At 60.1% G+C, this 57,266-nt stretch carries 51 protein-coding genes (1 of these 51 running past the window's edge); 27 read left to right on the top strand and 24 right to left on the bottom strand.

Annotated elements, in window-relative coordinates; all coding sequences use genetic code 11:
* Positions 1-356, bottom strand: partial view of an ethanolamine permease gene (gene eat / locus EJA71_RS11160; protein ID WP_158956786.1) — the start only. Its footprint begins 1,015 nt before the window's first position; the window shows 356 of its 1,371 coding nt (coding positions 1-356); the start codon lies at positions 354-356; its stop codon lies off the left edge, out of view.
* Between the two features lie 305 nt (positions 357-661).
* Complete coding sequence (locus EJA71_RS11155) at positions 662-2,182, bottom strand: aldehyde dehydrogenase family protein (RefSeq protein WP_008083670.1); 1,521 nt, start codon at positions 2,180-2,182, stop codon at positions 662-664.
* Positions 2,183-2,572: 390 nt separating this feature from the next.
* On the opposite strand from EJA71_RS11155, the gene EJA71_RS11150 reads away from it, so the two are divergent.
* The 4 genes from EJA71_RS11150 (at position 2,573) to EJA71_RS11135 (ending at position 6,940) form a co-directional block, all read left to right on the top strand.
* Positions 2,573-4,483: a sigma-54-dependent Fis family transcriptional regulator gene (locus EJA71_RS11150; protein WP_158956784.1), complete on the top strand. Its 1,911-nt coding sequence runs from the start codon at positions 2,573-2,575 to the stop codon at positions 4,481-4,483.
* A 186-nt stretch (positions 4,484-4,669) separates the two neighbouring features.
* Entirely contained in the window at positions 4,670-6,019 is a 1,350-nt protein-coding gene (mpl, locus tag EJA71_RS11145) for a UDP-N-acetylmuramate:L-alanyl-gamma-D-glutamyl-meso-diaminopimelate ligase (RefSeq protein WP_158956782.1), read from the top strand.
* Positions 6,016-6,663 (top strand): flavin prenyltransferase UbiX, encoded by a 648-nt coding sequence (gene ubiX / locus EJA71_RS11140; RefSeq protein ID WP_158956780.1) that lies wholly within the window; start codon positions 6,016-6,018, stop codon positions 6,661-6,663. Before mpl ends, ubiX begins: the two co-directional genes overlap by 4 nt.
* Positions 6,656-6,940: a YceK/YidQ family lipoprotein gene (locus EJA71_RS11135; protein ID WP_130211350.1), complete on the top strand. Its 285-nt coding sequence runs from the start codon at positions 6,656-6,658 to the stop codon at positions 6,938-6,940. The genes ubiX and EJA71_RS11135 overlap by 8 nt, the downstream gene beginning before the upstream one ends.
* Here EJA71_RS11135 and EJA71_RS11130 read toward each other — a convergent pair.
* The 4 genes from EJA71_RS11130 to EJA71_RS11115 all read right to left on the bottom strand — a co-directional run bounded on the left by EJA71_RS11130 (position 6,935) and on the right by EJA71_RS11115 (position 12,428).
* A complete protein-coding gene (locus EJA71_RS11130; RefSeq protein WP_158956778.1) occupies positions 6,935-9,238 on the bottom strand; it encodes a hypothetical protein in 2,304 nt (767 codons plus the stop codon). The genes EJA71_RS11135 and EJA71_RS11130 overlap by 6 nt on opposite strands.
* A gap of 235 nt (positions 9,239-9,473) precedes the next feature.
* The gene (locus tag EJA71_RS11125) at positions 9,474-10,115 is read right to left on the bottom strand and encodes an oxidoreductase (protein WP_053124198.1); all 642 of its coding nucleotides are present in this window, start codon (positions 10,113-10,115) and stop codon (positions 9,474-9,476) included.
* Between the two features lie 27 nt (positions 10,116-10,142).
* Entirely contained in the window at positions 10,143-11,870 is a 1,728-nt protein-coding gene (locus tag EJA71_RS11120) for a C13 family peptidase (RefSeq protein ID WP_158956776.1), read from the bottom strand.
* 102 nt (positions 11,871-11,972) lie between these two features.
* Positions 11,973-12,428 (bottom strand): MaoC family dehydratase, encoded by a 456-nt coding sequence (locus EJA71_RS11115; protein ID WP_034153755.1) that lies wholly within the window; start codon positions 12,426-12,428, stop codon positions 11,973-11,975.
* A 193-nt stretch (positions 12,429-12,621) separates the two neighbouring features.
* On the opposite strand from EJA71_RS11115, the gene EJA71_RS11110 reads away from it, so the two are divergent.
* From EJA71_RS11110 to EJA71_RS11100, 3 genes are read left to right on the top strand one after another with little or no spacing between them, the layout of a single operon-like run.
* Positions 12,622-12,987 (top strand): CidA/LrgA family protein, encoded by a 366-nt coding sequence (locus EJA71_RS11110; protein WP_158956774.1) that lies wholly within the window; start codon positions 12,622-12,624, stop codon positions 12,985-12,987.
* Positions 12,987-13,703 (top strand): LrgB family protein, encoded by a 717-nt coding sequence (locus EJA71_RS11105; RefSeq protein ID WP_053124192.1) that lies wholly within the window; start codon positions 12,987-12,989, stop codon positions 13,701-13,703. Before EJA71_RS11110 ends, EJA71_RS11105 begins: the two co-directional genes overlap by 1 nt.
* Before the next feature lie 10 nt (positions 13,704-13,713).
* Positions 13,714-14,304, top strand: a complete 591-nt coding sequence (locus EJA71_RS11100) for an LON peptidase substrate-binding domain-containing protein (protein ID WP_158956772.1) — start codon at positions 13,714-13,716, stop codon at positions 14,302-14,304.
* Between the two features lie 24 nt (positions 14,305-14,328).
* On the opposite strand, the gene EJA71_RS11095 is transcribed toward EJA71_RS11100, so the two are convergent.
* Both EJA71_RS11095 and EJA71_RS11090 read right to left on the bottom strand, forming a co-directional pair.
* Positions 14,329-15,780, bottom strand: coding sequence for a hypothetical protein (locus EJA71_RS11095; protein ID WP_158956770.1), 1,452 nt, complete (start codon positions 15,778-15,780; stop codon positions 14,329-14,331).
* Positions 15,781-15,949: 169 nt separating this feature from the next.
* Positions 15,950-19,273, bottom strand: coding sequence for a calcium-binding protein (locus EJA71_RS11090; protein WP_158956768.1), 3,324 nt, complete (start codon positions 19,271-19,273; stop codon positions 15,950-15,952).
* A gap of 432 nt (positions 19,274-19,705) precedes the next feature.
* Here EJA71_RS11090 and EJA71_RS11085 point away from each other — a divergent pair, with 432 nt between their 5' ends.
* Positions 19,706-19,948, top strand: coding sequence for a hypothetical protein (locus EJA71_RS11085; protein ID WP_158956766.1), 243 nt, complete (start codon positions 19,706-19,708; stop codon positions 19,946-19,948).
* 41 nt (positions 19,949-19,989) lie between these two features.
* Entirely contained in the window at positions 19,990-20,550 is a 561-nt protein-coding gene (locus EJA71_RS11080; RefSeq protein ID WP_158956764.1) for a hypothetical protein, read from the top strand.
* 38 nt (positions 20,551-20,588) lie between these two features.
* Here EJA71_RS11080 and EJA71_RS11075 read toward each other — a convergent pair whose 3' ends face one another.
* Both EJA71_RS11075 and EJA71_RS11070 read right to left on the bottom strand, forming a co-directional pair.
* Positions 20,589-21,905, bottom strand: coding sequence for a bifunctional DedA family/phosphatase PAP2 family protein (locus EJA71_RS11075; RefSeq protein WP_158956762.1), 1,317 nt, complete (start codon positions 21,903-21,905; stop codon positions 20,589-20,591).
* Positions 21,906-22,032: 127 nt separating this feature from the next.
* Positions 22,033-22,728, bottom strand: a complete 696-nt coding sequence (locus EJA71_RS11070) for a DNA-3-methyladenine glycosylase (RefSeq protein ID WP_158956760.1) — start codon at positions 22,726-22,728, stop codon at positions 22,033-22,035.
* Positions 22,729-22,905: 177 nt separating this feature from the next.
* Between EJA71_RS11070 and EJA71_RS11065 the strand changes: the two genes are divergently transcribed.
* From EJA71_RS11065 to EJA71_RS11005, 13 genes are all read left to right on the top strand, one after another.
* On the top strand, positions 22,906-24,177 hold the full coding sequence (locus EJA71_RS11065; protein WP_158956758.1) for a glutamate-5-semialdehyde dehydrogenase: 1,272 nt from the start codon (positions 22,906-22,908) through the stop codon (positions 24,175-24,177).
* Positions 24,146-24,868 carry a nicotinate-nucleotide adenylyltransferase gene (nadD, locus tag EJA71_RS11060; protein ID WP_158956871.1) on the top strand — a complete coding sequence of 241 codons (723 nt, stop codon included), beginning with the start codon at positions 24,146-24,148 and terminating at the stop codon, positions 24,866-24,868. Before EJA71_RS11065 ends, nadD begins: the two co-directional genes overlap by 32 nt.
* Before the next feature lie 71 nt (positions 24,869-24,939).
* Complete coding sequence (gene rsfS / locus EJA71_RS11055) at positions 24,940-25,434, top strand: ribosome silencing factor (RefSeq protein WP_016986117.1); 495 nt, start codon at positions 24,940-24,942, stop codon at positions 25,432-25,434.
* A gap of 9 nt (positions 25,435-25,443) precedes the next feature.
* Entirely contained in the window at positions 25,444-25,911 is a 468-nt protein-coding gene (rlmH, locus tag EJA71_RS11050; RefSeq protein ID WP_009051038.1) for a 23S rRNA (pseudouridine(1915)-N(3))-methyltransferase RlmH, read from the top strand.
* A 10-nt stretch (positions 25,912-25,921) separates the two neighbouring features.
* A complete protein-coding gene (gene mrdA, locus EJA71_RS11045) occupies positions 25,922-27,817 on the top strand; it encodes a penicillin-binding protein 2 (protein WP_158956756.1) in 1,896 nt (631 codons plus the stop codon).
* 31 nt (positions 27,818-27,848) lie between these two features.
* Complete coding sequence (gene rodA, locus EJA71_RS11040; protein ID WP_178113679.1) at positions 27,849-28,952, top strand: rod shape-determining protein RodA; 1,104 nt, start codon at positions 27,849-27,851, stop codon at positions 28,950-28,952.
* 17 nt (positions 28,953-28,969) lie between these two features.
* Complete coding sequence (mltB, locus tag EJA71_RS11035; protein ID WP_008087906.1) at positions 28,970-29,980, top strand: lytic murein transglycosylase B; 1,011 nt, start codon at positions 28,970-28,972, stop codon at positions 29,978-29,980.
* Positions 29,980-30,990, top strand: coding sequence for a septal ring lytic transglycosylase RlpA family protein (locus tag EJA71_RS11030; protein WP_158956752.1), 1,011 nt, complete (start codon positions 29,980-29,982; stop codon positions 30,988-30,990). Before mltB ends, EJA71_RS11030 begins: the two co-directional genes overlap by 1 nt.
* Before the next feature lie 189 nt (positions 30,991-31,179).
* Positions 31,180-32,337, top strand: a complete 1,158-nt coding sequence (locus tag EJA71_RS11025) for a D-alanyl-D-alanine carboxypeptidase family protein (protein WP_122592696.1) — start codon at positions 31,180-31,182, stop codon at positions 32,335-32,337.
* 85 nt (positions 32,338-32,422) lie between these two features.
* On the top strand, positions 32,423-32,698 hold the full coding sequence (locus EJA71_RS11020) for a DUF493 domain-containing protein (protein ID WP_039761816.1): 276 nt from the start codon (positions 32,423-32,425) through the stop codon (positions 32,696-32,698).
* A complete protein-coding gene (gene lipB, locus EJA71_RS11015; RefSeq protein ID WP_008087909.1) occupies positions 32,698-33,345 on the top strand; it encodes a lipoyl(octanoyl) transferase LipB in 648 nt (215 codons plus the stop codon). Before EJA71_RS11020 ends, lipB begins: the two co-directional genes overlap by 1 nt.
* Positions 33,346-33,370: 25 nt before the next feature.
* Positions 33,371-34,369, top strand: a complete 999-nt coding sequence (gene lipA, locus EJA71_RS11010) for a lipoyl synthase (protein ID WP_161986515.1) — start codon at positions 33,371-33,373, stop codon at positions 34,367-34,369.
* A 174-nt stretch (positions 34,370-34,543) separates the two neighbouring features.
* Positions 34,544-35,494 (top strand): LD-carboxypeptidase, encoded by a 951-nt coding sequence (locus EJA71_RS11005; RefSeq protein ID WP_158956750.1) that lies wholly within the window; start codon positions 34,544-34,546, stop codon positions 35,492-35,494.
* A 126-nt stretch (positions 35,495-35,620) separates the two neighbouring features.
* Here the strand turns inward: EJA71_RS11005 and EJA71_RS11000 are convergent, their stop codons facing one another.
* The 5 genes from EJA71_RS11000 to leuS form a co-directional block, all read right to left on the bottom strand.
* Positions 35,621-36,943, bottom strand: coding sequence for a lytic murein transglycosylase (locus tag EJA71_RS11000; protein WP_158956748.1), 1,323 nt, complete (start codon positions 36,941-36,943; stop codon positions 35,621-35,623).
* Positions 36,944-37,003: 60 nt separating this feature from the next.
* A complete protein-coding gene (arfA, locus tag EJA71_RS10995; RefSeq protein ID WP_053124158.1) occupies positions 37,004-37,168 on the bottom strand; it encodes an alternative ribosome rescue factor ArfA in 165 nt (54 codons plus the stop codon).
* Between the two features lie 174 nt (positions 37,169-37,342).
* Complete coding sequence (gene holA / locus EJA71_RS10990; RefSeq protein ID WP_158956745.1) at positions 37,343-38,380, bottom strand: DNA polymerase III subunit delta; 1,038 nt, start codon at positions 38,378-38,380, stop codon at positions 37,343-37,345.
* 39 nt (positions 38,381-38,419) lie between these two features.
* Complete coding sequence (gene lptE, locus EJA71_RS10985) at positions 38,420-39,025, bottom strand: LPS assembly lipoprotein LptE (protein WP_158956743.1); 606 nt, start codon at positions 39,023-39,025, stop codon at positions 38,420-38,422.
* Between the two features lie 88 nt (positions 39,026-39,113).
* Complete coding sequence (gene leuS, locus EJA71_RS10980; RefSeq protein ID WP_158956741.1) at positions 39,114-41,720, bottom strand: leucine--tRNA ligase; 2,607 nt, start codon at positions 41,718-41,720, stop codon at positions 39,114-39,116.
* Positions 41,721-41,974: 254 nt separating this feature from the next.
* Here leuS and EJA71_RS10975 point away from each other — a divergent pair, with 254 nt between their 5' ends.
* Positions 41,975-42,298, top strand: a complete 324-nt coding sequence (locus EJA71_RS10975; RefSeq protein ID WP_008081071.1) for a hypothetical protein — start codon at positions 41,975-41,977, stop codon at positions 42,296-42,298.
* Between the two features lie 104 nt (positions 42,299-42,402).
* A complete protein-coding gene (locus tag EJA71_RS10970; protein ID WP_158956739.1) occupies positions 42,403-43,164 on the top strand; it encodes a YdcF family protein in 762 nt (253 codons plus the stop codon).
* An 87-nt stretch (positions 43,165-43,251) separates the two neighbouring features.
* Here EJA71_RS10970 and lnt read toward each other — a convergent pair whose 3' ends face one another.
* The 5 genes from lnt to miaB form a co-directional block, all read right to left on the bottom strand.
* Entirely contained in the window at positions 43,252-44,775 is a 1,524-nt protein-coding gene (gene lnt, locus EJA71_RS10965; protein WP_158956737.1) for an apolipoprotein N-acyltransferase, read from the bottom strand.
* A gap of 14 nt (positions 44,776-44,789) precedes the next feature.
* On the bottom strand, positions 44,790-45,629 hold the full coding sequence (locus EJA71_RS10960; protein ID WP_007909641.1) for an HlyC/CorC family transporter: 840 nt from the start codon (positions 45,627-45,629) through the stop codon (positions 44,790-44,792).
* A gap of 5 nt (positions 45,630-45,634) precedes the next feature.
* The gene (ybeY, locus tag EJA71_RS10955) at positions 45,635-46,129 is read right to left on the bottom strand and encodes an rRNA maturation RNase YbeY (protein WP_158956735.1); all 495 of its coding nucleotides are present in this window, start codon (positions 46,127-46,129) and stop codon (positions 45,635-45,637) included.
* Complete coding sequence (locus tag EJA71_RS10950) at positions 46,122-47,120, bottom strand: PhoH family protein (protein WP_122592707.1); 999 nt, start codon at positions 47,118-47,120, stop codon at positions 46,122-46,124. Before EJA71_RS10950 ends, ybeY begins: the two co-directional genes overlap by 8 nt.
* 228 nt (positions 47,121-47,348) lie before the next feature.
* A complete protein-coding gene (gene miaB, locus EJA71_RS10945) occupies positions 47,349-48,677 on the bottom strand; it encodes a tRNA (N6-isopentenyl adenosine(37)-C2)-methylthiotransferase MiaB (RefSeq protein WP_158956733.1) in 1,329 nt (442 codons plus the stop codon).
* Positions 48,678-48,810: 133 nt separating this feature from the next.
* On the opposite strand from miaB, the gene EJA71_RS10940 reads away from it, so the two are divergent.
* Complete coding sequence (locus EJA71_RS10940) at positions 48,811-49,140, top strand: DUF1820 family protein (protein ID WP_077045543.1); 330 nt, start codon at positions 48,811-48,813, stop codon at positions 49,138-49,140.
* A gap of 117 nt (positions 49,141-49,257) precedes the next feature.
* On the opposite strand, the gene EJA71_RS10935 is transcribed toward EJA71_RS10940, so the two are convergent.
* The 4 genes from EJA71_RS10935 to EJA71_RS10920 all read right to left on the bottom strand — a co-directional run bounded on the left by EJA71_RS10935 (position 49,258) and on the right by EJA71_RS10920 (position 52,777).
* Entirely contained in the window at positions 49,258-49,812 is a 555-nt protein-coding gene (locus EJA71_RS10935; protein ID WP_003228518.1) for a tetratricopeptide repeat protein, read from the bottom strand.
* Positions 49,813-50,036: 224 nt separating this feature from the next.
* Positions 50,037-51,320 carry a glutamate-1-semialdehyde 2,1-aminomutase gene (gene hemL, locus EJA71_RS10930; RefSeq protein ID WP_158956731.1) on the bottom strand — a complete coding sequence of 428 codons (1,284 nt, stop codon included), beginning with the start codon at positions 51,318-51,320 and terminating at the stop codon, positions 50,037-50,039.
* A 17-nt stretch (positions 51,321-51,337) separates the two neighbouring features.
* Positions 51,338-51,961 (bottom strand): thiamine phosphate synthase, encoded by a 624-nt coding sequence (gene thiE, locus EJA71_RS10925; RefSeq protein ID WP_158956729.1) that lies wholly within the window; start codon positions 51,959-51,961, stop codon positions 51,338-51,340.
* 18 nt (positions 51,962-51,979) lie between these two features.
* Entirely contained in the window at positions 51,980-52,777 is a 798-nt protein-coding gene (locus EJA71_RS10920) for a hydroxymethylpyrimidine/phosphomethylpyrimidine kinase (RefSeq protein ID WP_158956727.1), read from the bottom strand.
* Positions 52,778-53,081: 304 nt separating this feature from the next.
* On the opposite strand from EJA71_RS10920, the gene EJA71_RS10915 reads away from it, so the two are divergent.
* Both EJA71_RS10915 and EJA71_RS10910 read left to right on the top strand, forming a co-directional pair.
* Positions 53,082-55,436: a hybrid sensor histidine kinase/response regulator gene (locus EJA71_RS10915; RefSeq protein ID WP_158956725.1), complete on the top strand. Its 2,355-nt coding sequence runs from the start codon at positions 53,082-53,084 to the stop codon at positions 55,434-55,436.
* A gap of 96 nt (positions 55,437-55,532) precedes the next feature.
* Positions 55,533-57,182, top strand: a complete 1,650-nt coding sequence (locus EJA71_RS10910; protein WP_158956723.1) for an acyl-CoA dehydrogenase family protein — start codon at positions 55,533-55,535, stop codon at positions 57,180-57,182.
* Positions 57,183-57,266: the final 84 nt, after the last annotated feature.

Raw genomic sequence — 57,266 nt, 5'->3', positions numbered from 1 at the left:
GGATATTGCACATTCAGATAAGCACCGATGGCCATGGCAATCGCCGGTGGCGCAAAGACGAATTCGATCAGCGTGGCGATGCCGGCGATCAATCCGCCTTTCTCGCCGAACGCCCGACGGCTGTAGGCAAATGGCCCGCCGGCGTGTGGGATGGCGGTGGTCAATTCGGTGAAACTGAAGATGAAGCAGGTGTACATGGTCGCGACCATCAGCGCCGTGACCAGAAAACCCAGGGTGCCGGCGGTGCCCCAGCCGTAGCTCCAGCCGAAGTATTCGCCAGAAATCACCAGGCCGACGGCAATGCCCCAAAGATGCAGGGTGCCGAGTGTGGGTTTGAGCTGTGTGGTGGAAGTCATAAGTCCTCTCTGTTTTTTATTGTTCGATCTGTTGGACTTTCGGGTATGGCGGTTGGGTGGATGGGTTGCTGTTCACGCAGCGGCAGTTTCAGTGCAAATCCTGAATGACGGGTACGCAAGGGCCGTGCCAGAGCGGCCAGGCCATTAGTGGTGTGTCATTGAGGACGCCATCGCTGGCAAGCCAGCTCCCACAGTGATTTGAGTTGGGCTCAAAATCTGGGCTCACCCACAACCCTGTGGGAGCTGGCTTGCCAGCGATAGCTATCTGGAGGGCAACACAGAAATATCTGAGTCGCCCAAGGGTTTTAGAAGAAGCCCAACGGGTTGATGTCGTAGCTCACCAGCAGGTTTTTGGTCTGCTGATAGTGATCGAGCATCATCTTGTGCGTCTCACGCCCAACGCCAGACTTCTTGTACCCGCCAAATGCAGCATGCGCCGGGTACAGGTGGTAGCAGTTGGTCCACACGCGACCAGCCTTGATCGCACGGCCCATGCGGTAGGCGCGGTTGATGTCGCGAGTCCACAGGCCGGCACCGAGGCCGAACTCGGTGTCGTTGGCAATCGCCAGTGCCTCGGCTTCGTCCTTGAACGTGGTGATGCTCACCACCGGGCCGAAGATTTCTTCCTGGAACACGCGCATCTTGTTGGTGCCCTTGAGCAGGGTCGGCTGGATGTAATAGCCGGTCGACAGGTTGCCCTCGAGTTTTTCCACCTTGCCGCCGGTCAGCAGCTCGGCACCTTCGCCCTTGGCGATTTCCAGGTACGAAAGAATCTTGTCGAATTGCTGCTCGGACGCCTGCGCGCCGACCATGGTGTCGGTGTCCAGCGGATCGCCGCGTTTGATTTGCAGGACTTTCTTCATCACGACAGCCATGAACTCGTCGTAGATCGACTCTTGTACCAGTGCACGCGATGGGCAGGTGCAGACTTCGCCCTGGTTGAAGAACGCCAGCACCAGACCTTCAGCGGCTTTCTCGATGAACGTCGGCTCGGCCTGCATGATGTCTTCGAAGAAGATGTTCGGCGACTTGCCGCCCAGTTCCACGGTGGACGGAATGATGTTTTCGGCTGCGCATTTCATGATGTGCGAGCCAACCGGGGTCGAGCCGGTGAAAGCGATCTTGGCGATGCGTTTGCTGGTGGCCAGCGCTTCGCCGGCTTCTTTGCCATAACCCTGAACAATGTTCAGCACGCCCGGTGGCAGCAGGTCGCCGATCAGTTCCAGCAACACGGTGATGCCCAGCGGGGTTTGTTCGGCCGGTTTCAGCACGACGCAGTTACCTGCTGCCAAGGCTGGCGCAAGTTTCCACGCGGCCATCAGAATCGGGAAGTTCCACGGGATGATCTGGCCGACCACGCCCAGCGGTTCATGAATGTGATAGGCCACAGTGTTGCCGTCGATTTCGGCCGCGCTGCCTTCCTGGGCGCGCAGGCAGCCAGCGAAGTAGCGGAAATGGTCGGCAGCCAGCGGGATGTCGGCGTTGAGGGTTTCGCGGATGGCTTTGCCGTTGTCCCAGGTTTCGGTGATCGCCAGCAGTTCGAGATTCTGTTCGATGCGGTCGGCGATTTTCAGCAGGATCAGCGAGCGCGCCTGCACGGAGGTGGAACCCCACGCATCGGCTGCGGCGTGGGCGGCGTCCAGTGCCTTGTCGATGTCTTCGGCAGTGGAGCGAGGGAATTCGGCAATCGGTTGGCCATTCACTGGCGAGGTGTTGGTGAAGTACTGACCTTTGACAGGCGCGACGAACTCGCCGCCGATGTAGTTACCGTACTTGCTCTTGAACGAGACTTTGGCGCCTTCAGTACCGGGGTGAGCGTAACGCATGATGATGTTCTCCTTGGCTTTGTACTTATTAGAGAAACGCGCAAGTGCGCTTGCTATAAGCGTAGAGCAAAGGCCGGGCCACTGCCGCGCAGGGCAGTTAAATCAAGGGCTTGAGCGGTTTGTGTCGGACGAGTGGGTTGTATCTGTGACGGTATCGGTACAGGCGCAGTGACAGTTTGTACCGCTTCTGGCACAGGTGGTGACCGGGCAGTCTTGCCAGCATTGCAATGGCGGCCAGCGTGGAGGATCCTCAGCCAACAGAAACCCTGTAGGAGCTGCCGCAGGCTGCGATCTTTTGATTTTGCTTTTTTGCAGATCAAGATCAAAAGATCGCAGCCTGCGGCAGCTCCTACAGGGTTTGCGTCGACCTTTCGGGGAGAACAATAAGAAATGCACGACAACCATTTGAGTCGCCATGCCCAACAGGTTCTCACCGTTACCCAGGGCAAACCGCACCTGCACGGGCCCGGTGCCGATCCGTCGATTGCCCGTTCGTGGCTGCGTTGCCTTGAGGACTATCACCTCGACCCGGCGCTGACCATGGCACCGACCGTGCTCGAACACGGGCGCGTGCTGGAAAGCCGCGAGCGTCTGCAACAGGTTCTGCAAATCGCCGGCAATGAAATGAGCAGTCTGCACCAACAGCTTTCCGGCGCCGGCCACGCGGTGCTGCTGACGGATGCGCGCGGGGTGATCCTCAACTGCGTCACCGCACCCGCTGAACGCAAGATTTTCGAACGCGCCGGCCTCTGGCTCGGTGCCGACTGGAGCGAGGCCTGCGAAGGCACCAACGGCATCGGCACCTGTCTGGTCGAGCGTCAGGCGTTGACCATCCATCAGGATGAACACTTTCGCGGTCGCCATACTGGCCTGACCTGCTCGGCGAGCCCGGTGTTCGACCCGCACGGAGAACTGCTGGCCGTCCTCGACGTGTCGTCGGCGCGCCATGACGTCTCGCGGCAGAGCCAGTTTCACACCATGGCGCTGGTCAATCTGTCGGCGAAGATGATCGAGAGCTGCTATTTCCTGCGCTGTTTCGATAATCAATGGTTGCTGCGTTTTCACCTTCAGGCCGAATCGGTCGGGCTGTTCAGCGAAGGGCTGCTAGCGTTCGACGGGGAAGGGCGGATCAGTGCGGTCAACCAGAGCGCGTTGAACCTGCTCGGACATATTCGCGGAGGATTGCTCGGTAAACCGGTTGAAGCGTTCTTCGATTGTTCGCTGGATGAGCTGCTCGGTCGCGCCAGTGCCAATGCCAGCGCCAGTTGGCCGCTGCGCACCCGCGATGGCCGGCACCTTTTCGCGGTATTGCGTGGTGAGTCGCGTAAACCGGCGCCGGTGATGCCAGTGCCCGTCGTGGCCGAGGCACCGCGCCTGTCGGGCATTTGCCTGGGTGACGAGGCGTTGCAGGCAGATTTCCGCAAAGCCTTGCGCGTGTTCGAGCGCGATGTGCCGCTGCTGATCAACGGCGAAACCGGTTCCGGCAAAGAGGCTTTCGCCAAGGCCGTGCATCACGCCAGCCAGCGCTCGAGCAAAGCCTTCGTTGCCCTCAACTGCGCGGCCATTCCTGAAAGCCTGATCGAAAGCGAGTTGTTCGGCTATCGCGGCGGCAGCTTTACCGGCGCACGCAAGGACGGCATGCGCGGCAAGTTGCAGCAGGCCGACGGCGGTACGTTGTTCCTCGATGAAATCGGCGACATGCCGCTGGCCTTGCAGACACGGTTGCTGCGGGTGCTTGAGGATCGGCAAGTGGTGCCGATCGGCGGTGAGCCGGAGTCGGTCAACGTGCGGATCATCAGCGCTACCCACCGCAATCTGCTGGAGCGGGTTGCCGATGGCAGTTTCCGCGAGGATTTGTATTACCGGCTCAACGGTCTGGAAGTGGCACTGCCTGCACTGCGCGCGCGCAGTGATAAATCGCAGCTGCTGAATTTTCTTTTGGCCGAAGAAGCGGGCAGTGAAACGGTAGTGATCGACGAGCCGGCACGTCAGGCATTGCTGGCGTTCAACTGGCCGGGCAATGTGCGGCAGTTGCGCAATGTCCTGCGCACATTGGCGGCGCTGTGTGATGAGGGGCGGATAGGTCTGGAGGATTTGCCGGTGATGATTCGGCAGGGACGGCCAGCGGTTTCGCCAGTCGAGTCTTCCGAGCATCCACTGGAAGATGCTGAACGTCTCGCATTGCTCAATGCGCTGGAGCAGACCCGCTGGCACATGACGCACACGGCGCAACAACTGGGCGTCAGCCGCAATACGCTTTATCGAAAGCTGCGCAAACACGGAATCGCTCGATCTGCGTAATCCGATCGTTCCCACGCTCTGCGTGGTAACGCCTGCCCGAACGCTCTGCGTTCGTTCTGGGACGCAGAGCGTCCCGGGCTGCATTCCCACGCGGAGCGTGGGGACGATCATCCCCGCTCAATCAGCTAAAGAGTGCGATTTCCCCCTCCCTACGCTAACCTGCGGCCATGTTTTACGAGGTCGACTATGCACATTCATATTCTGGGTATCTGCGGGACTTTCATGGGCTCGATGGCGGTGTTGGCCAAAGAGCTGGGCCATCACGTGACCGGCTCCGACGCCAACGTCTATCCGCCAATGAGCACGCAGCTTGAAGCTCAAGGCATTCAGCTGACGCAGGGATATGACCCGGCGCAGCTCGATCCGGCACCGGATCTGGTGGTGATCGGCAACGCCATGTCTCGCGGCAACCCGGCGGTGGAATATGTGCTGAACAAAGGCCTGCCGTACGTTTCCGGTCCGCAGTGGCTGGCTGACCATGTGCTGCAAGGTCGCTGGGTGCTGGCGGTTGCCGGTACTCATGGGAAAACCACCACCAGCAGCATGCTTGCCTGGGTACTGGAACACGCCGGCATGAGCCCTGGCTTCCTGATTGGCGGCGTGCCACAGAACTTCTCGGTGTCTGCGCGCTTGGGCGGCACGCCATTCTTCGTGATCGAAGCCGACGAATACGACAGCGCGTTCTTCGACAAGCGCTCGAAATTCGTACACTACCGTCCGCGCACCGCGATCCTCAACAATCTTGAGTTCGATCACGCCGACATCTTCCCGGATCTGCCGGCGATCGAGCGGCAATTCCATCACTTGGTGCGCACCATCCCGAGTGAAGGCCTGGTCATTCACCCGACCACCGAGCCGGCCCTGCAGCGGGTTATCGAAATGGGCTGCTGGACCCCGGTGCAAACCACCGGTGCCGGCGGTCAGTGGCAGGTCAAACTGCTGAGCGAAGACGGCTCGGCATTCGAAGTGATGTTCGAAGGCGTGTCGCAAGGCACCGTCGAATGGGAATTGACCGGACAACACAACGTTGCCAACGCCTTGGCGGCTCTCGCCGCTGCGCGACATGTTGGCGTGGTGCCATCGATGGGCATCGCCGGCCTGAGCGCATTCAAGAACGTCAAACGGCGCATGGAGAAGGTCGCTGAAGTACGCGGCATCACCATCTACGACGACTTCGCCCACCACCCGACGGCGATTGCCACCACCCTCGATGGCCTGCGCAAACGCATTGGCGATGCACCGCTGATCGCGATCATCGAGCCGCGCTCCAACTCGATGAAGCTCGGCGCGCACCGTGACGGCTTGCCGGACAGCGTGGTCGATGCCGACCAAGTGATCTGGTACGCCCCGGCCAACCTCGGCTGGGATCTGGCTGGCACCGCTGCGCAGTGCACCGTGCCATCGATTGTCAGCGATTCGCTGGAAGGCATCATCGAACGCGTGAAGAGCCAGGCCCAGCCCGGCACCCACGTAGTGATCATGAGCAACGGCGGCTTTGGCGGCCTGCACGGAAAACTCGCTGAGGCGCTGCAATGAACACTCGTTTTGAGAGCAATGGCCCGGAACGCATCACCCTGGCGATGACCGGTGCGTCCGGCGCGCAATACGGCCTGCGCCTGCTCGATTGTCTGGTGCGTGAAGATCGCGAAGTGCACTTCCTGATTTCCAAGGCTGCGCAATTGGTGATGGCCACCGAGACCGATGTGACGCTGCCGCCCAAACCGCAGACCATGCAGGCCTTCCTCACCGAATACACCGGGGCTGCCGCCGGGCAGATTCGCGTGTATGGCAAGGAAGACTGGATGTCACCGGTGGCCTCGGGCTCCGGCGCGCCGGCAGCGATGGTGGTGGTGCCGTGTTCGACGGGCACGTTGTCGGCGATCGCCACGGGCGCCTGCAACAACCTGATCGAACGCGCCGCTGATGTGACATTGAAAGAGCGCCGCCAGCTGATTCTGGTGCCGCGCGAGGCGCCGTATTCGAGCATTCATCTGGAGCACATGCTCAAGCTGTCGAACATGGGCGTGACCATTCTGCCGGCATCGCCAGGCTTCTATCACCAGCCGCAGACCATCGATGACCTGATCGATTTCGTCGTGGCGCGGATTCTCAATCTGCTGGGTATTCCGCAAGACATGCTGCCACGCTGGGGCGAGCATCACCTGAGCAGCGATGAATAAACTGCTGGCAATCGTGCTGGCGCTGCAACTGGCCGGGTGCGCCACCGCGCGCACCCTCGATGCAGCCAAACCCGGCGCGCCGGTGGTGTATTCCGGCACGCGCCTGGATTTGTATGCCATGAATGGCGGGTGCTGCGCGATGGATCGCTTCGGCGCCGAGGCCCCGAGTTACCCCGGCGTGGACCTGCCGGCCAGCGCCTTGCTCGACACGTTGTTGCTGCCGTTGTCATTGCTCACAGTGATCGGCGTGAGCTTTCAGGCCACCGGCGGTTTATAAACCGTCGAGCGTGATCAGCGGCGGTGGAAAATGGATGTCGTCGGCGACCGTCTCTGCACCCTTGGCCAACACCATGATGCGTTTGCCGGCGGCCGCCACTTCGTCGATCAAGGTATCGTACTCATGCCGGTTGGAGGCGCCGCTCCAGGTGCGCGCTTCGATGGCGTCGGCGTGATTCTGTCCCGACGACCCGGCGCGTTGCAGCGCCTGGATATACACGTCCTCGACCAGTGCTGCTCGGTTCATCTGTGAGTTGACCAACCAGACTCGCGCCACACTCAACCCACGCGCGGACATCGAGATGTGCCCCTCCAGCTCGCCGTCCGGAAACCAGGTTTTACTGGCCTGCGGTCGAGGATTGTTGGCGTGTGCGTTGTACACCTGATTGTCCCGTCCCGGCACCACCTCGACATCGCGGGTATCCAGCAGGTAGCAAAAGCCGAACTGCTGCGCCTCGCGTTTCGGCGTGTAATCGTGGGTCAGGTGCAGCTCGCTGTCGGTCCGCGACGATTGGCCGGGATTGTCCGTTTTGCCCGGGAAGCGGTGCAATTGCGAGTCGTAGGCCAGCGCTTGAGCATTGGCCTGTTGAGCGAACTTCATCGCGACCCGCAGACTGAGCGTCGCGCTGACGGCGCTCTGGCTGGTGGTGCCTTCGGCCAGCGTTGTGCGCGGCAGCAGACTGCCGTCCCGGGCAAACTCGAACGGGCTCCGATCATCACCTCTGAACATCGCCGGAATGTCGGTGCGAAACAGGCAGTTGTGCACGTTGCGCTGAAAGCCGCAGTGCAACAGCAGGCCCTGGAAAAAGGTTGGCGTCAGACTGGACTGCAAGAAGCTTTGACCTTTTTCCTGATAGCGCAGCGTAAGCATCTCCGCGCGCAGTTCCGATACGAACGGATCAAAGCGACGCGAGTTGGCTTCATCGAGCACGCTCTCGCGATGTGCCTCGACCCAGCGCGGCAACTCGTCGTTGATGCGGTGGGGAAATTGTCCGCTGCCCCCCAGTTCATCACACAGCTGCGAGAGTTGTTCGGTGCTCAGGTTGTACGGGCGCAATTTGGCAATGAACACCGCAAGTGAATTGAGAACAGCGTGCGGGCTGGTCCAGAGCCGCAAGTGATCGATCAGCTGTGCCCGGCGCGAATAATATTCCCGGAGCGTCACCCACGCTGGCGCTTTGCCGGTTTGTGCCACTTCCTGGCGAAAACGCACGATGTCCTCGCCCTGAATTCGGTACAGGTTCCAGATATCGACGTCACGCCAGTAGCGGCACAGCGGCGCCAGGCTTTTGTTCCAGTAGTCGGTCGGCTTGACGATGAACAGGTGCGAGGCGCTGCGAAAGGCCAGTTGCAGGGGCGGGCCGAAGCTGTCGTTCAATTCGGGCTTGCGGTGCAGCTCGATGTAGCCCTGATGGCTCGGGTGGGCGCTGTCCCAATGATAGTGCGAAGGGTGCGCGAACCCCGGAGCGTCAGTTCTGATCCCTGGCGCTTGCGCCGTCGCGGATGCTGTCGGTGTATCGACGGTTTTCCAGCGCAGATTGACGTTGCCGAGTTTCTTCGCCAGTTGTGCGGGGGTGAAGTTAAAGGCCTGCAAGGTGCTGAGGAATAAATCGCGATCCATGTCCGGGGATGTCCAGCGCCGCAGTTCGTCGAGCAGGTAGACGGTCTCCATGCGGTCGGCGCGGATGTTGGCCCATTGCGGTTTTTTGCCGGTGGCGTGCGCTTCCGTGCGAAACCGCGTGATGTCGGCGCCCTGAATGCCATACAGGTTCCACAGATCGCGATCGGTCCAGGCTGGCAACAGTTCGGCAGGTTCATCAAGGCGGGTGGCGGAGGGCTCAACACGAATCAGCAGGCCGTTATCGTCGCGAAACGCATGAATCGGCGTGAGGTCGCTGGCGTCGTTACTGTCCTGTTTGCGATGCATGAGCAGATAGCCGTGGTGATTGGCGGCGGCTTCATTCCAGAGATAATCGCTGATGTCGATGTGTTCGGCGGCGGGGAGCGTCTGCAACGCATGGCTCGATTCGACGCGAGGTTCTTTGGCGGCGGAAGCGCCTTCGTCGCTGTCGGCTGGCGAAATGGGTATGTCTTCGACGCGAATGCCCGACTCAACCTCTTCTTCTTGCACCCTCGGCACAGGAACGGCTGGCTCGGGGATTAACGTCGGGGTGGGTTCTATCGCGGGGATTAACGCGGCGCTGTCCTGACGAGTCACCCACGGTGTGTCGATGGCCGGAAGGTCGGAGTGGGTATCAGGCTGGCGCGGTGGCGCCGTCGGGGTTTTTTTCGGACCCATCAAGAAATCCTTTCTTTGATCGCGTGAACGGTTACGGCGAATGCGGCACTGACCCAATGGACAGCACGGCGCACGCGCCTCGTGCAGGACACGCTAACAATCGAGAGGAGGGGGCGTGTGGTATTGGGGTATTGCGTGCAAGTGCAGGCGCTTCAGTTTGTTACGCCTGACAAGCCATCCAGCGCAGACAGCTCAGGGGCTGAGCCAAGTCGACGCTGGAGGGCGTGCGCCAGGATCACTTGCCGAGTTTGCGTAAATCGTCCGACTCGATGACTCGGACACCGTCCTGTTCTTCCAGCGCCAGACGCCACATTGCCCGGGCCAGTTGGCAGGCTTCGATGCCACGGTATTTACCGGGGATCAGCTTCGACAGTGGCCCGGCCAATTGCTCGGCCAAACGCGGTTCGGTCCGTTCGCCCAGCAGCAGCGAAGGTCGGCAAATGGTCAGTTGCGGCCAGTCTTGCGCGCGCAAGGCCTGCTCCATTTCGCCTTTGACGCGGTTGTAGAAAACCGATGACTTTGGATCGGCGCCAATCGCACTGATGACAATCAGATGCCGCGCGCCCATTTCCCGCGCACGTTTGGCGAAGGCCACGACCATGTCCAGATCCACGGCACGGAAGGCCGCTTCCGAGCCCGCCTGCTTGATGGTGGTGCCGAGGCAGCAGTAGGCGATATCGACACGGCCACTGAGTTGCGGCAGAAACGCCTGCGGATCGCCGACCGGGTTTTCCAGGTGCGGATGTTCCGCCAGTGGCCGACGCGAGGGGGCAAGCACGCGAGAAATCGTTGGCTCGTTGAGCAAACGGTCGAGTAGATGTTCACCGGTCAAACCGGTGGCTCCGGCAAGCAATACGTGCTGAGGCGTCAAGTACATAGTGTCTCTCCCTTGATACTGTTCAGCTTAGTTGCTCTTTACCGCTCCGTCGTTCAACGCAGCACTTTGCAAAGCTTTTCTTGCTTGCTGTTTACGCAGCAGTTGCCAGTGCGAGAGCACGGTTTTCGGCGCCCAGATCTGCGGCTCCGAGGCTTCGAAATTGTCCGCCAGCTCGCGCTCGGCGACGGTAGCCTTGGCCAGTTTGAAGGCTTGCTCCAGATCATCGGTCTGGTTCAGTGCCTGGGCGAACAGCGCGTCGCCGAAGTAGGTGAAGTTGGCTTCTTCCGAGCAACCGAAGGACACCCGATCGGCGCGTGAGGCGGTCATGATCAGTGTGCGTTCGTCTTTCAGCGCCGGGATGAAACCGCCGGAGTAGCACGATGAAATGACGATGATCTTGTCGCGGTTTTTCAGCGGCGCCAGAACGGCGGCGAGTTCGTCGGCGGGCAGGTCGGCCAGTTCCATGCGCGGCTGGTCGAGAACCAATTCATGTTCGGCGGTGCCGTGGCTGGTCAGGTAGATGAACAGCAAGTCTTCCGGGCCGCTGCGTTCGGCGAGGGTCTGCGCGGCGCGGCGCAGATTCTCGCGAGTGGCCATCGGCCGATCACCGAGGTGGTCGCGGTGGTTGACCAGACGAATCTGGCCATAGGCGCCGAAGCGCGTGTTGAGCATGTTGGCGACGTAATCGGATTCACGCAGGAACACGCTTTGCTTGCCGTCACCGCCGAGGGTCAGGGTGTACAACTCGACCGCCGGGGTCGAAGCCGGGATCGCCGCGAGTGCATCGTCGAGCAAGCGGCCCTGAGCGAGCAGGCCGAGTTCGAGGGTGTCGGGCAGCAATTTGCCATCGGCGTCACGCACGCGCTGACCATTGATCCAGCTGCCGCTCATGACGCTGCCATCGGTGAGCACCAAGGTGCCGCGCCCGGAATAACTGTCGTTGTCGAAGCCGCCGATGTAGAAGCTGCCATCCGACAGATTCAGTCGGCCCTGACCACTGAAGCGCCAGTCGCTGAACGAGCCGATGTAATGGCTGCCGTCGGCGCCGATCAGTTCGCCCTTGCCGGTCAGCGCGCCTTCCTTGAACTGGCCGAGCCAGACATCGCCGTCAGCGTTTTCGTAGCGGCCCTTGCCGTGCAACTGGTTGTTCTTGAAACCGCCGACATAGATGTCGCCGTCGGCGCTGTTGAAGGTGCCGTTGCCTTCCAGTTGTCCGTTAACGAAGTGCCCGGTGAACGAGTTGCCGCTGGAGTCGCCGCGCTGACCTTCGCCGTTGGGTTTGCCGTGGGCGAACTGGCCTTGATAGGAACTGCCGTCGTCCATCTCCAGACGACCGAGCCCGGAGTACTGGTCAGACTTGAATTCGCCGCGATAGGTCATCGCATTTTCTTTCAGGGTGCCTTCGCCTTCGCGCCGGCCCTGTTTGAAGCCGCCGGTGTAACTGCTGGCATTGGTGGTCAGGCTGCCTTGGCCGTCGAACAGTCCTTGCTGAAACTGGCCGCGATAGACCTCGCCATTGCTGCCGTGCCACTCGCCCTGGCCATGCCACTGGCCCTTGTCGAACTGCCCGGCGTACCAACTGCCGTTGGGATAATCGACGCGCCCCTGACCTTGCAGCAAGCCATCGACCAGTTCCCCGCGATAGCGCCCGCCGTCCGGCAGGCGCGCATCCGGCGGCAACAGCGATTCGCCGTCGCCGCACGCGGTGAGCATCAGGGTCAGGGCAATGGGTGCAAGAGAAGCGAGTGAGCGCATAGCGGGATCCGGGCAATTAGGCGACCGAGTATGCCGCAGCTATGCGTCGCATAAATAGAGACGTGACGCGAAACAGCGTGCGCTGCTTCGCATCCAGAACGATCAGACGAAGCAGAGCGACAGTGGCTCGGCGATATAGGCCGGCTTGTCCGAGCCTTCTATCTCCAGCGTTGCGGTGGCTTTGAGCAGCCATTGGCCAGGCTTTTTCTCGGTCACTTCACCCAGATCGACCTTCAGTCGAACTTTCGAGTTGACCTTCACTGGCTGGATGAAACGCACGCTGTCCAGACCATAGTTGACGACCATCTTCACGCCTTGCGGCAGGACGAGGATGTCTTCCATCAATTTCGGAATCAGCGACAACGACAGGAAACCGTGGGCAATGGTGCTGCCAAATGGCGTTTGCGCGGCTTTGACCGGATCGACGTGAATGAACTGATAATCACCGGTGGCTTCAGCGAACAGGTTGATGCGCTCCTGATCAATGGTGAGCCATTCGGAACGTCCGAGTTCCTTGCCGACATAATCTTTGAGCTCTGCAACGGGAACATAGGGCATTGAGACTCTCCTTGGGTTCATCGGTTTTATAGTTTTTCAGGTGGGGGATTTGACCGCCCTGCGAACCACTGTAGATCATCATGGCGATTTGCTCAGGTCAACCGACCATGCTTTTGGCGAATGCCGATCCATAGCGCAGGCGTGCTTATAATGCCGGGCCCCTGCTGGGTGGAATGTAAGACGGAGATGTCGGATGTTGCTACGTGGCCTGACCCTGCTGGTGCTGTTTCAATTGCTCGGCACCGCGCTCAATCACTTGCTGTTGCCGGTGCTGCCGGGACCGATCATCGGCCTGCTGCTGTTGCTGATTTTCCTGATCATTCGCGGTGAAGTCGGCGAGCCGCTGAATCTTGCGGCAGGCAGTCTGCTGCGCTATCTGCCGTTGCTGCTGGTGCCGCCGGCGGTGGGCGTGATGGTGTACGCGAGCGACATTGCCGCCGATTTCTGGGCGATTGTTGGTGCGCTGGTGCTGTCGCTGATCCTGTCGATGGCCTTCGCCGGCGTGCTGATGCAGCGCATGGTCAAGCGCCACGCGCCGTCGTCATCGGAGGAGTCCTGATGCTGTTTGATTGGCAAGGCGCCTGGGCCTCGGTAATCCACCATCCATTGTTCGGCATCGGCATCACCCTCGGCGCCTATCAACTGGTGCTGGCCGCATTCGAGAAAACCCGCTGGATCTTTCTGCAACCGGTGCTGGTCTCCATGCTGTTGGTGATCGGCGTGCTGGTCGGCTGCGGCCTGACTTACGCCGAGTACCGCAAGAGCACCGAGATCCTCAGTATTCTGCTCGGCCCGGCAACCGTCGCACTGGCGGTGCCGCTGTATTTGAACCTGCGGCGCATTCGCCAATTGTTCTGGCCGATTTTTACTACGCTGGTGATAGGCGGGGTAGTCGCCACGGGGATGGGCGTGTTGCTGGGCTGGTGGTTCGGCGCCGAGCACATGATCCTGATGACCATGGCGCCAAAGTCGGTGACCTCGCCGATTGCCATGCTGGTGGCCGAGCAGATCGGTGGCGTCGCGGCGCTGGCGGCAGTGTTCGTGCTGATCACCGGCGTGATCGGGGCGATCTTCGGCCCGGCTCTGTTGACCCGCCTCGGTGTGCACAGCCCCGAGGCACGGGGCATGGCGCTGGGCATGACCGCACACGCGGTCGGCACTTCGGTGGCGTTGCAGGAAAGTGATGAATGCGGCGCCTTCGCGGCGCTGGCGATGAGTCTGATGGGCGTGGCCACGGCGGTGTTCCTGCCGTTGGCGGTGTCGATGGTGGTGTAAGGAAATGTCTATGAGCTTGCCGCTTTTCCCGCTGAACACAGTGCTGTTTCCCGGCTGCAACCTCGACTTGCAGATCTTCGAAGCGCGCTACCTGGACATGATCGGCCGCTGCATGAAACAGGGCGGTGGTTTTGGCGTGGTGTGCATTCTTGACGGCAGCGAAGTCGGTCTCGCGCCGGAGGGCTTTGCGCTGGTCGGCTGCGAGGCACGAATCACCGATTTCCAGCAGCAGGACAACGGCTTGCTGGGGATTCGCGTGCAGGGCGGACGCCGTTTCAATGTATTGCGCACCGAAGTGCAACGCGATCAGTTGATCCTCGCCGACGTCGAGTGGCTCGACGATGAGCCCGAGCAGCCGCTGCAGGACGAAGACGCCGATCTGGTCGCGCTGCTCAAGGCGCTGGCCGAGCACCCGATGGTCGAAGCGTTGAACATGGGCACCGATGCGATTGGCCAGCAGTCGCTGGCCAATCAGTTGGCGTATCTGTTGCCGTTCGCCGAGGAAGACAAGATCGACCTGCTGCAACTCGATGATCCGCAACAGCGACTGGATGCGATCCAGGCGCTGCTCGACGAGTTGCAGGGTGAGCTGTTTGCCTGACAGCGTCTGAAAGATGATGAGCCGTTAATCAGTGCCTGAGTCGGTACGGTCGGGGAAGACGATATCGTCGGCAACCGCCTCCGGGCTCAGCCTGAGAATCGGCTTGCCGGCGATGTCCAGCGACTCGATCAGGTAGTCATATTCAAATTTGTTGTGGTAACCGTCGTGGGTGCGCGTCTCGATGTCGCTGCCTGTGGCGCCAGCGTGAGCGGCAATGTCCTTGATGTTCGCCGCTTTGGTCCGGCTGGAGTTCAGCAGCCAGAGGCGGTTGGCGGGGATCCCGTGGTCTTTTGGCACCGACAGATGCACTTCCAGATCGTCATCCGGCAGCCAGGAATCCTTGCTGCCACCCTTGGCATTGAAAACCCGGTTTTCCTCGCGCAATACCACCTCCATGCCACGGCTATCGATGACGTAAACGAAATTGACCCTTTGTTTGCGGCGGATCATGTCGCTGTTGTCATCCGAACCGGAGGTTGGCGAGGACACCGAACTGTCGTCATCTGATGAAGCGGATTCCTCGTAGGTTTTGTTCGGGTTTCGCGGTGGTCTCGAGTCGGTCTGGTAGTTGTACTTCAGGTATTCATGAGGCGGGGAGCCGTTGTATCCGTAGTTCGAGAGATGACTGTGCGTCCCGCTCAATGTCGCGCTCATCGGTGTGCCCGTCGTCGAGCCAGCATCATGTTTCATTCGCGGCAGCATTTCGCCGTCCTTGGCCAGTTCGAACAATGTACGGTCATCGACCCTGAACAGCGCCGGGATATCGTCGCGATACAGCAAACCGTTGACGTTGCGACGGTAGCCCAGTGAATCCAGAAAGCCGTGAAGAAAGTCTGGACTGACACTTTCCTCAAAGCCATCGAGGCTTTTCCAGTCGTAGGTTTCGTAGCGAATCGAGCGAGTCAGCGGTGCGATTTCCCGATGCAGTTGCGCGAAGCGCTGCGGGTCGGCCGGATCTTCGGATTGCCGTTGATGTTGTTGCAGCCAATTCGGCAGTTGCAGATTCGTGCTCAAGTCGTCGAGCAAGCGCACGTGCTCCTGAGCAGACAAGTTGTAAGCACGCAAGCGTTGAATGTTTTCTTCGGGCGTTGCTCGCGGATGCAGTTGTTTGAAAGCGCCTGCGAGCAGCGCAGTTCTCGCGCGGATAGCGTGCGGTCGGGTGGTGGTCCAGGTGGTAGCACCGTAGTTTTTATACAGGGTGGGGCCAGACGGTAACTTTTTCAGGAAGTCTGTCGCGCGGTACGCACCTAGGTTGCTGTCAAACTCGACGTGCACGGTGCCACCCTGTTCCAGATCGACGAACTTGCGCGACACGATGTAGCGAAAGCCGTCGTGATTGGCGGGTTGCATACCGCGCAGCATCGCTGGTTTCAAGTGGTAACTGGCGATCGCGCTACTGCTTGGCTGAGTCGCGTACACCGTTGGCAGATCGACGACGTCCATTGTCGATGCGCCGACGTGGGCATTCGCATCCATGACCGATCCGGTTGCGTCCAGATGAGTCAGGCCTTCACCGGTTAGAACCGTTGCATCCGTAAGCGGCGGGCGCAACAACGGCAGATCTACAGCAGAGTCTCGATGGGGAAGGGTATCGGGTACGTCAAGCCTGGGGCGTTTCGGGGCAGGTGATTTGGGTCGCATGGCGTCAATCCTTGACTGGCGTGATGTTTATCGACGCTGCGTCAGCGGTTTTTTGCGGCGCTGGGGGCTTGCCGATGCCCAAGTCCCGGAGCTGCACAGCGCGCGTCGGGCTATGGGTGACATGCCAGGTTTTGGAGCTTGCGTTGTAGTGGATTTTTTCCAAAGGAGTGGCCTTCAGATACAGGTTGTCCACCGGGGTCTCTTCATTTTCCAGCTCTTGTGCCAAGTAATGACGGTTGATTTCCTCGGCGATTGCGTCAATTGACTCATAGCCTGCAGCATCAATGGAAACCAGACTGATCGTCTCGAACAGATTGTTGACCCTGTAGCGATTTCCAGAAGCGAGGCAGACATCCACGGTTTCGATCGGCAACTCAGGATCGTCACTGTCCGGCAGGTAAACATGAATGCTGTTGATCTTCAGCAAACTGCCGCTGATGCTCAGTTGACTGCGCAGCACCGGCTTTTCGAGGTGCGCGGTGTAAATGACCCAGTTGGAAGAGCCGAAGGTGCGGGCGTCTTTTTCAGCCGTCGACAAATGAATGGAAATATTGCTGCTCGGGTAAATCTCGTAATACGCAGAGCGACCTTCCAGGTAATAGTCGCTGGCGTGCCGCATGTTTTTGAAGTCGATGCGCTGGGCAGAGTTTTTCAGGGTCAGTTTTTTGAGGCCGGGTTTGACGAAAAGATAGGTGCCGGCACGTTCGTGCAGGGCGAAACGGCTCTCGACGACTTTGTGACCCTGGGTTTTCGTGTCGTCCAGGTACGGCAGGTGGGGATAGGCGACTCGATAGGAAACGCCGTCACGCATGACCAGATTGAATCCGTGCGTTGCTTGCCAGATACCCACTCTGACCGAGGGGTAGGGCTCGTGAGCGCCGCCCTTGAAATCCAGGAACATGCTGTTGTCGAGTGACAGTACGGTGGCGCCACTCTTGAACAGAATGACCAAATGGATATTTTTGTGGATAAGTTTTTTGTAGATGTGCTCGGCAACCATTTCCACCTGGTAATGCGCACGGACTTCGGAAATGTCCTGACTGTCGTAATCGATGTAGACAGTGCTTAGCAGAGCTTTGTCGTGTTGTGTCGCGCTGAGGCTCGCGATAGCGGTATCCGCACTGACGTAAAAGAACGAATCGGCGTCCGTGGGGACTATCTGGTAATGGTTCAACACGGTCGGCGCAGTCTTTGGAGTGCCCGGGCTCAGTACGATGGCGTTGACGGAAAAGTTTTCGAGGTCGGCCGTTTCACCCGGCAGGTCGGGCTGCAGGTAGTAGCCATCCTGGGTGATGAATGTCCATTTATCGTTGCGTAATGTACGTTTGCCATTGATGGTCTGGTAGGCGCCTTCAATGCGCAGTGCCCTGCGTGGCAGACCGTGAGCATCGCCGCGCAACGATTCGATGATCAGAGCGTTGTCTTGAATCATCCAGCTCTGAATGGCCTCCAGGGAAACTCCCAGATACACCGTGCTGTGCGCCAGACCATCCTCACTCAGGGATACTTCGAGACTGTCACCACTGATCAGGTAGCTGTCATTGCCACCTTCGCCATCGACGATGGCGTTGTGGCTGTTGACGGAAATCTGGTCGTCACCGCCGCCAGCTTTGATGTAGTCGTCGCCATTGACCCCGATCTCTTCTGCCTTGTCGGTCCCGTAAACGTAGCTGGATGCGCCTTGGAGCGTCTGGACTTTTTCAAAGGATTCGATTTTCGAGTGCTGTGCGTCCAGTTCCGGTGCTTGCGAAGAGCGCAGGCTCAGTCTGCCTCTTGGCAGATCAACGACGAAGCCTTTGTAAGGCGGTGTTGTCGAGCTGAAGTTGCGCGGTACTTTGCCCTGTAGCCACAACAGGTCCTTGCCTTCGCCGCCATTCAGATGACCCCATTCAAGTGGTGTGGGTGCATGATCGAAATCAAGGGCTTCATGAGCATTTTGAAAGGCGAAAGTATCGTCGAGCTTCCCGCCGGTCAGCCTTTTCTTGCCCGAGCCGTACATGAATGTATTGGATTTGGCGGCCACGCCGGTCACATCGTCGTTGCCGCCGCCCAATTGCCACAGGATCCCTTTAGGCTTGTCCGGATCGACCTTGCCGAAGGTGATCTGATCATTGTCGGTCGGCAGGCCATCGCGGTAAGTATAGATATCGTCGGTGTCCTCCAGCGTCGGCGAGTCAACAGTGACGTAAGGGAGCTCTCCTGCAGCGGGATTCCAAGAGAATCTGGCGACTTGTTCGGATTTGAGCGATCTTTTGACTCGGCCGGTGACGATGGCCTCCATGGAATCTTTCAGCTCATTCTGGAGCCATTTGACGTTGCGCTTCTTGGTGGCCTTGAAGGTATCGACATAGGTTTTTTCAAGCTTGTAGCGGTCCATCACGTCCTGGTCCAGATCCTGCCCGGTAAACGCGAACCAGCCGGAGCGCAGGCTTTCGTGGAACGTCAGTTCGATGTAATCGTCGATGTCATCGACCACGCGCGCGGCGGCGTAGATCTTTGCGCCGATAATCATCACGGCAGCAGCGGCAAGGCCGACAGGGCCGGCATAGGAAAAACCGGCCAGCGCGGCAATGCCCAGGGTCAGCGAGAGGCCGGCGCTGACCACGCTCATGGCTCCGGTGACGTACAGATCCTGAGCTTTTTTGCCTTCGGCGACGGCCGCTTCGCTGAACGATTTGACGGCGGTATAGATATCAAAGGGCAGGGTCAGGACATTGGCGATCAACCCCGCCCCTCTGATCAATCGAAGGCCGGCGGTGGTTTTGCCGAATTGCTCGAAGGCCAGGGCGCCATTGCGAATCATGGCTTCGCCGGTTTTGCTCAGGGCATATTCCAGTCCGAGAGAGGCAATCTCGGCCATACCGCCGCCGGCATTGAGTCCGGCTTCGGCCCAATCGCGATTTTTCAGAGCCTCGAGCGTTCCCCTGTACGCGTTATACAGTCCAAAGGCCTGCATTCCGGCGCCCATTGAGGTCATCGCGCGACTTTTGGCCCGGTCGACCCACCCCGGCATCTGATCAAGGTGGGAGGCATCGTGAATGTCCAGACGTTGCACCGCGTTGAGGGTGTTGCTGATCTTGTCCATCTGCGCGGCGTGATCCCCCGCGGGCATTTTGCGCATCAGCGGGCCCGCCGTTTCAGAGCGCAGGGTGGCGAGTTCGAACATGAACGTCGAGACATTGTGGCTATCGGCGTCGGCGGCCGAAATCATGCGGGCGGTGACCTTGGACGGATCCAGCTCCAGCGCATCGTAAAAGGCTTGATCGGCGGTTTTGAAGTAAGTGTTGGCCGCTGTAATCGTTTTGCCGCCGACCTTGGCACCGAGCAAGTGGAGTTCTTCGCGGCTGACGGTGACCTGGCCAAATCTCAGGGGGCCGAAAAATTTATCAACGTCTTTCAGCTTCGGCATTTTGCCAGGGGGCGCAGTGTCTGTTGCGGGCGTTGTTTGCGCGAAGGCTTGGGTCGCAGCGCTTTGGCCTGGCGCCTCGATGTCGGTTATTTGCACCGAATCGGCGGACGTATTTTCGAGAAATGGTTTTGCCACGTTTATTACTCTCTTCCGTGAGAATGATTTAAAGGGTGAGCGCCCTCAATGTCGCACGGCTGGATATGACGGATCAGCCGCTTTTGTTTTGCAGGTTGTGTTGTTGTGTTTTGTAAGAATGATGTTTGTGGTGTTTATTGTGCGGGCAATAAACTCGGTTGTAGGGTGAGTGATCACGGAAATTCATCCGCGATGACGACAAGGAAGTGTCAGGAAATGAATATATATGAAGATGAATGGGCGTTTTGGGACGATATAGCCGGTAAATACATTTTCAAACATGCAGGAACCAATAACAACGCAAGTTATTTGATCGAGTCGGCGGGTGTTTATGCTGACTTGATGGTGGTTGAACGCCGTAAACGCAAGGTCGTACAGATGCCCAGTGGTGAACTGCCGCGCGTGTCGGCCACCGCCGCAAGTCTCGCCTCGCCTTTTTTGTCAGAGAAATCGGCATAAGTTATTTCTTGTTTATCGGTTATTAAGTGGCGGGTGAAATCATGAGTATCAACTCCAATAAAAATGCCTCGTTTTTGGCAAACCTTTTTCTTGAGGGGCGTCCTGTTGTACTTAATCAACAACGGTTGAAGTCGCGATTGCGCGATCCTCGATTGACCCGGCGTGAGCGTCTGGATACTGAAGTGAGTCTGGCCAGTGGCGAGGGGGTGAACTACTTGACCTTGGCTGATCATGAAGATGACAAGCCTTTATTATTTAAGTTTGTACCGAAAGATAACGGATTTGCCGTCATGACAATCCTCAAGGGAGAGTATGACGAGCGTTTTCTCAGCGTTGCCCAAGGTACGCGTCATGTCGTTGCTGGCGATGATCGAAACAATCTGTTCAGCCTGTCCAACGGCAAAACCACAGCAGCGAATTTCACCGATCTGCAGAAAGGCCCGAGTTACGTTCACTTGGGTGTAGCAGGCCGATTGCTGTATCTGGGGCTCGAAGGCGGCAAGCACTATTTCAAGGATGCCGATCCCAATGCTACCGGGCACGACGCCTTCAACGGAACGCCGGCGGTGTTTGTGCTGAAAATCGTGGCTCAGTCGGAGTGAGCTGACGAGCGCACCGGAGTGCGCTGCGTCTGGTTGAATCAATAGGCGTAGCGCGTCATTACGTGAGGCAAGTAGCGCAGCAGGAAGAAACCGAAGAGGGCAACCAGCGCCGGTAACAGCAGCCACCAGACTTTCTGTGGCATGGCGACCAGCGGCTCACGGCGCTGACTGAGCCACAGGCTCGCGGCGCAGACGCAGGCCGCCAGCATCGCACCGGCAAGAATATCCGTCGGCCAGTGCGCGCCCAGATACACCCGCGACAGGGCAATCGCCAGCGCCGGAATGCACCCGACCAGCAGCCAGGTCAGGCGCATTCTCGGCGGTTGCCCGCGACCGGCCAGCACCGCCAAAGTCAGAAACAACGCAAATGAACCGGACGCATGGCCGCTGGGCATGCTGTAACTGGTCAGTGGTTCGGTGAGAACTTCCGGGCGTACCCGGGCGAAGAAATATTTGGTGCCGGTGTTGGCCAACGCCGTGACCAGCAGCGTGCTGCCGGCAAATATCGCCTGACGCCATTGCCGGCACAGCAGCAAAATGCCGGTCAGCAGGGCGCTGAACATGAACATGTTGCGGAACTCACCGATCAGGGTGAAGGCCACCGCCAGTTCATCCAGCACCGGTTGGCGATGCTCCTGCACCAGAGTCATCACGCCTTGGTCGAGCGCGGTCAGGTACGGGTAGCCAATGAACAGGCCGATCAGAATCGCCAGGCTCATGCTGCTGATCCACACCGTCGCGCGACGGTGACGGCGCAGGCTGCTGTTGACGCTGAGCCCAACCATCACCGCGATGCTGGCGGCGACGATGCCGGCTTCAAGCCAGAAACCTTCCGGCAGCGGCAGACGAATCGCCGCGCCGGTAGCCCAGCCCGGCAGCAGATAAGCGATGCTCCACCCTGCGGCGGCCAGCAGGCTGACGGCGGCGAAACGCGGAAAGGGCATGTCGCACATGCCGGCAACCATCGGCAGCATTGGCCGCAATGGGCCGATGAAGCGCCCGACCAAAAGACTGGCGATGCCGTAGCGCTGGAAGTAGCTCTCGGCCCCGGCCATCCACTCCGGGTGATGGCGCAATCCCGGCAGGCGGCGGATGTTCTGATGGAAGTGGCGACCGAGGAAATACGAAATCACATCGCCGAGAATCCCGCCAAGGAAACCCAAGAGCAGGGTTTCGCTCAACGACAACGCGCCGCTGCCGGCCAGCACGGCCACGGCAAACAGCAACACCGTGCCCGGCACGATCAATCCGGCAATCGCCAGACACTCGACAAAAGCGACGATCAATACCGCTGCAGCCAGCCACTGCGGATTGGCTGCCAGCCAGCCGGTTATGCTATCGAGCCATGGGCCCATACCAAAAAACTCCAAACCATTGATGATCCCCATGTAGGAGCTGCCGAAGGCTGCGATCTGTTGATCTTGATCCTGAAAACCAGATCAAAAGATCGCAGCCTTCGGCAGCTCCTACAGGAGTGTGTGTTTACAGCAGGAAATAATCCCGGCCTTCGACCTGACCCCGGCGCAGCGGGTTCCGCGTGCACCATTGCGCGTAGGCGGCGTCGACGAAGCGGTACAGCAGGTGTTCGTCACGGCCATGGGGAATGCCCAGTCGCGTGGTTTGAATGATGTGCGAGGGCGCCGGTCCGGTGTCTTCAACCAGCAGCATTTCATGATCGAAGCGCTTGGCGTCCCACATCGGCACCTTTAGCCCCAGCGCCTTGCACAGCAACGTCTGCCCGGCGCAGAGTTTCTGCGACGGTCGCGCGTGCCCCTGGGCGTCAGGGTTGTTCAGCAGCATCTGCGCCAGACTCGCCGGGCCGCTGATTTCATCGACCCACGGATACGCCGATTTGATCAGCACGGCGTTTCCCGGCCCTTGGGCGCTGAAATTCAGCGAATCGCCGCCACGGGCGTAATACATATAGATGTGGCCGCCATCCAGAAACAAAGCCTTACGCTTTTCCGTGTAGCCGAGTGACGCGTGACTGCCTTTTTCCGCGCAGTAATAGGCTTCGGTTTCGATGATCCGCGCGCTCAGCCACAGATCGCCGACCCGATGGCGGATCACTTTGCCGAGAAGATCCTTGGCCAATACTTGGGCATCGCGGTCGAAAAAAGCGTCCGGAAGCCCCAGCGGCTGGCGCTCGGCGTGGTTGCGAACAGTCAGAGTGGACATGGCAAGCGGTGTTTATCCAGGCTGCAGAGGTCGTGATGATAACAATTTGAGTCTTAATCACCGCTGAACGTTGGCTATTTGTAGTCCATTTCGACCATCCGCCCGTCACCGCTGTTAGTCCCGGGACGCGACAGCTATAATCTGCCGCTTTCCTCTTTGCCAAGACCCCAGCAGACCATGACTGAGTCCGTTCTTGACTACATGACCCGATTGGGTCGCGCCGCCCGCGAAGCTTCCCGGGTCATCGGCCGTGCCAGCACTGCGCAGAAAAACCGCGCCTTGCAGGCGGCTGCCAATGCACTGGACGCTGCCCGCGCCGAGCTGGCAGCAGCCAATGAGCAGGATCTGGCTGCCGGTCGCGCCAATGGTCTGGAGCCGGCATTGCTGGAGCGTCTGGAACTGACCCCGGCTCGTATCGACGGCATGATCGTCGGCCTGCGTCAGGTGGCTGCGCTGCCGGATCCGGTCGGCGCGATCCGTGACATGAGCTTCCGTCCGTCGGGCATTCAGGTCGGCAAGATGCGTGTGCCGCTGGGCGTGATCGGGATCATCTACGAATCCCGTCCCAACGTGACCATCGATGCCGCCAGCCTGTGCCTGAAGTCCGGCAACGCGACGATTTTGCGCGGTGGCTCCGAGGCGATTCACTCCAACCGCGCGATCGCCGCGTGCATCCAGCGCGGTCTGGCCGAAGCCGAACTGCCCGCCGCTGTGGTGCAAGTGGTCGAAACCACTGACCGTGCCGCCGTCGGCGCGATGATCACCATGCCCGAGTACGTCGATGTGATCGTGCCACGTGGCGGCCGAGGCCTGATCGAGCGCATCAGCCGCGACGCCCGCGTGCCGGTGATCAAGCATCTGGACGGCATCTGCCACGTTTACGTCAGTGCCCACGCCGATCTGCCGAAAGCCCAGCGCATCGCCTTCAATGCCAAGACCTATCGCTATGGCATCTGCGGTGCAATGGAGACGCTGCTGGTCGACCAGACTGTTGCCAAGGATTTCCTGCCATCGATGGCTGCCCAGTTCCGCGAAAAGGGCGTCGAGCTGCGTGGCTGCGAGCGCACTCGGGCGATCATCGACGCCGTTGCCGCCAGCGAAGACGACTGGAACACCGAGTATCTGGCGCCGATTCTGTCGATCCGCGTGGTCGACGGTCTGGACCAGGCCATTGAACACATCAACCATTACGGCTCCCATCACACCGACTCGATCGTCAGCGAAAACCTCGCCGACACGCGGCGGTTTGTGGCGGAAGTCGACTCGGCGTCGGTGATGATCAATACCCCGACATGCTTTGCCGATGGATTTGAATACGGATTGGGTGCCGAGATCGGCATTTCTACTGATAAGCTGCACGCCCGCGGCCCGGTGGGTCTGGAAGGACTGACCTGCGAGAAGTATGTCGTGGTCGGTGATGGCCAGTTGCGCGGCCAGGCGACGGTCTGACTTGACCGACCTTGACCTGACAGCGCCGACACCCGGCAGCGAAACCCGTCCGCGACGCATTGGCGTGCTGGGCGGTACGTTCGATCCGGTGCACATCGGCCATTTGCGCGGTGGCCTGGAAGTCGCCGAAGCGCTGGCGCTCGATGAGCTGCGTCTGACGCCGAGCGCGCGGCCGCCGCATCGCGGTACGCCGCAAGTGTCGGCGCAGAATCGGCTGGCGATGGTCGAGTGTGCGGTGGCCGGAGTGCCGCCTCTGGTGGTGGATGCCCGCGAACTGCAGCGGGACAAACCGTCCTACACCATTGATACCCTGGAGTTGATGCGTGCCGAAATGCCCGCAGAAACCCAGGTTTTTCTGCTTTTGGGCTGGGACGCATTTTGCGGCCTGCCCACTTGGCACCGCTGGGAAGAGTTGCTCCAGCATTGCCACATCCTGGTGCTACAGCGCCCGGACGCCGACAGCGAACCGCCGGATGCCTTGCGCAACCTGCTGGCAGCGCGTTCGGTGAGCGACCCGCTGGCCCTGAAGGGGCCGAGCGGACAGATTGCATTCGTCTGGCAGACACCGCTCGCGGTTTCCGCCACCCAGATCCGTCAACTGCTGGCCAGCGGTAAGTCGGTACGTTTCCTGGTGCCCGACGCGGTCCTGGCCTACATCGATGCGCACGGTCTTTACCGTGCGTCGAACTGAGCAAGGCGTGCTTCACTGATACGAATCACCGTATCCCAAGCCGCCGAATATATGAGCAAAACGAGTTTTATATGACTGACAAAGATCAAACCAAAGTAAAGCGCAAAGGCACATTCAAGAGCGCCCCGCTGCCAGAGCCGGTCAACACCAACGAGCCGCTGAAAGGCGATGAACTGGTCAAGCTGGCGGTAGCCGCGCTGGAAGACGTCAAGGCGCAAGACATCCAGATCATCGATGTTCGCGACAAGCAGAGCATCACTGACTACATGATCATCGCTACCGGTACTTCCAACCGCCAGATCAACGCGATGCTCGACAAGGTTCGCGAAGAAGTCAAAAAGCAGGGCGCCAAGCCGCTGGGCGAAGAAGGCAAGGGCGACAGCGACTGGGTGCTGTTGGACCTGGACCTGGTGATCGTGCACATGATGACTGCCTCGGCACGTCAGTTCTACGACCTGGAGCGCCTGTGGGCCGGTGCCGAGCAAAGCCGTGCGGCAGATGCCAAGCACCACAGCCCGGAAAACACCCACGAGCATTTCACCAAGCTCAACAAAGACCAGCTGTAAGGGATTGCTGTGCGACTGCGCCTGATCGCCGTCGGTTCACGCATGCCCAAGTGGGTGGAAGAAGGCTGGCATGAATATGCCAAGCGTCTTCCGTCCGAGCTGGCGCTGGAACTGGTGGAAATACCGCTCAACACCCGTGGCAAAAATGCCGACGTGGCCCGTTTCATCCGCCAGGAAGGCGAAGCCATGCTGGCCAAGGTCGGGCAGAACGAGCGGATCGTCACGCTGGAAGTCCACGGCAAACCCTGGAGCACTGAGCAACTGGCGGTCGAACTCGACCGTTGGCGGCTGGATTCGCGCACGGTCAATTTCATGGTCGGTGGCCCGGAAGGGCTGGCGCCGGAAGTCTGTGCCCGTGCCGATCAGCGTTGGTCGTTGTCGCCGCTGACGTTGCCGCACCCGCTGGTGCGGATCCTGATCGGCGAACAGTTGTACCGTGCCTGGACCGTGCTGTCCGGTCACCCTTACCACAAGTAATCCAGCCCTCATGTCTCAGCCGATCCGCATCAAGGACCACGAAAAGGACGCACGCCTGGTGCGTAGCCGCGTCGTGTTCGGGGCCATTGCGATCATGCTGTTGATCGGCGTGCTGATTGCGCGGCTGTATTACTTGCAGGTGATTCAGTATGAGTATCACTCGACGCTGTCGGAGAACAACCGCGTCCACGTGCAGCCGATTCCGCCAACGCGCGGGCTGATTTTCGACCGCAACGGCGTGGTAGTGGCGGACAACCGTCCAAGCTTCAGCCTGAGCATGACCCGCGAGCGCTCCGGCGACTGGCAGCAAGTGCTCGACGTCATCGTCGAAGTGCTGGAACTGACGCCCGAGGACCGGGTGATCTTCGAGAAACGCATGCGTCAGGGGCGCCGGCCATTCGAACCGGTGCCAATCCTGTTCGAGCTGACCGAAGAGCAGATCGCCCGCATCGCGGTGAATCAGTTCCGCCTGCCGGGCGTGGAAGTGGTCGCGCAACTGGTCCGTCACTACCCGCAGGGCGCGCACTTTGCGCACTCGGTGGGCTATATGGGGCGGATCAACGAGAAAGAGCTGAAGAGCCTCGATCCGGTCAACTACAGCGGCACCCACCACATCGGCAAAACCGGCATCGAGCGTTTCTACGAGCCGGAATTGCACGGCCAGGTCGGTTACGAAGAAGTCGAGACCAACGCCCGTGGCCGCGTCTTGCGCGTGCTCAAGCGCACCGACCCGATTCCCGGCAAGGACATCGTCCTCAGCCTGGACATCAAGTTGCAGGAAGCGGCCGAAGCCGCGCTCGGCGGGCGTCGTGGCGCGGTGGTTGCGCTCGATCCGAAGACCGGCGAAGTGCTGGCGATGGTCAGTCAGCCGAGCTTCGACCCGAACCTGTTCGTCACCGGCATCAGCTTCAAGGCCTACGCCGAGTTGCGCGATTCCATCGACCGACCGCTGTTCAACCGCGTGCTGCGCGGTCTGTATCCGCCGGGCTCGACGATCAAGCCTGCGGTGGCAATTGCCGGTCTTGATTCCGGTGTGGTGACGGCATCCAGCCGGGTGTTCGACCCGGGCTACTACATGCTGCCCAACTACGATCACAAATACCGTAACTGGAACCGCACCGGTGATGGCTTCGTCGACCTCGACACCGCGATCATGCGGTCCAACGACACCTACTTCTATGACCTGGCGCACAAGCTCGGCATCGATCGGCTGTCGACCTACATGAACAAGTTCGGCATCGGCCAGAAGGTCTCGCTGGACATGTTCGAAGAATCCCCCGGCCTGATGCCCTCCCGCGAGTGGAAGCGAGCGACACGCAAGCAGGCGTGGTTCCCTGGCGAAACCCTGATCCTCGGGATCGGCCAGGGCTATATGCAATCGACCCCGCTGCAACTGGCCCAGGCCACGGCGCTGGTCGCCAACAAAGGCATCTGGAATCGTCCGCACCTGGCCAAATCCCTCGAAGGGGTGAAGCCGGTGGATGAAAACCCGATGCCGGACATTGTGCTGCGTGATCCGTCGGACTGGACCAAGGTCAACCACGGCATGCAACAGGTGATGCACGGTGCTCGCGGCACGGCGCGCAAAGCGGCGATTGGTGCGCAATATCGCATCGCTGGCAAGTCCGGTACGGCGCAGGTTGTCGCGATCAAGCAGGGCGAGAAATACGACCGCTCCAAGGTTCAGGAACGCCACCGCGACCACGCCTTGTTCGTCGGTTTCGCCCCGGCGGATGATCCGCGGATCGTCGTTTCGGTGATGGTCGAGAACGGTGAGTCCGGTTCCGGCGTCGCTGCACCCGTGGTGCGTCAGGTCATGGACGCCTGGCTACTCGATCAGGACGGACGTTTGAAGGCCGAATACGCCAGCCCAATCAGTGCGGAGGCTACGGCCCGTGATGAATAATTTTGATCGCATGCTCTCCAGTGAGGATGTGATGCGTCGCCGCGCGACGCTGCTGCAAAGACTGCATATCGATGGCCCGTTGCTGATCCTGCTGCTGATCCTCGCTGCTGGCAGTCTGTTCGTGCTGTATTCGGCCAGCGGCAAGAGCTGGGACCTGCTGGCCAAACAGGCCACTTCGTTCGGTATCGGGCTGGTGTCGATGATCGTCATCGCCCAGTTCGAGCCGCGTTTCATGGCGCGCTGGGTGCCGCTGGGGTACGTGATTGGTGTTGTGCTGCTGTTGGTGGTGGACATCATGGGCCACAACGCCATGGGCGCGACGCGCTGGATCAACATCCCCGGGGTGATCCGCTTCCAGCCCTCGGAGTTCATGAAAATCCTGATGCCGGCGACCATTGCCTGGTATCTGTCCAAGCGCACGTTGCCGCCGCAGCTCAAACACGTCGGCATCAGCCTGATGCTGATCGGTGTGCCGTTCATATTGATCGTGCGGCAGCCTGATCTCGGGACTTCGCTGCTGATTCTCGCCGGCGGCGCGTTCGTGCTGTTCATGGGCGGACTGCGCTGGCGCTGGATTCTCAGCGTGCTGGCGGCGGCAGTCCCGGTGTCGGTGGCGATGTGGTTTTTCATCATGCACGACTACCAGAAGCAGCGAATCCTGACCTTCCTCGACCCCGAGAGCGATCCATTGGGAACGGGCTGGAACATCATTCAGTCGAAAGCCGCGATCGGTTCCGGCGGCGTATTCGGTAAAGGCTGGTTGCTCGGCACCCAGTCGCACCTCGACTTCCTGCCGGAAAGTCATACCGACTTCATCATTGCCGTGCTCGGCGAAGAGTTCGGTCTGGTGGGCATTTGCGCCCTGTTGCTGATCTATCTGTTGCTGATTGGCCGGGGGCTGGTGATCACCGCTCAGGCGCAAACGCTGTTCGGCAAATTGCTCGCCGGCGCGCTGACCATGACGTTTTTTGTTTACGTTTTCGTCAACATCGGTATGGTCAGTGGCCTGTTGCCGGTTGTGGGGGTGCCGTTGCCGTTCATTAGCTACGGAGGAACTTCGCTGGTAACGCTGCTGTCAGCGTTTGGGGTTTTGATGTCGATCCATACCCATCGCAAGTGGATCGCACAGGTTTGAATAAGGTGAAGAGTGCAATGCAAGTAATGCGTGGCTGGGCGACTCGATGCGCGCCAGTGGTAGGCCTGATGGGCCTCCTGGGCAGCATGCAGGAAGCGCTGGCCGGCGAATACGAAGGCTCGCCTCAGGTGGCCGAATTCGTCGGTGAAATGACCCGCGACTACGGTTTCGCCGGTGAGCAATTGATGGCGGTGTTCCGCGAGGCTCAGCGCAAGCAGGCGATTCTCGATGCCATCTCCAGACCCGCCGAGCGGGTTAAACAGTGGAAAGAATACCGCCCGATGTTCATCACCGACGCGCGCATTGCTCGTGGTGTGGATTTCTGGCGTCAGCACGAGGCGACTTTGGCCCGTGCCGAGCAGGAATACGGCGTGCCGGCACAAGTCATCGTGTCGATCATCGGCGTTGAAACCTTTTTCGGACGTAATACCGGTAATTACCGGGTGATCGATGCCTTGTCGACGCTCGGTTTCGACTATCCTCCCCGTGCCGAATTTTTCCGCAAGGAACTGCGTGAGTTTCTGCTGCTGGCCCGTGAAGAACAGGTCGATCCTTTGACCCTCAAAGGCTCGTACGCCGGGGCGATGGGCTTGCCGCAGTTCATGCCGAGCAGCTTTCGCGCCTATGCGGTGGATTTCGACGGTGACGGCCACATCAATATCTGGAACAACCCGGATGATGCGATCGGCAGCGTCGCCAGCTACTTCAAGCGTCACGGCTGGGTCGCCGGTGAGCCGGTGGTCAGCCGCGCCGATGTCCGTGGCGAGCAGGTCGATGAAGGCCTGACCACCGGTATCGAGCCGACGAAAACGGTCGGAGAGTTGCGGGCGCTGGGCTGGTCAAGTCATGATGCGCTGCGCGATGATATGCCGGTGACTGCATTTCGCCTCGAAGGCGACAACGGCCCTGAATACTGGATGGGCCTGAAGAATTTCTACGCGATCACGCGTTATAACCGCAGCGTGATGTACGCCATGGCCGTACATCAACTGTCTGAACAGCTGGTACAAGCACGGGGCGTCAAGTAATGCAGGCATTGCCTAACAGTAAACCCCTGAAGCTGCTGGCCTTCGCTGCGTTGGCAGTGTTGGTCGCCAGTTGTTCGACCAGCCGCTCGCCAACGCAGAAAACCTCCAATACCGCCGTGCGGGCGCAGCCTGGCCTGGACATCAACCGCGCGCACAAAGACGGCGCGCCATGGTGGGACGTCGATGTTTCGCGCATCCCGGATGCCACGCCGACCCTGCACACCGGCCCGTACAAGGCCAACCCGTACACCGTACTGGGCAAGACCTATTTCCCGTTGCAGGAATCCAAGACTTACGTCGCTTCGGGCACGGCGTCCTGGTACGGCACCAAGTTCCATGGTCAGAACACCGCCAACGGCGAGGTCTACGACCTCTACGGCATGAGCGCCGCCCACAAGACATTGCCACTGCCGAGTTACGTTCGGGTGACCAACCTGGACAACAACCGCACAGTGATTCTGCGGGTCAACGACCGTGGGCCGTTCTACTCCGACCGGATCATCGACTTGTCCTACGCCGCCGCGAAAAAGCTTGGCTACGCCGAAACCGGCACCGCGCGGGTCAAGGTCGAAGGCATTGATCCCCAGCAGTACTGGGCCGCGAAAGGCCGTCCGGCGCCGCTGATGCTCAACGAGCCGCAAGTGGCGCAGAATAGCGCCCCGGTAATCACCGCCTCGGCCGGCACCGTCGAGCAGTGGACACCGCCGCCGCAGCAACATGCCTCTGACACCGTTCCGGTGCCGATGAGCGCAAAAAAAAACGCTTCTGCAACAGCAACTGGCCAGTATCTGCAGGTGGGCGCGTTCGCCAACCCGGACGCTGCAGAACTGCTGAGGTCGAAGCTCAGCGGGATGGTGAGCGCTCCGGTGTTCATCAGTTCGATCGTGCGCAATCAGCAGACTCTGCACCGGGTGCGCCTGGGGCCGATCGGTTCGCCGGGTGAAATTGCCCAGGTACAGAACAGCGTGCGCCTGGCCAACCTTGGTTCGCCAAGTGTGGTCACCGAGTAAGCAAAACGTAGAACTTGATTGACGATTCGCCAGCGATTGGGGGGTGAATCAGGTTGTTGGCTCGTCGAAGAACAAAAGCCCGGCAAGGGTGACTGGAGTGAGCAACTGAACACGCGATGGCTCGTTAGAAAGTCATCTGATTAAATTTTGTCCGCAAGGACAGTTTCCATTAGCGATTTCGAGAGACGGATGAACATCACCACCTTTGCCAAACGCCTGTGTCTGCTAGTCCCGCTGCTCCTCTCGCCAGCCGCCTTCGCGGCCGAGATGATGCCGTCGCCACCGCAACTGGCCGCCAAAGCCTACGTTCTGATGGATGCCAGCAGCGGCAACGTGCTGGTCGAGAACAATGGCGATCAGCGTCTGCCACCGGCCAGCCTGACCAAGCTGATGACCGCGTACATCGCGACCCTGGAAATCCGTCGCGGCCAGATCGGTGAAAACGATCCGGTGACCGTCAGCGAAAACGCCTGGCGCACCGGCGGTTCGCGGATGTTCATCAAGGTTGGCTCGCAGGTTACTGTCAGCGACCTGCTGCACGGCATCATCATCCAGTCCGGCAACGATGCCAGCGTCGCGCTGTCCGAGCACATCGCCGGCAGCGAAGACGCTTTCGCCGACCTGATGAACAAGACTGTGACTGATCTGGGCATGACCAACACCCACTTCATGAACCCGACCGGTCTGCCAAACCCTGAGCACTACTCGTCGGCTCACGACATGGCGATCCTGGCCCGTGCGATCATCCACGAAGACCCGGCTCACTACGCGATCTACTCGCAGAAAGAGTTCTTCTGGAACGGTATCAAGCAGCCTAACCGCAACCTGCTGCTGTGGCGTGACAAGACCGTCGACGGTCTGAAAACCGGTCACACCGACGAAGCCGGCTACTGCATGGTGTCCTCGGCTGTGCGTGACGGTCAGCGCCTGATCGCCGTGGTGTTCGGCACCAACAGCGAAGTGGCCCGTGCTGCTGAAACCCAGAAGCTGCTGACGTATGGCTTCCGCTTCTTCGAAACCCAGACCTTCTATCAGAAGGGTACCGAACTGGCTCAGGCCCCGGTGTGGAAAGGCACCACCAATCAAGTCAAGGCCGGCCTGGCTGAAGACCTGACCATGACCCTGCCAAAAGGCCAGCTGAAGAAGCTTGCTGCGAGCATGACCATGAACCCGCAACTGGTTGCGCCAATCGCCAAGGGCGACGTGATCGGTAAAGTCGAAGTCAAACTGGAAGACAAGGTCGTGCACAGCGCTGACCTGATCGCTCTGGATGGCGTCGAGGAGGGTGGTATCTTCCGCCGCATGTGGGATAGCATCCGTCTATTCTTCTACGGCTTGTTCAACTGATTTGTGTTGACCTGCATGGCCCCGCCCCGATCCGGCGCGGGGCCATGTGCGTTACCACGGCTTGCGCTCTAGAGGCCGTTACGCCATGACCGATACCGAAGTAAAGGCGCCAAAGATCGAATTCCCTGTCACGGATTATCCCGTTAAGGTGATCAGCGATACCGGTGTGGGCAACAAAGACAAGATCATCGACATCGTCAAGAAACACGCGACCATCAATGATGAGCGCATCGACGAGCGTCAAAGCACCAACGGCAAGTACACCACCATTCAGTTGCACATCGTCGCGACCGACCAGGATCAGCTGTACAACATCAACAGCGAACTGCGGGCGACCGGCTTCGTGCACATGGTGTTGTGATGCCGGGCACGCTGGGCTTTCGTGAGCTCGGCCAGATGGCTTACGAGCCGGTCTGGCATGCCATGCAACGTTTTACCAACGAACGCGGCAGCGATGCCGCCGACGAAATCTGGCTCGTCGAACACCCGCCGGTGTTCACTCAGGGCCAGGCCGGCAAGGCCGAACATCTGCTACTGCCGGGTGATATCCCGGTGGTGCAGGTCGATCGCGGCGGGCAGGTGACTTATCATGGTCCCGGCCAGTTGGTGGCCTACCTGCTGCTGGATGTACGCAAGCTGGGTTTCGGCGTGCGTGATCTGGTCAGTCGCATGGAGCTTTGCCTGATTGAATTGCTGGCCAGCTACGGGGTGACCGCAGCGGCCAAGCCAGACGCTCCCGGCGTGTACGTCGACGGAGCGAAAATCGCTTCTCTGGGTTTGCGGATTCGCCACGGTTGTTCCTTTCATGGCCTGGCCCTGAACGTGGATATGAACCTGGAACCGTTTCGACGGATTAATCCCTGCGGCTATGCCGGGCTGGCGATGACCCAGCTGAGCGACCACGCAGGATCGATTGAATTTGCCGAGGTAAGTGCCCGGCTGCGCGCGCAGCTCGTCAAACACCTCGACTATGCTGAGCAGACGACCCTGACGGGCGGAATCGACTGATATGACTACTGATGCAGTGCAAACCATGATCCCGACGCTCGACGTGACCGAGCGCCCGGCCCCGCGTCCCAAGGTAGAAGCCGGCGTCAAGCTGCGCGGCGCCGAGAAGGTTGCACGCATCCCGGTAAAGATCATTCCGACCACCGAACTGCCGAAAAAACCTGACTGGATCCGCGTGCGCATCCCGGTTTCGCCGGAAGTCGACCGTATCAAGAGCCTGCTGCGCAAACACAAGCTGCACAGCGTTTGCGAAGAAGCGTCCTGCCCGAACCTTGGCGAGTGCTTCTCCGGCGGCACCGCGACCTTCATGATCATGGGTGACATCTGCACCCGTCGCTGCCCGTTCTGCGACGTCGGCCACGGTCGTCCGAAACCACTGGACGTCAACGAGCCGGAAAGCCTGGCCATCGCCATTGCCGACCTCAAGCTCAAGTACGTGGTGATCACCTCGGTTGACCGTGACGACCTGCGTGACGGCGGTGCCCAGCACTTTGCCGATTGCATCCGCGAGATCCGCAAACTGTCGCCGAACGTGCAACTTGAAACGCTGGTCCCGGACTACCGTGGCCGCATGGACGTCGCGCTGGAAATCACCGCCGCCGAGCCGCCGGATGTGTTCAACCACAACCTGGAAACCGTGCCGCGCCTGTACAAGGCTGCGCGCCCGGGTTCGGACTACCAGTGGTCGCTGACCCTGCTGCAACGCTTCAAGCAGATGATGCCGCACATCCCGACCAAATCCGGCCTGATGCTGGGTCTGGGCGAGACCGACGAAGAAGTCATCGAAGTGATGAAGCGCATGCGCGAACACGACATCGACATGCTGACCCTCGGTCAGTACTTGCAGCCGTCGCGCAGCCACTTGCCGGTGCAGCGTTTCGTGCACCCGGACACCTTCGCCTGGTTCGCCGAGGAAGGTTACAAGATGGGCTTCAAGAACGTTGCCTCGGGCCCGCTGGTACGTTCCTCGTACCATGCCGACGAGCAGGCGAAACTGGTCAAGGCTGAGCTGCTGGGTTCCTGATCCGCCGCTGAACGTAAAAAATGCCCGCGAGACTTGAGTCTTCGCGGGCATTTTTTTACCTGTCCTACGCCAGGCGCTGACTTTTCCTGCAATGCGCGGGGCAGCAGAGCCTCTTCTGTTTCCTGCCGTTCCTGACTACTGTGTGGGCATGAGTTCACACAGGGAGATCCATGGATGACCGTTCGACCCACCCACACGCTTTTTCCCCATAAACCGGTACCGGCGTTGCCGTCAGAAGGTTTGATCGGCGTGATTGCGCCGGCCGGCCCTGGCGCGCTGGACACTGACAAAGCGGTGCAATGGATGCGCGCCCGGGGTTATGGGCTGAAAGTATTTCCTGGCGTCTACGCGAAGGACGGCTATCTGGCCGGGAGTGATGACGTTCGCCTCAACGATCTGCACGCCGCGTTCGCAGATCAGCAAGTTGACGCGATCATCTGCCTGCGCGGTGGTTACGGCACACCACGCCTGCTCGACCGCATCGACTACGATCTGCTGAGCCGTAACGCCAAACCGTTTGTCGGCTACAGCGACATCACCGCACTGCATCTGGCCATCAGTCGATATGCCGGGTTCGTGACCTTTCACGGGCCGCTGCTCAATGCCGATCTGCTGGGGGACAAGGAACCGCCGACGGTTACTTCGTTCTTCGCCATGCTGCGCGGCCAGTTGAAGGCGGGCAGTGTGCTCAGTCACCCGGTGGCGTATCCGTTGACCACCGTTGAACCTGGTATCGCCCACGGGCGGCTGCTGGGCGGCAATCTTGCGATGATCGCGGCCACCTTGGGCACGCCATACGAAATTGACGTCGAAGGCGTGATTCTGCTGATTGAGGACATCAACGAGCCGTTGTATCGCATTGATCGCCTGCTGACTCAAATGCGTCTGGCTGGCAAGTTGGCAAAGCTGCGCGGAGTGTTGGTCGGGGATGTGGCGGGAGTGGATGTCGCGGCGTTGAACCGCTTGCTCAAGCAGACATTTGAACCGTTGCGGATTCCGGTGTTATCGGGGTGGCGTAGCGGGCATTGCGATCCGAACCTGACGCTGCCGATGGGCGCGCTGGTGCGGCTGGATGCGGGGAAGCAGGAATTGATGCTGGAGCAGGATGTGGTGATCAAGGCTTAAAGGCTAGTCGCCTGATAGTCAGTCTTCGCGAGCAAGCTCGCTCCCACATTTGATCTGTGGCGTTCACAGAATCCATGTGGGAGCGAGCTTGCTCGCGAAGGCGCCATCAGCCCTGCAACCTACCCATTATTGGGTACGCAGGCTTTCCAGCAACTTATGCGTCGGATACCCATCCGCCGGCCAGCCAAACGACTGCTGGGCACTGCGAATCGCCTTGCGCGTATTGGCGCCGATGATCCCGTCAGCAGTGCCTGCATCGTAATTGCGCGCACTCAACAGTGTTTGCAACTCGATGCGCTCGGTGCGGCTCAGCGGCAGATCGTCTTTCGGCCAGGTGCCGTTGATCAAGCCACCGCCATTGAAACGCTCGGACAACAGGCTCACTGCCAGCGCGTAAGACGACGAGTTGTTGTACTTGAGGATCGCCCGGAAGTTATCGAGGATCAGGAACGCCGGCCCGCGATAGCCAGCCGGTAGCAGCAGGGCGGCGGACAGTTGTTCCGAGCCTGCCGGAACCTGCGCGCCGTTTGGCAGAATCACGCCCAACTGACGCCACTCGGCAACGCTCTTGCGAATCGCGCCATCGGCCAGCGTGTAGTTGAAGCTGCTCGGCAGTTGGACTTCGAAGCCCCACGGCTGGCCACGTTGCCAGCCAGAGCTTTGCAGGTAATGCGCGGTGGACGCCAGCGCATCCGCCGGGCTGCCCCAGATGTCGCGGCGACCGTCACCGTCGAAATCCACGGCGTGGGTGTTGTAGGTGGTCGGAATGAACTGGGTCTGGCCCATCGCGCCGGCCCAGGAGCCGAGCATCTTCTCCGGCGTGATATCGCCCTGTTGCAGGATCTGCAGGGCCGCAATCAGTTGCGCATGGGCAAAGCCCGGGCGCCGGCCTTCGTAGGCGAGGGTGGCCAGTGAGTTGATCACTGACTTGCTGCCCTGGAACTGGCCGAAATTGCTCTCCATGCCCCACACCGACACCAGCGCCTGGCGATCAACGCCATAACGCTGTTCGATGCTTTGCAGAATGTCAGCGTACTGGTTGATCAGCGCCTGACCTTTGCGTACGCGCAGCGGCGAGAGCGCGCCATCGAGGTATTCCCACACCGGACGGGAAAATTCCGGCTGGCTGCGGTCGGCGCGAATCACGCTGGCATCGAAGCTGACATTGGCAAAGGCGCGGTCAAACAGATCAGGACTGATCCCTGCGGCCAGCGCGTCCTTGCGGAACCCCGCCTGCCATTCGGCAAAGGTCTGGGTCGGCTGAAGATCGAGAGGGTCGGCGGACGGCACTACCGGCGGAATGATCGCTGGGGCCGTGGCAACAGGGGCGGCTTGAAGAGGTTGCGCGTCGGCGGCGGTAGGTTTTTCCGCGCAGGCGACAAGCAGAATGAAGCTGGAGGCAGCGATCATCTGGCGAACAGGCCAGCGACGGGAAAGACTTAGGGGCATGCACAGTTCCAGGAAAACGAATCAGGTGCAGACCTTAACATGAGCGAGGGGTACTGCGCTTTAAGCGGCCAGAAAGTAAGAAGCCTCCCAGCTGTCAGACTGGAAGGCTTCGCGGCGGTAGCTGCCTTTACCCTTGGTTGGTCGTTCCTGACGACTGCGGAACAAGGGTTGGGCGACGATGGATTTGGCCTTGTTGGGGCCGTGTTTCGCTGGCTTTTTGCTCATGAGGAATCTCTCGAGTGAGTGGTTTTGCGGGGGAAATAATCTGCCTATGTCGGGCGTCTGTCTATAGTGCAAATGCGGGCGTGCATTGTAGGAAACAAGAGCAAAAGATCGCAGCGTGCCGCAGCTCCTACAGGGATCGGTGTAGGAGCTGCCGAAGGCTGCGATCTTTTGATCTTATTCGGCAGGGAGTGAAAGTCGCTGGCCTGCCATCAATAGCGCCAGGCGGCTCAGGCTCATCCACGGCGAACCGGCAGCCTGGCCCTTGATCTGCGCATCGATGCGCTGAGCTTCCAGCAACAACTGCGCCCAGCGTTGCGCCGAGTAGCGTTGCAGGGCTTTGCTCATCAGCGGTTTGCGCTTGTCCCAGACAGGCGGTTTTGCCTGGCTGAAGCATTTGTCCAGCGGCGTGCCCTGGCTGTACTGCAGCGAGATGTTGGCCAGCAGGCGCAACTCCCGCGCCAGTGCCCACAGAATCACCGGCGGCTCGACACCCTCACCGCGCAAGCCCTCTAGCATACGCAACGCATGCGCCGGCTCGCCGTTGAGTACCGCATCGGTCAAACCAAACACGTCAAAACGCGCACTGTCCGCCACTGCGGCTTGCACCGTTTCAACGGTGATCTGGCCACCTTCAGCCATCAACTTGAGTTTTTCGATTTCCTGCGCAGCGGCGAGCAGGTTGCCTTCGACACGTGCAGCAATCAATTCGACCGCGTCCTGGCTGGCCGACAGTCCCGCTTGCGACAGACGTTGACGAATCCAGCTCGGCAGTTGGTTGGCATCCACAGGCCAGATCTGGATGAACTGGGTTTGCTGGCCTTCGACCAGCGCCTTGCCCCACTTGGTCTTCTGCGCACTGCCATCAAGCTTGGGCAAGCTGATCAGCAACACCGTGTCTTCAGCGGGACGCGAGCAGTATTCAATGAGGGCGGCAGCGCCCTTGTCTCCCGGTTTGCCGGAGGGCAGGCGCAGTTCCAAAAGGCGTTTTTCCGCGAACAACGACATGCTCGCACCGGCCTGCAACAATGTGCCCCAATCAAAATTGGCGTCGGCAGCGAAGACTTGGCGTTCATCAAAGCCCTGCTGGCGAGTAGCGCTGCGGATGGCGTCGGCGGCTTCCTGGCACAGCAGCGGGTCATCGCCGCTGATGATGTAGACCGGCGCAAGGGCGCCTTGCAGGTGTTTACCGAGTTGGGCGGGAGCTAGTTTCATAGGAAAGGTCGAACGGGGCGCCGGAGCGCCCCGAACGTCTTACTGCTGCGGAATTTCGAGCGGCGACTGGCGCGGGGTTTCCGCTTCAGCCTTTTGTGCCGCTTTCAGCGCATCGGCTTCAGCCCGAGCACGGTCGTTGGCTGCTTGCTGCAGTTGCTCGAGTTGACCCGGAGTCAGCTGTTGCAGACGCAGCATCATGCGTTGAACCAGCTCGCTGCGGATTTCGCGACGGGCGTCGTTGGCTTCCTGGTCGGAACCGACAAGGTTGTTGCCGTCGTGGATGAACACTTTCTGCACTTCAAGCTTGTCGCTCAGCAGGTTCAGATTGTGTTCGCCAACGATGTCGTAGTTCAGAACGGTATTAACCTGGTATTCGCCAGTACGGCCGGCACCGGCGTAGCTGAGGATGCGCTGGTTTTCCTGTTCGTCAGACAGGTACAGCTTGTACGGCGCACCGGTGTAAACCTTGACGCCGCTGGACTCCAGGATTTGACGCAACTGAGTGACCGTCTCGCCGTAGGCATTACGTGCGCTCAGGTCGAGTTCCTTGATGGTCAGTTCAGTAGTGCCAGTGCCACGCAGCTGGAAACCGCAGGCGCTCAACAGCACAGCGAGGCCCATCACCAGCAAGTTGCGTTTGATCATTGTGTTGCTCCCCTTGAAACCATGTGGGCCGATCGTGCGGCCCGAAAGGTTTTACAGGGCGCCAGGCTGACCTGACGCCCAATCCAATTTAGCTGGCGACAATGTTGACCAGTTTGCCCGGCACCACAATCACTTTGCGAATGGTCAGACCGTCGACGAAACGCAGCACGTTTTCGTTGATGCGGGCTGCCGCTTCCACTTCTTCACGGGTCGCGGTGGCCGGCATTTCGATCTGGCCGCGCAGCTTGCCGTTGACCTGGATAACCAGGGTCAGGCTGTCCTGTACCAATGCACTTTCGTCCACCGCCGGCCAGCCTGCGTCGATCACCGGTTCAGCATGACCCAATTGATTCCACAGTTCGTGGCTGATGTGCGGAGTGATCGGTGCCAGCAGCAGCGTTACCGCTTCCAGGCCTTCCTGCAGCAGCGCGCGATCCTGTTCGGTGCCTTGCGCGGCTTTTTCCAGCACGTTCATCAGCGTCATCACCTGGGCGATGGCGGTGTTGAATTTGTGGTTCTGGCCGACGTCGTGGCTGGCCTGCTTGATGGCCAGGTGGATCGAACGGCGTACGGCTTTCTGCTCGTCGTTCAGGCCGGCGACATCCAGTTTGCCTGGCAAGCCGAGGGTCACGTGGGCTTGCGCCAGACGCCAGACGCGCTTGAGGAAACGGTGCGAGCCTTCAACGCCGGAGTCGGACCATTCGGCACTCATGTCAGGCGGCGAGGCGAACATCATGAACAGGCGGCAGGTATCGGCGCCGAACTGATCGATCATCGACTGCGGGTCGACGCCGTTGTTCTTCGACTTGGCCATCTTCTCGGTGCCACCGATTTCCACCGGCAGGCCGTCGGATTTCAGCTTGGCGCTGATGACCTTGGCTTTGCTGTCGCGCTCGAGTTCCACGTCCGCCGGGTTGAACCAGGTGTAGGCACCGTTGGCTTCGCGACGATAGTAAGTCTCGGCGATCACCATGCCTTGGGTCAGCAGGTTCTTGAACGGCTCGTTGGAGCTGACCAGACCTTCGTCACGCATCAATTTGTGGAAGAAGCGCGCGTAGAGCAGGTGCAGAATCGCGTGTTCGATACCACCGATGTACTGATCCACCGGCAGCCAGTGGTCAGCGGCGGATTTTTCCACCAGACCGCCTTCAAAGTGCGGCGAGGCGTAACGGGCGTAGTACCACGACGACTCGACGAAGGTGTCCATGGTGTCGGTTTCACGCTTGGCAGGCTGGCCGCATTTCGGGCAGGTGCACTCGTAAAACTCGGGCATGCGCGCCAGCGGCGAACCGGCGCCGTCCGGCACCACGTCTTCCGGCAGGACGACAGGCAGTTGCTCTTCCGGCACCGGCACATCACCGCAAGCGTCGCAGTGGATGATCGGGATCGGGCAGCCCCAGTAGCGCTGACGGCTGATGCCCCAGTCGCGCAGGCGGAACTGGGTGCGCGAGGCGCCGAGTTCTTTCTTGATCAGGGCGACTTCCATGGCGTCGAACGCGCCGGCGAAGTCGAGGCCGTCGAACTCGCCGGAGTTGATCAGCGTGCCGTGCTCGCCATAGGCGTCTTGCCATGGCTCAGGATTGGTCTCGCCGGAGCTGGTACGCACCACCGATTTCACCGGCAGGTTGTACTTGTGGGCGAATTCGAAATCGCGCTCGTCGTGCGCCGGTACGGCCATTACGGCGCCGTCGCCGTAGTGCATCAGCACATAGTTGGCGACCCATACCGGGAGTTTTTCACCGGTCAGCGGGTGCTCGACGAACAGGCCGGTCGGCAGGCCTTTTTTCTCTTGAGTGGCGACGTCGGCTTCAGCGACGCTGCCGCCCTTGCATTCAGCGATGAACGCTTGCAGCTCAGGATTGTTCTTCGCGGCCAGGGTGGCCAGCGGGTGTTCGGCCGCCACGGCGACATAGGTCGCGCCCATCAGGGTGTCCGGACGGGTGGTGAAGACTTTCAGGGTACCGGCTTCGCCGATCGAGTCGACGTTGTACGGGAACTGCACTTCCATGCCGCGGGATTTGCCGATCCAGTTGCGCTGCATGGTCTTGACCTGTTCAGGCCAGCCAGTCAGTTCGTCGAGGCTCTCCAGCAACTCATCCGCGTAGGCGGTGATCTTGAAGTAGTACATCGGGATTTCGCGCTTTTCGATCAGCGCGCCGGAACGCCAGCCGCGACCGTCGATCACTTGCTCGTTGGCCAGAACGGTCTGGTCGACCGGGTCCCAGTTCACAGTGCCGTTTTTGCGGTAGATCACACCTTTTTCGAACAGGCGGGTGAACAGCCATTGTTCCCAGCGGTAGTAATCCGGCTTGCAGGTGGTCACTTCGCGGGACCAGTCAACGGCCAGGCCAAGACTGCGCAGCTGCGACTTCATGTAGGCGATGTTTTCGTAGGTCCATTTGGCTGGCGCTACGTTGTTCTTCATCGCGGCGTTTTCCGCCGGCATGCCGAAGGCGTCCCAACCCATCGGTTGCAGAACGTTCTTGCCTTGCATGCGCTGATAGCGGGAGATCACGTCGCCGATGGTGTAGTTGCGCACGTGCCCCATGTGTAGCTTGCCGCTGGGGTAAGGGAACATCGACAGGCAGTAGTAGGTTTCCTTGCCTGGCTGTTCACTGACTTCAAAGGACTTTTGCTCGTCCCAGAACGACTGGGCGGCGGCTTCGATTTCACGGGGCTGATATTGTTCGTGCATGGCTACTTTTGTACTGGATAGGGGTGGCCTAATCCTCTTCAACGCAGGTTCCGGGGTGGCCCGGACGAGCTGGAAGTGGAATTACAGGAAGCGCCGTAGCATACATGACCGCGCTTGGCCTAGGGAAACCCTGATTACAGCTACATACGCCGCAATACATGCAGCAGGGGCCGTTGGTCGCGGCGTGCAGCCGGTTTGTGCAGCGAAGCTAAGCTCTAACTGGGGAGTGAGTCTTATCTTCAATGAGGTGAGGGATGGTGGAGCAACGGCAAAAAAACGTGACTAAACCCGAGTTGTACGAGAGGTTGATCGACCGTCTGGGTATGGCCCTGGACGCAGTAAAAACCGCTGACCGGCTGCGCGACGAGCGCCCCCTGGAACTGGAATTGCGTGGCTTGAGTCCCGCTGAGTTCAAACTGGTCAAGGCCTATCTGGATCGCAGTGAACGTGAAACGCATGGCTGCCTGTCACAAGCAGTGAAACAGCTCGATGCAGCACATTCGGCCAAGGTCATCTGGCTCAAGGACAAGGCGCCCGGCAGAGACACCGTCAAAGTACGTGCTCTGCAGGCCAAGTAAGCGCATGGCAGGTCAAGAACCGGATCTTTTTCAACAGGATCCCACCTATCGGTTGTAACGCATTATTAACACTCTTAGGCTTCGGGCATCTGTGGAGATGCCCGATGCCTTTTCGTTATTTCATCAAACAACTTCTGTTGCCGCCCGGCATTCTTTTGCTGCTGTTGCTGGCCGCGTGGTGGCTGCGCCGCTCGCGACCGCGCCTCGCCGGAGTGTGCTTTGCCATTGGCTTTGGCGGCTTCTGGCTGATGAGCCTGCCGGTGGTGGTGCAATGGGGCGCCAAGGCATTGGAGCGCGAGCCACCCCTGGCCCGTGAAGAGTGGGCCATGCTGGCGCAACGGGCTGACGCCATTGTGGTGCTGGGTTCCGGTCGCGAGCGCGGTGATCTGGCGTGGGGTGAGGACCAGCCGACCGGCGTCGGTCTTGAGCGCCAGCGTTATGCGGCTCGATTGGCCAAGGCGTCCGGACTGCCGATTCTGACCACGGGCGGACTGCATTATGGAACGCCGCCGACCGAGGCGAAGTTGATGGCCGACTCATTGCGCGACGATTTCGGCGTGACGGTGCGCTGGCAGGAAGGCGAAAGCCGCACTACTTGGGAAAACGCCACGTTCAGTGCCGATATCCTGTTGCCGCAGGGCATCAAGCGTGTGGTCGTGGTGACCCAGGCCTGGCACATGCCGCGCTCGGTGTGGAGTTTTCAGCAAGCAGGTTTTGAAGTGGTGCCGGCGCCGGTCGGCTTCTTGGGCACTGATAACGCGAGACCGTTTGGTGGTTGGTTGCCGGAATTCAAGTCGATCTGGCAGAGCGGGCAGTTGCTCAATGAAGCGGTGGGGCAGGTAGGGTATTCGCTGTTTTACCGCTGAAGATCAAAAGATCGCAGTCTGCGGCAGCGCCTACATTGGGATTTGCGTTTTCCCTGTAGGAGCTGCCGCAGGCTGCGATCTTTTGCTTTAAAGGGTTTTCGACATCCGGCTCGCCATCAGCGCCCAGCCAAACAGCAACAGGCAGACAATCATCAGCGGCCACGAGCGATATTGCAGATACGGCGTCAGGTTGTGCATCGGCACCACTTCGCCGTACAGCACGCCCTGTTCGAACTGCGGAATCTGCTCAGTGATTTGCCCGAACGGGTTGATCAAGCCGGTGACACCGTTATTGGTCGCGCGAATCATCCAGCGACCGGCTTCCAGCGCACGCATCTGCGCCATCTGCAAATGTTGCAGCGGGCCGATCGAGGTGCCGAACCAGGTGTCGTTGCTGATCGTCAGCAGCAAATCACTGCGCGCCGACAGCCCGGCGGCAAAGTCCGGGTACACCACTTCGTAGCAGATGAACGGTGCAATCTGGTAACCCTTCGCCTGCAACAGTGCTTGATCCGCTGGGCCACGGGCGAAGTCGGACATCGGCAAATCGAAGAAGGCGATCAAGCCACGCAGGATGTCCTGCAGCGGCACGTATTCGCCGAACGGCACCAGTTTCTGCTTGAGGTAAGTGCCATCGCCTTCGCCGACCACGGTGATGCCGTTGAAGAAGCGTTTTTCGTGACGAACCATTTCGCGAATCGGTACGCCGGTGATCAGTGCTGATTTACGCTCAGCGGCGAAGTTGCCCATCATGCTCAAGTAGCCCTCGGCGGACTCCTTGAGTACGGGTACGGCGGTTTCCGGCCAGATCAGCAGGTCGACCGGTTTCGAACGGAAACTCAGATCGCGGTACAACGCCAACTGCGCGTTAAGCTCGGCCGGATCCCATTTCATGCTTTGCGCGACGTTGCCCTGAATCGCAGCAACGCTCAAAGGCGCGCCCGACGGACTCGTCCAGGCGTGACCCTTAAGCGCGAAACCCGCCACCCAAGGCCCGACCAACAGCACCAGACCGACGACAACAAAAGCTTTGCGGCGGCTTTGCAGCAAACGCGGCGCGTTGTAGATCAGCGCAGCAGTCAGTGCCAGCACGAACCCCACGAGCCACATACCGCCGACTGGCGCAAGCCCGGCCAACGGACCATCGAGCTGGCTGTAACCCGAGTACAGCCACGGGAAACCGGTGAGGAACCAGCCACGAAACATTTCCTGACCAACCCACAGCGCAGCAAACGCGAGGGCGTCGGCCAGCGGTGCTTCGTTGCGACGCAACCAGCGCGCCCAAATCCAGGCGGGCAGGGCGAAGAACCAGGCAATCGCGGCGGTAAACAGCAGCATCAGAAACCCGGCCAGTAGCACCGAAGCGCCGCCGAAATGGTGGATGCTGTAATAGATCCAGCTGGTGCCGGCGCCGAACAGGCCGAAACCGAAGCACCAGCCACGGCCCAGCGCCTGGCGCGGACTCAGCTCACGCAAACCGGCATAGAACAAGCCGACCGCCAGCAAAGCCAGCGGCCAGATGTTGAAAGGTGCCAGAGCGAACGTGGTGATTGCACCGGCCGCCACGGCCAGCAGGTTACCGGGCCAGCCGGGGCGGGTTGTCCAGCGCATTTCAGTCCTTAAATTTACCGGGCGATAGGTGTCAGTCGCAGCAAGTGAATCCGACGGCTGTCGGCGTTCAGGATGCGGAAACGATAGGCGCCGATTTCAGTGATTTCGTTGCGTTTTGGCAAGTGCCCGAACGCGCTCATCACTAGACCGCCGACGGTGTCGAACTCGTCGTCGGAGAACTCGCTGTCGAAGAACTCGTTGAAGTTCTCGATCGGCGTCAGGGCCTTGATCAGGAAATCACCACTTGGCAGCGGCTTGATGTAGCTGTCTTCTTCGACGTCGTGCTCGTCTTCGATGTCGCCGACGATCTGTTCGAGCACGTCTTCAATGGTCACCAGACCGGCCACGCCGCCGTATTCGTCGATGACGATGGCCATGTGGTTGTGGTTGGCGCGGAATTCACGCAGCAACACGTTCAGACGCTTGGACTCCGGTACGAACGTGGCCGGGCGCAGCAGATCCTTGATGTTGAAGCTGTCGCCGTTCTCCTTGAGGATCAGCGGCAGCAGATCCTTGGCCAGCAGCACGCCCATCACGTCGTCATGGCTTTCACCGATGACCGGATAGCGCGAGTGGGCCGAGTCGACCACGGCCGGGAGGAATTCGCGGGGTGTCTGGGTCGCCTTGATGCTGATCATCTGCGAACGCGGCACCATGATGTCGCGTACTTGCAGGTCAGCCACCTGAATGGCGCCTTCGACGATGGCCAGCGCTTCGCTGTCCAGCAGTTTGTTCTGATGTGCATCACGCAGCAGCTCAAGAAGCTCCTGACGGTTCTTCGGCTCGTGGGCAAAAGCCTGGGTCAGTTTACCCAGCCATGACTTCTGCCCGTTGCTCGATCGATCTTCGCTCATAGCGATTACTCTGAATCCTTTGTTGTAACGATAGGGGATGTTTCGGTTTCGTCGTCCGCGTACGGATCGGGATAGCCCAATTCGGCAAGCAACTCGCGTTCCAGTGCTTCCATTTCTTCGGCTTCTTCGTCATCTATATGGTCGTAACCAAGCAGATGCAAGCAGCCGTGAATGACCAGATGTGCCCAATGGGCCTTTAGTTCCTTGCCTTGTTCGGCGGCTTCACGCTCAACCACGGCCACGCAGATCACCAGATCGCCGAGCAATGGGATGTCGAGAAACTCGTCGGGCACGTCAGCAGGGAACGACAGGACGTTGGTCGCGTAATCCTTGTGGCGCCAGGTGTGGTTGAGTTCGCGACCTTCTTCCTCGTCGACCAGACGAATGGTCATTTCCGAGTCGGCGGTGCGCTGTCGCAGGGCCAGTTCGCACCACAGGCGGAAGTCGGCTTCACTCGGCGCGTTCGCTTCAGTCGCGACTTGCAGGTCTAGCTCAAGCATTTCGCGGGGTGTCCTTGGGTGCTTCGTCACGGTTTTCGAAGCGCTCGTAGGCTTCGACGATCCGCTGGACCAAAGGATGGCGCACGACGTCTTTAGGCTGGAAATGCGTGAAGCTGATGCCCGGCACGTCTTTGAGCACTTCGATCACATGGTGCAGACCCGATTTGGTGCCTTTCGGCAGGTCGACTTGGGTGATGTCACCGGTGATGACTGCGGTAGAGCCGAAGCCGATGCGGGTCAGGAACATCTTCATCTGTTCGACGGTGGTGTTCTGACTCTCGTCGAGAATGATGAAGCTGTTGTTCAGCGTGCGACCGCGCATGTAAGCCAGCGGTGCAACTTCGATCACTTGACGTTCGATCAGCTTGGCGACGTATTCGAAGCCGAGCATCTCGTAAAGCGCGTCGTAGAGCGGGCGCAGGTACGGGTCGATCTTCTGCGACAGGTCGCCGGGCAGGAAGCCGAGTTTTTCACCCGCTTCAACCGCCGGACGCACCAGCAGGATGCGCCGGATCTGCTCGCGCTCCAGTGCATCGACAGCGCAGGCCACGGCCAGATAGGTCTTGCCGGTACCGGCCGGACCAATGCCGAAGTTGATGTCGTTGCCGAGGACTTCCTTCACGTAGCGCAGTTGATTCAAGCCGCGCGGGCGAATCATGCCTTTCTTGGTCCGCAGGGCGACGGAGGCTTCGGCGGGGGCGTGATTGTCCAGCTCGACAACGGCCGATTCCTGCAGGAACAGGTGAACGGTATCTGGCGACAGCTCTGAACCTTTGGTTTCCCGGTACAGGCGACGAATCAGATTTTCCGCAGACGTGGTGTGTTTGGGGTCGCCGATCAGCTCGAACTGGTTTCCGCGGTTGCGGATCTCGATCGTCAGGCGCTGTTCGATCAAGCGCAAATGCTCGTCGAATTGCCCGCACAGATTGGCGAAGCGGCGAGCCTCAAAGGGCTCGAGGATAAAACGATGTGGTTCTATGGGTGCGTTCAAGGTCGTATTTAGCCGCCCTGGGGCAATTAAGATGAAATCAAGGATAACGCCAGAGGCTTGGGTGCGAAAGCTCTTAAATGGATGAGTACATTCTGAAGAACAATGCTGTCCACTGTGGGAGCTGGCTTGCCAGCGATGAGGCCATCAAGTCCAGCGAAGATGTTGCCAGTTACGCCGCTATCGCTGGCAAGCCAGCTCCCACAGGTTTCTCTGTGCTTCTGATATCTGTTACTGGATCAGCGAGCCGCGCAGCGAGTGCGGTTGGGCCGCGTCAATGTGCACGTCGGCGAACTGGCCGATCAGGGTTGGATTGTCGCAGCGGAAGTTGACGATACGATTATTCTCGGTGCGCCCTTGCAGCTCGCCCGGGTCTTTCTTCGAGTAATCGGTCACCAGAATGCGCTGGACCGAGCCGACCATTTGTCGGCTGATCTCGAAGCCTTGCTGATTCAGGCGATGTTGCAGCGCGTTCAGACGCTCCTTCTTCAGCTCTTCCGGGGTGTCGTCGACTAGATCGGCAGCCGGGGTGCCCGGACGCTGGCTATAAACGAAGGAATAAGAGAAGTCGAAACCGACGTCGGCAATCAGCTTCATGGTCTGTTCGAAATCTTTCTCGGTCTCGCCGGGGAAGCCGACGATAAAGTCCGAGCTGATGCAGATCCCCGGCACAGCAGCGCGCAGTTTGCGCAGCTTGGATTTGTACTCAAGCGCCGTATGGTTGCGCTTCATCGCCGCGAGAATCCGGTCGGAGCCCGATTGCACCGGCAAGTGCAGGTGCTTCACCAGCTCTGGCACATCGGCGTGGGCCTGGATCAGGCTGTCGGAGAATTCCAGCGGGTGCGAAGTGGTGTAGCGAATGCGGTCGATGCCATCGATGGCGGCGACTACGCGGATCAGTTCGGCGAGATCGGCCAGACGACCGTCATGGGTAGTGCCGCGATAGCCGTTGACGTTCTGCCCCAGCAGGGTCACTTCGCGCACGCCGTTTTCGGCGAGGTGGATGACTTCGGCGATTACATCATCGAACGGTCGGCTGACTTCTTCGCCACGGGTGTAAGGCACCACGCAGAACGTGCAGTACTTGCTGCAACCTTCCATCACCGACACATAGGCGCTTGGGCCATCGATGCGCGGCTCGGGCAAGTGGTCGAATTTTTCGATTTCCGGGAACGACACGTCGACTTGCGGCAGCTTGGTGACGCGCGCGGCGTCGATCATTTCCGGCAGACGGTGCAGGGTCTGCGGGCCAAAGACCACGTCGACGTACGGTGCGCGATCACGAATCGCCGCGCCTTCCTGGCTGGCCACGCAACCGCCTACGGCGATCACCATGTCCGGGTTGGCCAGTTTCAGTTCGCGCCAGCGACCCAGCTGCGAATACACGCGATCCTGGGCGCGCTCGCGGATCGAGCAGGTGTTGAGCAGAATCACGTCAGCGTCTTCCGCGCGGGCGGTGACTTCCAGGGCCTGATGTTCACCCAGCAGATCGACCATGCGCGAGCTGTCGTACTCGTTCATCTGGCAACCGTGGGTTTCGATGTAAAGCTTCTTGGCCATGGATTAGGGTCATCACGTGATTCAAAGAACCGCGCATTATAGGGAACAAGCCATCAGGTTCCTACCGCTGTGCGTCTGGTGGCTATGCTATAGTTCGCGCCCTCATTTTTATCCCCGATGTTATCCGCCCGCCATGACCAAACGCGAAGCTCCAATCTACAAGGTGATTTTCCTCAACCAGGGCCAGGTGTTCGAAATGTACGCCAAGCAGATCTATCAAAGTGATCTGTGGGGCTTTCTGGAAGTGGAAGAGTTCGTCTTTGGCGAGCGCACGCAAGTGGTCGTCGACCCGAGCGAAGAAAAGCTCAAGGCGCAATTCGAAGGCGTGGTGCGCAGCTTTGTGCCGATGCATTCGATCGTGCGCATCGACGAAGTGGAACGTCTGGGCACCCCGAAAATCAGCGAAGCCCGCGGTGCGGTGGGCAATGTGATGCCGTTTCCGGTGCCGATGCCTGAGAAGTAAGCCGTTCAGATGATCGTTCCCACGCTCTGCGTGGGAATGCCGCCTTCGACGCTCTGCGTCGGTGACGCGGAGCGTCACGGGATGAATTCCCACGCAGAGCGTGGGAACTATCGCTGATCAGGGAAGGGGCGAGAACGGCGTCCGCCCATCGGCGCTCTGCAGTTCCATCAGGTATTTGCGGAAAATCTGCCCGAGCACCTGGGTGGCGGTCTCAAGATCTTCGCGGGACATTTTTTCGGAGACTTCGTCGGCGGTGTCCAGCGCATCTTCAGCGCCGTTGACCGCGGCCATCTTCAGCACGATGTACGCCTGAATGTTGTTGGCCTGCACGCCTTCACCGTGGAAAAACATCGTGCCGAGCTTGAATTGCGCCTGAGCGTGGCCTTGCAACGAGGCTTTTTCGAAGTAGCTCAAGGCTTGATTGAGGTCGCGCGGCGCATTCTTGCCGTCGTAGTAGAACTCACCCAACTCGTATTGCGCTTGCGCATCCCCTTCGTCCGCCGCTTTCTGGCAGGCGGCCAGTGCCTGCGTGACGTCTTGCGGCTGAGTATTGAGGGTGCAACGACCCATCGCCGGGATCAACAACGAGTTGCCGCCTGCTTGTGCATGCGCGAGCAGGGGCTGAAGGAGCAACAGGCAGCCCAAGGCAAGGGTGCGGCCGGTGCGGTTCATGGGAATCGACTTACCTCTGAAGGGCACGCGGACCCATCGAGGGATCCAATAAGCGCGCATTATGAAATAAGCAGGGCCAACCTTACAAAGTCTTTACTCGTTTTTCTGCTGCGCGGGGAATATATCGCCCACTTTAGGCAAGATTTTTGGCAGCGCGTGGGAAAAACCGTGGGGATGTAGGCGAATGCTGACGCTGGCGATAGCCAACGTCAGCGGTACGGCGATTACTTCAGTGCCGCGAAGGCGCGCTCGGCAGCGTCCAGCGTCAGTTGCAACTCGGCTTCGCCGTGGGCGATCGAGGTGAAACCGGCTTCGAAGGCGCTCGGTGCCAGGTAAACGCCGCCCTCCAGCATCAGGTGGAAGAAGCGCCCGAACAGCGCAGCGTCGCTGGCCATCACGTCTTCAAAGGTGACGATGTCGTCGGCGCCGCTGAAGTACAGGCCGAACATGCCGCCAGCCTGGGTGGTCACGAACGGAATGCCAGCGGCATCGGCGCGTTGTTGCAGGCCGTCGAGCAGGCGCGTGGTGTAGTCGGTCAGCTCGGCGTGGAAATCCGGACGGCTGATCAGACGCAGTGTGGTCAAGCCGGCGGCCATGGCCAACGGGTTACCCGACAACGTGCCGGCCTGATACACCGGGCCCAGCGGCGCGATACGCTGCATGATTTCACGCTTGCCACCGAAACAGCCGACCGGCATGCCGCCGCCGATGATCTTGCCGAACGTGGTCAGGTCAGGATTGACCCCGTAGTACGCCTGAGCACCGCCGAGGGCGACGCGGAAACCGGTCATCACTTCGTCGAAAATCAGCACCACACCATGTTTGTCGCACAGCGAACGCAGGCCTTCGAGGAAACCCGGCGCTGGCGGCACGCAGTTCATGTTGCCGGCAACCGGCTCAACGATGATGCACGCCACTTCCTCGCCCACTTCGGCGAGCATTTTTTCAACGGCGTCGATGTTGTTGAACGGCAGGGTCAGGGTGTGTTTGGCGAATGCCGCCGGCACGCCGGCCGAGCTCGGTACACCTTGGGTCAGGGCGCCGGAACCGGCCTTGACCAGCAGGCTGTCGGAGTGACCGTGGTAGCAGCCTTCGAATTTGATGATGCTGTCGCGGCCGGTGTAACCACGGGCCAGACGGATTGCGCTCATGGTCGCTTCGGTGCCGGAGCTGACCATGCGCACCATGTCCATCGATGGCACCAGCGAGCAGACCAGATCGGCCATCTCGGTTTCCATCGCGGTCGGCGCGCCGTACGACAGACCGTGTTGCAGCTGATTGCGCACTGCGTCGAGCACGTCCGGGTGGCTGTGGCCGAGGATCATCGGGCCCCACGAGCCAACGTAATCGACATAACGCTTGTCGTCTTCGTCGGTGACGTAAGCACCTTCAGCGTGCTTGAAAAACAGTGGCGTGCCACCAACGCTCTTGAACGCGCGGACTGGCGAGTTCACGCCACCGGGAATGTGTTTCTGAGCGTTGGCAAACAGGGTTTCGGAACGAGACATGATCGGGCTCTCAATCTTCAGGATTTGAACAATTCGTTGAATGCGCGGGCGCGGCGGGTCACTTCGGCGGTGCTTTCAGCACCGAACAGACCGTGAACAACGGCGAGCAAGTCGACCCCGTGGGCCACCAGCGGCGCGGCGTTGTCGAGGGTGATGCCGCCAATCGCGCAGACCGGCAGGTGCAACGTGCGCTTGGCTTCGTCGAGCAGATCGAGGCTGCACGTCGGCGCACCGGGCTTGGTGTTGGAATTGAAGAAGCGGCCGAACGCGACATAACTCGCGCCTTCTTTGGCGGCTTGTTCGGCCAGCGCAATTTGCGCGTGGCAGGTCGAACCGATGATCGCTTTCGAACCGAGCAGGGCGCGGGGCGGCGACAGCGGGCCATCGGTCTGGCCCAGGTGCACGCCGACGTTGAGGCGCGCCGCCAGTTCGGCGTCATCGTTGATGATCAACTGCGTCTTGTAGCGCTCGCACAGATCGCGCAGCGTTTCGGCCTCGCGCAAGCGGCGGGCCTCGTCGTTGCTCTTGTCGCGGTATTGCAGCAGGGTGACGCCGCCTTCCAGCGCCGCCTCCACGTAAGACAGAAACTTGCCGGCCAGCAAGGTGCTGTCGGTAATGGCATACAGGCCACGTAGTTTCATCAGGCAGACCTCACGACGTTACGAGCAGAAATCCAGCGGCAGGCGACGCGGGACGAACTGGCCTTTGCCCAGTTGTTCGGCATCGCGCAGGGTGCGCCAGGTGTAATCCAAAGCACTGCGCACGGCGCTGGCCAGGTGTTCGCCTTGCGCCAGTCGCCCGGCCAAAGCGCTGGCCAGTGTGCAACCGGAGCCGTGATAGCTGCCCGGCAGACGCTGACAGATAAAGGTTTCACGCAGGCCGTCGCGGCTGTACACGCGGTTGTGGATTTCAGTTTCGTCGCCGTGGCCGCCGGTGATCAGCAGGTTTTTGACGAACGGCAGAAGTTTGTCAGCGCACTCGTCCGCGGTGCCTTCTGGCAATTCGGCGAGGATGCGCGCTTCAGGAAGGTTGGGGGTGGCAATGATCGACAGCGGCAGCAGACGCTCGCGCATCGCATAGCCGACTTCGTCTTTGCCCAGGCGTCCGCCGCCGCCGGCGCGCAGCACCGGGTCGCAGACCACTGGCAAGTGCGGGTGCGCCGAGAGCAGTTCGACAATGGTGTCGACCATCTCCAGCGAACCGAGCATGCCCAGTTTCACTGCAGCGACTTCGGAGTCGTTAAGCACGGCATTGGCCTGGGCCAATACCCACTCACGGTCGAGGACGCGGAAGTCAGTGACGTTGACGGTGTCTTGCACGGTCAGGGCGGTGACGGCCGGAGCCGCATGGCAACCCTGCGCGAGCAGGGCTTCGATATCTGCCTGCAAGCCGGCGCCACCACTTGGGTCGTGGCCGGAGAGACAGAGGACAACGGGGCGGGAGCTGTAGATATTCATGGTGCGCGAGCTTACCACCAAAGCTGATTTTCGGGTTCAGTCCCTTCACGGCGGGCCGATAAGCTGGGCAGGGGAAAGGAGTACGTTCTCACAACCTGACCAATCCAACAGCTCTAGCTCGCTGCTTTGCTCTGGAACGCCCGTTCTAGAGCCTTTGTAGGAAAAATTTCAATGGTGCTCAATGGCCATCAACGGCTATGCTAGTCTGGATCCAAACCAATAACAGGTAATACCGGTTTTACGTCTACTCAAAGGGAATGGGGGGGCTTCCTGACACAACCGGACGAGCCACGCTGGGGCTTTAATGCGCTATCTGCTGATGTTGCTGTTCTGCTTGCCCCTCATGGCGAGCGCCGTCGAATTCGACGAATTCACCCAGAGCCTGCCTTTGGGCCGATCGCTGCAAGTGTTCGAAGACCCGAGCGGTCAGGCGAGCATTGCCGACGTTCGCGCGCAAGCCGCTGCCGGCAATTTCAAAGCCCACGATAAAGCCACGCTCAATGCCGGTTACTCGCGCTCGGCGTTCTGGCTGAAGATCGACCTGCATTATCGCCCGAGCAATCCCGCCGCCCAGCGCACCTGGCTGCTGGAGCTGGCGTATCCGCCGCTCGATCATCTCGACCTGTACCTGCCCGATGCCAGCGGCGACTATCGCCTCGTCCGCCAGACCGGTGACGCCTTGCCGTTCGCCAGTCGCGAAATTCGCCAGAACAACTATTTGTTCGACCTCGCCTTCGAGCCGGATCAGCAACAAACCGTGTACCTGCGACTGGCCAGCGAAGGCTCGATCCAGGCGCCGGTGACACTGTGGTCGAGCACCGCCTACCTCGAAGACCAGCCGGTGCGCCTGTATGTGCTCGGCATCATTTATGGCGTGTTGCTGGGGATGGTGGTCTACAACCTGTTCATCTACCTCAGCGTGCGCGACACCAGCTACCTCTATTACATCTTCTACATCGCCTCGTTCGGCCTCTATCAACTGTCGGTGAACGGGGCAGCGGTCGAATACTTCTGGCCGAACAATCCGTGGTGGGCCAACGCCGCCACACCGTTTTTCATCGGTTGTGCCGGGTTGTTCGGCAGCCAGTTCGCCCGCAGTTTCCTGCAGACCAAGACTCACAGCCGCTGGCTCGACCGCTTGTTGATCGGCCTGATTGCGTTCGGCGCGTTGGTCATCGGTCTGTCGCTGATGACCAGTTACGCGCTGGCCCTGCGCCTGGCGACGACGCTGGCGCTGACCTTCACCGTGGTGATTTTTGCAGCGGGGATTCTCGCCTGGTGGCGCGGTTTGCGCGTGGCGCGTTACTTCATCATTGCCTGGTCGGCGTTCCTGCTCGGCGGCATCGTCAACACGCTGATGGTCCTCGGTTTGCTGCCGAACGTGTTCCTGACCATGTATGCCAGCCAGATCGGCTCGGCCATCGAAGTGGCGCTGCTGTCGCTGGCGCTGGCCGACCGCATCAATGCCATGCGCGAGCAACAGGCGCAAACCCTGTACGACGCGGGGCAGAAACTGGAAGTGCTTAACCAGCAACTGGCCCACAGCAACAAGCTCAAGGACGAATTCCTCGCGACCCTGACCCACGAACTGCGCACGCCGATGAACGGTGTGATCGGTTCGCTGGAACTGATGCAGACCGTCGAGATGGATCCTGAACTTGAGCAATACCAGCAGACCGCCGCCGGTTCCGCGCGGGACATGATGCGCATGGTCAACGGTATCCTCACCCTCACCGAATTGCAGGCCGGCAAACTCAAGGCCTCGCCCGGCAGTTTCAGCCTGCGTGCGGTGATCGAGGCGTTGCGCGTGCAGTTCGATGGCAACGCGGCGAGTAAGTCGCTGGACTTCAAAGTCGATGTGCTGCCCACTCTGCCGGACCGCTTGCACGGTGACAGCGCCAAACTCGCGCAATGCCTGGAATGCCTGCTGGATAACGCGATCAAATTCACCCGTGTCGGCGGGCTGGCGCTGCGGGTTACCGGCAAACCGTCGACGGGTAATCGTCTGGCGCTGTCGTTTGCGGTGATCGACACCGGCATCGGTTTTACCGATCTGGGTGAGGCAACCATGTATCAGCGCTTCTTCCAGCTCGACGGTTCGATGACCCGCGAGTACGGCGGTCTGGGCGTCGGTCTGGCGATTTGCCGACAATTAGTCGAGTTGCTCGACGGCAAGCTGACTCATCGCTCGGAACCCGGGCGTGGCAGCCGCTTCCAATTGGACGTCGAATTCGAATTGCCGGTGGTCGAAGCGGCGCCCGTCTCGGCGCCTGCGCGTGATCACCTGCGTTCCGCACAGGACTGCACGGTGTTGCTGGTGGACGACAACAGCGTCAACCAACTGGTGATGCGCGGCATGTTGCTCAAGCTCGGTTTCCGCGTGCGCACTGCCGATAACGGCGCGGCTGCTTTGGATTGCCTGCAGCGTGAAGCCTTCGATGCGGTGCTGGTCGACTGCCAACTGCCGGCACACGATGGCGCGTCATTGTGCTGCCAGATTCATGCATTGCCGGGCTGCGCCAACCTGCCGGTGTTCATGCTTGCGCTGAGTGCCGATCGCGAGCTCTGTGCCACGGGCGCACGGGTCGATTATCTGAATAAACCGGTGAAATTCGAGGATTTGCAGTTGGCGCTGGAGCGTCGGGTGCTGTGCTGCTGAGAGGGTAAAAGCGCCGCAAATTCGGCGGGTATGACACTTTGAGCGGTTGCGGGGCGGTGCTTAACTGAGTTCCTTGGTTGCGCAAAGGAGCCCGTCATGAACCTGCATCAGTTCGCCGAAACCCACGAAGTCACCAACCAGCCGCCTTCGCTGGACGGCACCAACCTGTACCGCATCGACCTGCCGTTGCAGGAGTGGTCGCGGCGCTTTGGTGCCGGTTGGGCCGAGTCGCGCATCGATGCCTACGGCGCGCTCGCCGGCGGGCCGCTGATGGAAGCCGGGTTCCTCGCCAATCAGAACAAACCCACGTTCGCGAGCCATGACCGCTACGGTCATCGCATCGATCTGGTGGAGTTTCACCCCGCCTATCATGAGCTGATGCGCACGGCGATCGAGCACGGTCTGACTTCATTGCCATGGTCGCATCCTCAGGACGGTGCCCATGTCGCCCGCGCCGCGATGACGTATCTGCACAGTCAGGCCGAGGCGGGCAGCGGATGCCCTCTGACCATGACCTTCGCCAGCGTACCGGCCCTGCGTTTGCAGGCGAATCTCGCCGAGCAATGGCTGCCGAAAGTCCTCGCCACTCAATACGACCCGCGCAACGTCGGCATGGCACACAAGGCTGGCGTCACTATTGGCATGGCAATGACAGAGAAACAGGGCGGCACCGACGTGCGCGCCAACACCACCAAGGCTTATCCGGTCGGCGCCAGTGGCCCGGGGCAGGCTTATGAACTGGTCGGGCACAAGTGGTTCTGCTCGGCGCCAATGTGCGATGCGTTTCTCACGCTGGCGCAGACCGACAAAGGCTTGAGCTGCTTCCTGCTGCCGCGCCATCGCCCGGACGACACGCGTAATCAGTTCTATATCCAGCGCCTGAAAAACAAACTTGGCAACCAGTCCAACGCTTCCAGTGAAGTGGAATTCCGTGGTGCGCTGGCGTGGATGGTCGGTGAAGAAGGACGCGGCGTGCCGACCATTATCGAAATGGTCGCGATGACCCGTTTCGATTGCATGGTCGGTTCCAGCGCGTTGATGCGTCAGGCGCTGACTCAGGCTAGCCACCACTGCGCGCACCGCAAGGTCGGCGGCAAGCTGCTCAGCGAACAGCCGTTGATGCAAAACGTCCTCGCCGATCTGGCCTTGGAAAGCGAAGCCGCGCTGGCGCTGAGTTTGCGCATGGGCAAGGCGCTGGATCACCTGGATGATCGCCACGAAGCGCAATTTGCGCGGCTGGTGACGGCGGTGGGCAAATACTGGATCTGCAAACGCGCGCCGGGAATGATCAACGAAGCGGCGGAATGCATGGGCGGCGCCGGGTACGTCGAGGACAGTATCCTGCCGCGTCTATACCGCGAGGCGCCGGTGAACTCGACGTGGGAAGGTTCGGGGAACGTGCAGTGCCTCGACGTGCTCCGCGCGTTATCGAAAGAGCCGGGTGTGCTGGATGTGTTGTTCAGCGAGTTGGGCGACGGCCATGGCGATAAGCGGCTGGCCGCGCATATTCAGCAGCTGCAGGCGCAGTTCAAGGACACGAGCGACATTCAGTATCGGGCGCGGCAACTGACCGAAGACATCGCGCTCGGGTTACAGGCCAAGTTATTGCTGGAGGCCGGAAATTCAGCGGTCAGTGATGCCTTCATTGCCAGCCGTCTGAGCGGTGGCGGCCGCGTCTACGGCGCCTTGCCACGCGGCCTCGACGTCGAAGCCCTCGTCGCCCGCTCGAGCCCACAGATTCTCTGACCCACCACAAATCCCCTGTAGGAGCTGCCGAAGGCTGCGATCTTTTGATCTTGCTGTTTATAAGATCAAAAGATCGCAGCCTTC

This window comes from Pseudomonas sp. PB106 (assembly GCF_009764645.1).
In the GTDB taxonomy this organism is placed as follows: domain Bacteria; phylum Pseudomonadota; class Gammaproteobacteria; order Pseudomonadales; family Pseudomonadaceae; genus Aquipseudomonas.
This window is presented reverse-complemented; position numbering and strand designations above follow the sequence as displayed.

What these genes read in the sequence shown, in the direction of transcription:
- EJA71_RS11120 (WP_158956776.1), bottom strand. Translation starts at nt 11,870, where the DNA reads ATGCGCTCACTCGCTTCTCTTGCACCCATTGCCCTGACCCTGATGCTC.
- EJA71_RS11065 (WP_158956758.1), top strand. Translation starts at nt 22,906, where the DNA reads ATGACTGAGTCCGTTCTTGACTACATGACCCGATTGGGTCGCGCCGCC.
- rodA (WP_178113679.1), top strand. Translation starts at nt 27,849, where the DNA reads ATGCGTCGCCGCGCGACGCTGCTGCAAAGACTGCATATCGATGGCCCG.
- EJA71_RS10960 (WP_007909641.1), bottom strand. Translation starts at nt 45,629, where the DNA reads ATGAGCGAAGATCGATCGAGCAACGGGCAGAAGTCATGGCTGGGTAAA.
- mpl (WP_158956782.1), top strand. Translation starts at nt 4,670, where the DNA reads ATGCACATTCATATTCTGGGTATCTGCGGGACTTTCATGGGCTCGATG.
- EJA71_RS10915 (WP_158956725.1), top strand. Translation starts at nt 53,082, where the DNA reads ATGCGCTATCTGCTGATGTTGCTGTTCTGCTTGCCCCTCATGGCGAGC.
- EJA71_RS10940 (WP_077045543.1), top strand. Translation starts at nt 48,811, where the DNA reads ATGACCAAACGCGAAGCTCCAATCTACAAGGTGATTTTCCTCAACCAG.
- lipA (WP_161986515.1), top strand. Translation starts at nt 33,371, where the DNA reads ATGATCCCGACGCTCGACGTGACCGAGCGCCCGGCCCCGCGTCCCAAG.
- rsfS (WP_016986117.1), top strand. Translation starts at nt 24,940, where the DNA reads ATGACTGACAAAGATCAAACCAAAGTAAAGCGCAAAGGCACATTCAAG.
- EJA71_RS11095 (WP_158956770.1), bottom strand. Translation starts at nt 15,780, where the DNA reads ATGGATGCGAATGCCCACGTCGGCGCATCGACAATGGACGTCGTCGAT.
- EJA71_RS11130 (WP_158956778.1), bottom strand. Translation starts at nt 9,238, where the DNA reads ATGGGTCCGAAAAAAACCCCGACGGCGCCACCGCGCCAGCCTGATACC.
- hemL (WP_158956731.1), bottom strand. Translation starts at nt 51,320, where the DNA reads ATGTCTCGTTCCGAAACCCTGTTTGCCAACGCTCAGAAACACATTCCC.
- EJA71_RS11155 (WP_008083670.1), bottom strand. Translation starts at nt 2,182, where the DNA reads ATGCGTTACGCTCACCCCGGTACTGAAGGCGCCAAAGTCTCGTTCAAG.
- EJA71_RS11020 (WP_039761816.1), top strand. Translation starts at nt 32,423, where the DNA reads ATGACCGATACCGAAGTAAAGGCGCCAAAGATCGAATTCCCTGTCACG.
- nadD (WP_158956871.1), top strand. Translation starts at nt 24,146, where the DNA reads ATGGCCAGTTGCGCGGCCAGGCGACGGTCTGACTTGACCGACCTTGAC.
- miaB (WP_158956733.1), bottom strand. Translation starts at nt 48,677, where the DNA reads ATGGCCAAGAAGCTTTACATCGAAACCCACGGTTGCCAGATGAACGAG.
- EJA71_RS11115 (WP_034153755.1), bottom strand. Translation starts at nt 12,428, where the DNA reads ATGCCCTATGTTCCCGTTGCAGAGCTCAAAGATTATGTCGGCAAGGAA.
- EJA71_RS11080 (WP_158956764.1), top strand. Translation starts at nt 19,990, where the DNA reads ATGAGTATCAACTCCAATAAAAATGCCTCGTTTTTGGCAAACCTTTTT.
- holA (WP_158956745.1), bottom strand. Translation starts at nt 38,380, where the DNA reads ATGAAACTAGCTCCCGCCCAACTCGGTAAACACCTGCAAGGCGCCCTT.
- lipB (WP_008087909.1), top strand. Translation starts at nt 32,698, where the DNA reads ATGCCGGGCACGCTGGGCTTTCGTGAGCTCGGCCAGATGGCTTACGAG.
- arfA (WP_053124158.1), bottom strand. Translation starts at nt 37,168, where the DNA reads ATGAGCAAAAAGCCAGCGAAACACGGCCCCAACAAGGCCAAATCCATC.
- EJA71_RS11000 (WP_158956748.1), bottom strand. Translation starts at nt 36,943, where the DNA reads ATGCCCCTAAGTCTTTCCCGTCGCTGGCCTGTTCGCCAGATGATCGCT.
- EJA71_RS11150 (WP_158956784.1), top strand. Translation starts at nt 2,573, where the DNA reads ATGCACGACAACCATTTGAGTCGCCATGCCCAACAGGTTCTCACCGTT.
- thiE (WP_158956729.1), bottom strand. Translation starts at nt 51,961, where the DNA reads ATGAAACTACGTGGCCTGTATGCCATTACCGACAGCACCTTGCTGGCC.
- EJA71_RS10975 (WP_008081071.1), top strand. Translation starts at nt 41,975, where the DNA reads ATGGTGGAGCAACGGCAAAAAAACGTGACTAAACCCGAGTTGTACGAG.
- mltB (WP_008087906.1), top strand. Translation starts at nt 28,970, where the DNA reads ATGCAAGTAATGCGTGGCTGGGCGACTCGATGCGCGCCAGTGGTAGGC.
- EJA71_RS11025 (WP_122592696.1), top strand. Translation starts at nt 31,180, where the DNA reads ATGAACATCACCACCTTTGCCAAACGCCTGTGTCTGCTAGTCCCGCTG.
- ybeY (WP_158956735.1), bottom strand. Translation starts at nt 46,129, where the DNA reads ATGCTTGAGCTAGACCTGCAAGTCGCGACTGAAGCGAACGCGCCGAGT.
- EJA71_RS11085 (WP_158956766.1), top strand. Translation starts at nt 19,706, where the DNA reads ATGAATATATATGAAGATGAATGGGCGTTTTGGGACGATATAGCCGGT.
- EJA71_RS11135 (WP_130211350.1), top strand. Translation starts at nt 6,656, where the DNA reads ATGAATAAACTGCTGGCAATCGTGCTGGCGCTGCAACTGGCCGGGTGC.
- EJA71_RS10920 (WP_158956727.1), bottom strand. Translation starts at nt 52,777, where the DNA reads ATGAATATCTACAGCTCCCGCCCCGTTGTCCTCTGTCTCTCCGGCCAC.
- EJA71_RS10935 (WP_003228518.1), bottom strand. Translation starts at nt 49,812, where the DNA reads ATGAACCGCACCGGCCGCACCCTTGCCTTGGGCTGCCTGTTGCTCCTT.
- EJA71_RS11125 (WP_053124198.1), bottom strand. Translation starts at nt 10,115, where the DNA reads ATGTACTTGACGCCTCAGCACGTATTGCTTGCCGGAGCCACCGGTTTG.
- ubiX (WP_158956780.1), top strand. Translation starts at nt 6,016, where the DNA reads ATGAACACTCGTTTTGAGAGCAATGGCCCGGAACGCATCACCCTGGCG.
- EJA71_RS11005 (WP_158956750.1), top strand. Translation starts at nt 34,544, where the DNA reads ATGACCGTTCGACCCACCCACACGCTTTTTCCCCATAAACCGGTACCG.
- EJA71_RS10970 (WP_158956739.1), top strand. Translation starts at nt 42,403, where the DNA reads ATGCCTTTTCGTTATTTCATCAAACAACTTCTGTTGCCGCCCGGCATT.
- EJA71_RS11075 (WP_158956762.1), bottom strand. Translation starts at nt 21,905, where the DNA reads ATGGGCCCATGGCTCGATAGCATAACCGGCTGGCTGGCAGCCAATCCG.
- EJA71_RS11105 (WP_053124192.1), top strand. Translation starts at nt 12,987, where the DNA reads ATGCTGTTTGATTGGCAAGGCGCCTGGGCCTCGGTAATCCACCATCCA.
- EJA71_RS11030 (WP_158956752.1), top strand. Translation starts at nt 29,980, where the DNA reads ATGCAGGCATTGCCTAACAGTAAACCCCTGAAGCTGCTGGCCTTCGCT.
- EJA71_RS11070 (WP_158956760.1), bottom strand. Translation starts at nt 22,728, where the DNA reads ATGTCCACTCTGACTGTTCGCAACCACGCCGAGCGCCAGCCGCTGGGG.
- leuS (WP_158956741.1), bottom strand. Translation starts at nt 41,720, where the DNA reads ATGCACGAACAATATCAGCCCCGTGAAATCGAAGCCGCCGCCCAGTCG.
- EJA71_RS11110 (WP_158956774.1), top strand. Translation starts at nt 12,622, where the DNA reads ATGTTGCTACGTGGCCTGACCCTGCTGGTGCTGTTTCAATTGCTCGGC.
- lnt (WP_158956737.1), bottom strand. Translation starts at nt 44,775, where the DNA reads ATGCGCTGGACAACCCGCCCCGGCTGGCCCGGTAACCTGCTGGCCGTG.
- lptE (WP_158956743.1), bottom strand. Translation starts at nt 39,025, where the DNA reads ATGATCAAACGCAACTTGCTGGTGATGGGCCTCGCTGTGCTGTTGAGC.
- EJA71_RS11100 (WP_158956772.1), top strand. Translation starts at nt 13,714, where the DNA reads ATGAGCTTGCCGCTTTTCCCGCTGAACACAGTGCTGTTTCCCGGCTGC.
- mrdA (WP_158956756.1), top strand. Translation starts at nt 25,922, where the DNA reads ATGTCTCAGCCGATCCGCATCAAGGACCACGAAAAGGACGCACGCCTG.
- EJA71_RS10910 (WP_158956723.1), top strand. Translation starts at nt 55,533, where the DNA reads ATGAACCTGCATCAGTTCGCCGAAACCCACGAAGTCACCAACCAGCCG.